This window comes from Pseudomonas sp. TWRC1-2, assembly GCF_049896685.1.
Lineage (GTDB): Bacteria > Pseudomonadota > Gammaproteobacteria > Pseudomonadales > Pseudomonadaceae > Aquipseudomonas.
Genome location: NZ_JAFCUU010000008.1, coordinates 281,432 through 334,904, shown reverse-complemented (window position 1 = coordinate 334,904; position 53,473 = coordinate 281,432). Strand labels below are relative to the sequence as shown.

Sequence of the window (53,473 nt, the reverse complement as noted above, 5' to 3'; positions counted from 1 at the left end):
GGCTTGAATCCGTGGGTAACCCGGCAGGACGCCGGGTTAGCCGCGTTGGGCCATGGATGGCCCGTCGCGGCGGCCCACGGATTCAAGCCGGAGTGAGGGAATGCCGAGCCTAGGCGAGGCACCGAGTGGTGGGGCAAAGACCTTTTGGTTACTTTTGGGGCGTTTGCCAAAAGTGACCCGCTGTAAGAGCGGAACCCTAAGTGGCCGTGACCGCAGCAACGGATATGCCCCCAACCCTAACCCAACCCAAACCCAACGGAACTTTGCCAACAAATAACCGCCTGAATCCGGTACGCTCACCCTTTTTAATTCAAGGAGTTACTCCCCATGGCCAAAGCCACCGCCCGTCACATCCTCGTGTCCACTGAAGACAAGTGCAACGAACTCAAAGCCCAAATCGAAGGCGGCGCCGATTTCGCAGAAATCGCCAAAGCCAATTCCAGCTGCCCGTCCAGCCGCGACGGCGGCAACCTCGGTTCGTTCGGCCCAGGCCAGATGGTCAAAGAATTCGACACCGTCGTCTTCAGCGCCCCGGTCAACACCGTGCAAGGCCCGGTCAAGACCCAGTTCGGCTACCACCTGCTGGAAGTCACCAGCCGCCAGGACTGATCCAGTCTGTGCTGATGCTATAAACAACGGCCCGCCTCTTGGTGGGCCGTTGTGCATGTGATGACTGGCAAGGCTTAAGTCGATAACGTACACATCTCTATTCTTCTTCACCCGGCGCTCAAGGCTGACAATGCGATTGGCTTTTTCCATAAAATTCTGCAGCTCCGCCCTGGCCCTGCTGCTGGCCAGCACCGCTGTGATCGCGGCCCCGCAGACCTACCTCACGGTCTACGGCGAACCGGCCAAGTACCCCGCCGGCTTCAGCCATTTCGACTACGCCAACCCCAACGCCCCCAAAGGCGGCAGCCTGCGGCGCTCGGCCATCGAGATCGGGCGTTTTGACCATGTGCTGCCGTACATCGACAAAGGCATCGGCGTCTCCCAGGTCGACGGCTGGCTCTACGCCCCGCTGGCCCAGCGCTCCCTGGATGAGCCCTACACCGTCTACGGCCTGGTCGCCGAGAAGATGGAGCGCGCTGACGACGGCCTGTCCCTGCGCTTCTACCTGAACCCCAAGGCGCGCTTCGCCGACGGCACGCCAATCACCGCCGAAGACGTGCGCTACAGCTTCGATCTGCTGATGACCCAGGGCAGCCTGCGCTTTCGCACCCTGTTCGCCGACGTCAAGCACGTCGAAGTCGAAGGCGAGCGCCAGGTGCGCTTCGATTTTTCCAGCAATGAAAACCGCACCCTGCCGCTGGATATCGCCACCTTGCCGGTGTTTCCCGAGCACTGGTGGAAAACCCGCGACTTCGCCAACGGCGGCGGCTACGAAGCCCCGCTGGGCAGCGGCCCGTACAAGGTCAGCAAGATCGACTCCGGCAGCACCATCACCTTCACCCGCGACCCGGACTGGTGGGGCAAGGACTTGCCCGTCAGCCGTGGCCTGTACAACTTCGATCACCTGAGCCTGGAGTACTTCGGCGATACCGAAGTGGCCCGTCAGGTGCTGCGCGGCGGTGCCTACGACTTCAACCGTGAGTTCTCCGCCACTGGCTATTCCATCGGCTACAACGGCCCGGCGCTGGACGACGGCCGCCTGCAACGCGCGCACCTGGCCAAAGAGATGCCACAACCGGCCCAGGGCTATGTGTTCAACGTGCAAAAGCCGATGTTCAAGGATCGCCGCGTGCGCCAGGCCCTGGCGATGCTGTGGGATTTTGAATGGGCCAACCGGCAGATGATGCGCAACCTGTACATTCGCCAGCAGAGCTATTTTTCCAATAGCCCGCTGGCCGCCAGCCAACTGCCAACCCAGGAAGAGCTGGCCATTCTTGAACCGCTGCGCGATCAAGTGCCCGCTGAGGTGTTCACCCAGGTGTTCAAGGCGCCGGTCACCGACGGCAGCGGCATGATTCGCGACAAACAGCTGCAAGCCCTGGCGCTGCTGGAAGCGGCGGGCTGGAAACCCAAGGGTGACAAGCTGGTCAACGCCGACGGCGAGCCGCTGGAGTTCACCTTCCTCAATGCCCAGCCCGGCCTGGAACGCCTGCTGTTGCCGTACAAGCGCAACCTGGCGCAGATCGGCATCACCCTGAATATCCGTCGCATCGACTCCTCGCAGTATGTGAACCGCATGATGGCCCGTGATTACGACATGATCGTCGTCGGCTTCCCGGTCACCACCTCGCCGGGCCTGGAGCTGTACAACTACTTCGGCTCGCAGGCGGCTTACGATCCCGGCGCCAATAACTACATGATGCTCAAAGACCCGGCCGTCGACACGCTGATCAGCGGCCTGGTCAAGGCCACCACCCAGGCGCAGATGCTCACTTACGCCCATGCCCTGGACCGTGTGCTGCAATGGAATTACCTGTGGATTCCCAACTACTACCCGCCCGGCACCTCGGCCGCGTGGTGGAACCGCTTCGGCCGCCCGGCGATCGAGGCCAAGAACGACGAAGCCCTGGAAACCTGGTGGGAAATCAGCCCCACGCCACTGACCAATGAACAAATGAACGCCGAGTTGAAAAAACGTGGAGGGACCCGCTGATGTTTGCCTATATCGTGCGGCGCCTGCTGCTGATCATTCCGACACTGGTGATCATCCTGCTGGTCAACTTCGTCATCGTGCAGGCCGCACCGGGCGGCCCGGTTGAACAGGCCATCGCGCATTTGCAAGGGATTGGCGGCGGCGGCATCGGCGGCGGTTCCGGCGAAAGTATCAGCGGCTCCCGCGCCAGCCGCGGCCTGGACCCGAAACTGATCAAGGACATCGAAAAACAATACGGCTTCGACAAGCCCGCCCCGGAACGCCTGTGGCTGATGCTCAAGAACTACGCGCAGCTGGACTTCGGCAACAGCTTCTTTCGCGGCTCGACGGTGATCGACCTCATCCTGGAAAAAATGCCGGTGACGATTTCCCTCGGCCTGTGGGCCACGTTGATCACCTACCTGGTGTCGATCCCCTTGGGAATTCGCAAGGCGGTGCGCCACGGCAGCAGTTTTGACGTGTGGAGCAGCACCGCCATCGTCATCGGTTACGCAATGCCGGCGTTCCTGTTTGCGATGTTCCTGATTGTGGTGTTTGCCGGCGGTACGTCGCTGAACTGGTTCCCGGTGCGCGGGCTGGTCTCGGAGAATTTCGACGAGCTGAGCACCGTGGGCAAGGTTGCCGACTACTTCTGGCACCTGGTGCTGCCGGTCACCGCGCTGGTGATCGGCGGGTTCGCCACGCTGACCATCCTGACCAAAAACTCTTTCTTGAATGAAATTACCCGCCAATACGTGGTCACTGCCCGCGCCAAGGGTTTAAGCGAACGGCGCGTGCTCTACGGCCACGTATTTCGCAACGCCATGCTGCTGGTGATCTCGGGGATTCCCCAGGCGTTTATCAGCGTGTTTTTCGCAGGTTCCCTGCTGATCGAGGTGATTTTCTCCCTCGACGGCCTGGGCCGCATGAGCTATGAAGCCGCCGTGTCCCGTGACTACCCGGTGGTGTTCGGCTCGCTGTTTATCTTCACCCTGTTTGGCCTCTTGATAAAACTCATCGGTGACCTCTGCTACACCCTGGTGGACCCGCGTATCGACTTCGCCGCGAGGAACGCCTGATGCTTAATCTGTCTCCGGTGCCGCGTCGGCGTTTCGAGCGCTTCAAGAAAAACCGTCGCGGCTGGTGGTCGCTGTGGCTGTTTATCGGCCTGTTTATCCTGACCCTGGGCGGCGAGCTGATCGCCAATGACAAGCCCTTGGTGCTGAGCTTCAAAAACGAGCTGTATTTCCCGGTGTTCAAGCGTTACACCGAGCAGCAGTTCGGCGGGCAACTGCCGTTCCAGGCCGACTACCGCAGTGACTACGTGCAAAAGCTGATCAAGCAGGACGGCGGCTGGATGCTGTTCCCGCCGATCCCGTTCAGCGATGACACGCCCAATTACGAACTGAGCCGCCCTGCCCCCAGCCCGCCCTCGGCGGTGAACTGGCTGGGCACCGATGATCAGTCCCGCGATGTGCTGGCGCGGGTGATCTTTGGCGCGCGCGTGTCGATCCTGTTCGCGCTGGCGCTCACCGCCATCAGCGCCGCCATCGGCATTGCCGCCGGCGCTTTGCAGGGTTATTACGGCGGCTGGGTGGACTTGCTGGGCCAGCGCGTTCTGGAAGTCTGGTCCGGGCTGCCGGTGTTGTACCTGCTGATCATCCTGTCAGGGTTCGTCGAGCCGAATTTCTGGTGGCTGCTGGGGATCATGGCGCTGTTTTCCTGGCTGGCACTGGTGGACGTGGTGCGCGCCGAGTTCCTGCGCGGGCGCAACCTGGAATACGTCAAGGCCGCACGCGCCCTGGGCCTGGGCGATGGCAAGATCATTGGCCGGCATATCCTGCCCAATGCCATGACCGCCACCTTGAGCTACCTGCCGTTTATTTTGACCGGGGCGATTTCCACCTTGAGCGCCCTGGATTTCCTCGGGTTCGGCATGCCGGCAGGCAGCGCGTCGCTGGGCGAGCTGATCGCCCAGGGCAAGCAGAACCTGCAGGCGCCCTGGCTGGGCCTGACGGCGTTTTTCACCTTGGCGCTGATCCTGTCGTTGCTGGTCTTTATCGGCGAGGCATTGCGTGATGCCTTCGACCCCCGCTCATGAGTGACTGCCTATGAACCTCATTGAAATCCGCGACCTCAGTGTCGCCTTCAGCGGCCAGACCGTGGTGCGCAACCTGTGCCTGGACGTGCGCCAGGGCGAATGCCTGGCGCTGGTCGGCGAGTCGGGCTCGGGCAAGTCGGTGACGGCGCATTCGATCCTGCAACTGCTGCCCGAAGCCGGCACGCACACCACAGGCTCGGTGAAGTATCGCGGCCAGGAACTGATCGGCGCCTCTGCCGCCACGTTGCAGAAGCTGCGCGGCAACCGCATTGCAATGATCTTCCAGGAGCCGATGACCTCGCTCAACCCGCTGCACAGCATTGAAAAACAGATCGGCGAAACCCTGCTGCTGCACAAGGGCCTGGGCGGCAAGGCGGCGCAGGCGCGCATCCTTGAATTGCTCGAACTGGTGGGTATCCAAAAGCCCAGGGAGCGCCTCAAGGCCTATCCGCATCAGCTCTCCGGCGGCCAGCGCCAGCGCGTCATGATCGCCATGGCCCTGGCGTGTGAGCCGGAACTGTTGATCGCCGATGAACCGACCACCGCGCTGGACGTGACCGTGCAGCGCAAGATCCTGCTGCTGCTCAAATCCTTGCAACAACGCCTGGGCATGTCGCTGCTGCTGATCAGCCATGACCTCAACCTGGTGCGCAGCATTGCCCAGCGCGTGTGCGTGATGCGCGGCGGTGAGATTGTCGAGCAGGCCGACTGCCAGACGCTGTTCAACGCACCGCAACACCCGTACAGCCGCCTGTTGCTGGATGCCGAGCCGGCCGGCGATGCGCTGTGCAGTGATGAGCGCGAAACGGTGTTGCAGGTCGATGACCTGACGGTGCAGTTCCCCCTCAGCGGCGGGTTGTTTCAGCGCAAGACCTACCTGCGCGCAGTAGACGGCATCAGCCTCAGCGTGCAGCGCGGCAAGACCCTGGGGATTGTCGGCGAGTCTGGCTCGGGCAAATCGACCCTGGGCCAGGCGATCCTGCGCCTGCTCGATTCCACCGGCAGCATCCGCTTCCAGGGTGAAGCGCTCGACCCGCTGAATAATCAGCAAATGCGCCCGTGGCGCAAGCAGATGCAGGTGGTGTTCCAGGACCCTTACGGCAGCCTCAGCCCACGCATGTCGGTGGAACAGATCATCAGCGAAGGCCTGGAAGTGCATGCGCCGTGCAGCCTGGCCGAGCGCGATGCGCAAGTGGTGCAGGTGCTCAAGGACGTAGGCCTCGACCCGGCCAGCCGCCACCGTTACCCCCACGAGTTTTCCGGTGGGCAGCGCCAACGCATCGCCATCGCCCGCGCGCTGGTGCTCAAGCCGGCTCTGATGCTGCTGGACGAACCGACCTCGGCGCTGGACCGCACGGTGCAAAAACAGGTGGTGGCGTTGCTGCGTGAGTTGCAGGAGAAATACGGCCTGACCTACCTGTTTATCAGCCATGACCTGGCCGTGGTGCGCGCCATGGCCCATGACATGATCGTGATCAAGGATGGCAAGGTGGTGGAGCGCGGTGCGAGCCATAGCGTGTTCGAATCGCCACAGCATCCGTACACCAAAGAGCTGCTGGCGGCGGCGCACATTCCCTTGTAGGAGCACTTTCTCCCCTGTGGGAGCGGGCTTGCCCGCGAAGGCGGTGTGACAGCCAATACCTGCGGCACTGATACACCGCTTTCGCGAGCAAGCCCGCTCCCACAGGATTGCGACCCCACCCTCCATTTGTGTTGGCGGCATAAATATGAACATCAGCGACAGCCTCAAGGACTACCAACAGGTTCGCGGCCTGGCCATCCAGTCGCTGTTCGAAATCATCGAGCAGTCCAGCGAAGGCACGGTGATTGTCGATCGCGACGCCAATATCGTGTGGATGAACGAGCGCTACGCCAAGCGCTTCGGCCTTAAAAGCGCCGACGAAGCCATCGGCCAACCGTGCGAGCAGGTGATTTCCAATAGCCTGCTCCGCCAGGTGGTGCGCAACGACCAGCCGATTCTGCTGGACATCCAGGACACGCCCAAAGGCCCGCTGGTGGTGATGCGCCTGCCCATTCACGATGATGCCGGCGCGGTGATCGGCGCGATTGGCTTTGCGCTGTTCGATGAGTTGCGCAACCTCTCGCCGCTGATCGAGCGTTACCTGAGCATGCAGCAGGAACTGGCGTCCACCCGCTCGCTGCTGCGCTCGCGGCAGAGCAAATACAACTTCGCGCATTTTATCGGCACCAGCGCGGCCAGCCTGGACGTCAAACGCCGGGCGCGGCGCAGTGCGAATGCGCAGTCGCCGGTGTTGCTGCTGGGTGAAACCGGCACCGGCAAAGAATTGCTGGCCCAGGCGATTCACGGCGCCTCGCCGCGTGCACACAAAGCTTTTGTCAGCATCAACAGTGCGGCGATTCCCGCGGACCTGCTTGAAGCCGAATTCTTCGGCACTGCGCCGGGGGCCTTTACCGGCGCCGACCGCAAAGGCCGTCCCGGCAAACTGCAGATTGCCCAGGGCGGTACGCTGTTTCTCGACGAGATCGGCGACATGCCTCTGCCGTTGCAAAGCAAACTGCTGCGGGTGTTGCAGGAAAAGGAATACGAACCGGTCGGCTCCAACGAAATGCTGCACAGCGATGTGCGGGTGATTGCAGCCACGTCCATGGACCTGGAAGCGGCGATCAAGCGTGGCGAGTTTCGCGCGGATTTGTATTACCGCCTGAATGTGCTGCCGATCCAGGTGCCGCCGTTGCGCGAACGCCTGGATGACATTCCGGCATTGAGCGAGGCGATCCTTGAGGAGCTGCGCAGTCAGCATGAACTGGACCGCGAGGCACTGGCGTTGCTGGCGCAGCATGCGTGGCCGGGGAATATCCGCGAGCTGCGCAATGTGCTGGAGCGCGCGGCGTTGTTGAGTGATGACCTGGTGTTGGATGCCAACGAGATTCGCGCCGCGATTGGCACGTTCAGCCCGGTAGCGCGTGGCGCCGTGGAGACCGTTGAGGGCGAGACGTTTGCGGCGGCGCGGGAACGGTTTGATCGGCAGGTGATTGAGGCAGCGTTGGCGGCGTGTGAAGGCAACGTCGTGGAGGCAGCCAAGCGGTTGGGGCTGGGCAGGTCGACGCTGTACAAGAAGATGGTGGCGCTGGGCATTGCCTAGTCTCAAACCAGAGACAAAATTCCAAATTTGTAGACATCCTAATGTGGGAGCTGGCTTGCCTGCGATAGCGGCCTTCCAGTCAGCACACCTGTAGCTGAACCACCGCCATCGCAGGCAAGCCAGCTCCCACCTTCAATCTTCGCTTGTCTCCAAATAGAGATAAAACTCCGGAGCACAGCTTAAAAGCAAAATAATATTCTTATATTTCAGCAAGTTGCGCAGTTGGCACACATCTCGCTATAGCCCCTCTCCAACGCATCACCCACAAAAATAACAATTCGATCTGGAGACACACCATGAGTGTGATCATTGCCCTGGCAGCCCTCGCGCTGCTGATGCTGGCCGCCTACCGTGGCTACAGCGTGATCCTGTTTGCCCCCATTGCCGCCCTTGGCGCCGTATTGCTCACCGACCCGTCCGCCGTCGCCCCTGCGTTTACCGGGGTGTTCATGGAGAAAATGGTCGGTTTCATCAAACTGTATTTCCCGGTGTTCCTGCTCGGCGCGGTGTTCGGCAAGCTGATCGAGCTGTCGGGTTTTTCGCGTTCGATTGTGGCCGCCGCCATCCGTTTGCTCGGCACGCGCCAGGCGATGCTGGTGATTGTGCTGGTCTGTGCCCTGCTCACCTACGGTGGCGTGTCGCTGTTTGTGGTGGTGTTTGCGGTTTACCCGTTTGCGGCAGAGATTTTTCGCCAGAGCAATATCCCCAAGCGCCTGATTCCGGCGACCATCGCCCTCGGCGCGTTTTCGTTCACCATGGACGCCCTGCCGGGTACGCCGCAAATCCAGAACATCATCCCTTAGTTTTTCTTTTATAACTATGTAAACCAAACGCCAATAGTTTACTATCCAAAAAATGTAAACCTTGAGGCAGCTAGCTATGAGAGAGAAAAAGAGGATTGGAGGCTATCTAGGGCCCCAACGAACTCGTGACTTGAACCTTGAGTCAACTTTCTTCTCTCTGCTTTGCGCACGCCTTGCCTTTCACCGCATAGCTTCAACCCCTGGCTTTGCCCCGACTTCTCGTACCGGTTCTCTGCGCGACGGGGTCGGCTCGTGAACGATCTTCCCCGAGATGATGATTTCCTCGACCCAGTAGCTGCTGTGACTTTTGAGCCCGTTAAAGCGGCAGAGTCGAAGGACAGTACAGGTACGAGCAACAGAAGCCCCGATACCACTGGGGAGGATGTGAAGTTTCAGCTACCAATTACTGAGGTGACGGCATCGAATGGAAGAGTTGTTCGTTGCACATACGTAAATCATCCAGGCTTTAACCCCAAGACTAATATCTGTATGAGTCTGCATTATATTGTAGTCAAGAGCTGTCCATCCAGAAGTGCGCCGTGGGGTTATTTGCTAAGAAGGGCAATTATTCATCTTTTGGACTTTATTCTTAATTATAACTCACGACATGAAACCCAGCTTCACATCGTACATATCAAAGACCTCACGACTACCGTCTTCAAGAGCTTCATTAATTACCTAAGGAAATTGGGAAAAACCCAAAATCTCGCTTTCATAATTAAATCTGCAATCACGTCAACTGCGCGCGAAACGGGGATGATTCCCTTCCTAGATCTACCGCAGGTAACTGTAGAGAAAGGCACGTCTACGGAGCCTCTATATGAAGATGGTGTAGACACGCTCACCAAAGCGACATCCACGGTCGCGGACGCAATACATCAGAAGATTAAAACTCGAGAAATCATTGACAGCGCCAAGCCATATACCCTTGAGGAAATTCATTCCCTGATACAAAACCGGCCAACAAAAGAAGACATATTGGTCTGGTACAAACACCGTTTAGATAACGGCTTACCCATATCGACACCCTCAATAATTAAGCGCATCAAGAAGTGCGATGACCCGGAAATCAGAGTGATCGCGCAGAGCGATAATATACTATTGGAGATAGCCGATCTGTACAGTCGCTCGAAAAAAAACATCATTATTCCAGACGACTATGATCCTAAGTTTAACTTAACACCGTCTTTTATTAGGATTATCCTGGATCCGCACAGAGTGACAAAAACACTGGTCGACCACAAATACCCGCACGGTCTGACAGAGCACGAATCAAAAAACATATATAGCTCTGCGTTGTTATTAAATTTCAATGCTTGCGACGACATCCTTAAGTTCATGCTCTGGAAGCTACTACGAACACCTTCCTATCGGACTGCAAACAACCTTCCTCCTATGATGAGCCTTGACGACCACTTGGCTCTTTATTATCCGACGGCTGAAGAAATGGCAGCAATCGCCTTGCTGATGATGCTCCAAGCGGGTTGGAACAAAGAGTCCGTAATGGATATTGACAAGGATAATTTCGAACACGGTTTGACTGCAACCATTGAAGAAAACCAAAAAATTATTTTTTCAGAAAAATTCCGAAGCCAAGGCAGAGATGTACCGTACGAAAACCCCAAAAAAGTAATTGCTCGTAGCGACAGTGAGAATCCATACTCTCTTTATAGCTTAATTCTGTTGGCGAAGGATTTTTCGGCCCCCTTGGCTCCCTATGCTGAGCATTTGATTGACCCCCTAAGAAACAAGAAGGTTAATACAATGTTCTCGTACATGCGAACTTCAAATGGTTGGAAGGGATCTGTACCGGTCGCCACCCTTGATCTGTCATTGATGTTCTCGGTCGCGGTAAATAAATTTCTTCAAGAAAACGAAGTGATTGACAATGGCGTAAGACTGACTTCGGCTGGAACTTTGACACATCGATTGCGTGCAACATGGTTTTTCCTTAACAAGGATGAAACGGCATTTGCCTTCCTTTCCCAGCTTATGGGGCACGAGTCCCGTGAGACTACGGACGAATTCTATGATAATTCGTCAACGGCCAAGATCAAGCGTACAAAACGTCTTCGTAATGTGCTTGAGCATGTAGTGAAGCTACTGCGCGCCAGGAAGCTTAAAGGTCTTTTGAGTAAAGAGGCTAGGCAGATTAGCAATGCAAAACTCAGCATCTTCCACCTACCCTACTTTGAAAGGGCCCTGTGGGCCTGCGCCAACCGGAATAAACCTGATTGGCCAGGAGCAACTAAATTGGCAAAAGGTGATAAATGCAAAGCTTTGGAACAGTGCATTTTTTGCAGCCAGTTGCGCGTTCTGCAAGATTCATTACCCTATTTAATTGAGCGCGCAGCTCATGTGGATGAACTTCTCCGAGACAGGGTTCATACGGAATTCGGAACTCGACTGGAAGCTGAGAGAGATGTTCTTAACGATATCTTGGATAACTGGAACGACGATCAAGCCATGAATGAGGCTATCCGTTATCGTAACCTCAATTCTCCGATGCTACCTCGCCAGATGCAAGACCTCAAAATGATCTTCAAAACGGGTGATTTAGATGAGTGATGAACAATATAGGCAGTCTCTCATCGATGAATTCGAGCACGATGTCTGCGATGCAGCGGAAATAGAGCTAGAAAGCCTCTTGATTGAGTCTGAGCATACGAACCTGCCCAAAGACAGCGACCTGATTCGAAAACTCGAAGTGAGCCAAGGTCAGTTCCCCGTCTCGAAACACTCAAATTATCACGATAATCCGTGGAGATTAGAGACCCACAAGTTTGGTTATTCGTGCGCAATTTATTTCGACCATGTCACCCTTGGCGCAAATGAGCTGAAAAGAGCACTTTCCTATTATTTGTTGCCGGAGAACACCGTTCTGCGGGGAATCAAAAGCAATCGGACGACTCTTGCATACTGCTACGACTTTACGCTACTAGAGAAATACTTATTTGTCGAAAATCACCTTGAGGTTACGCCTGAAGCTTTGGCGATGATCAGCGTCAATATGATAAACCATGCACTAGATAACGTCAGGGAAAAAGAAAGCGCACAGTGTTATCTCGGGTTATTTCGGATGATCAAGATCTGGATCTCTCTTTCCGAACAACACCTTATTCCACCGCACCTGCGAATTGATGTAGCGCTAGGCAAGATAGAAATCCCTGAGCGCCGGGCAGACATCCATGAAACTTTGAAAGGCAGCCTTCAGACTTGGGTCTCATTTTCGGAGGAAGACCTTGGCCACCTAATGGAGTACGCACTTTTTTGGTTGGAGAAAGCAGCCCCTCAACTCGAGAAGATAATACCTGCTATCGAGGACATCGCCGAGCGCGGCGACAACGGGAAAATTCAAAGAGCACACATCGACTCGGCCTTAGAGAATTCTGTCCATATAGTAATAGGCGATAAGACGGTGATGGAACTCAATCGCGCTAAATATTTCCGTGCCAATCGCGGGGCAGATTACTGGCGCTATACCTGGCAGACAAATTACGCTAAAGCGCTAGACCACGTTAGAAATTCACTTTTCATTATGGTCGCCTTGATCAGCGGTGCTCGGGCCTCAGAGCTAGCACCGCTAAGCATCACCGACATTTCTAATGATAGGCCAGATGGATCCGGAGATTACTGGTTACGCATCGTACGCTGGAAAACCGCACAAGACCCAAACTATACTGGGGAAATTGAGTATCTGCCACTTCCGCGCTTTGTCGCAGAGTCTGCATTGCTTTACCACAAGCTTTGTAGCGCGGGTCGCAAAACTAGGCCTCATTGGCTATTTCAATCCAATTTCAACTCCACCCCGCTGAACAGTTTTACCCCCCAGATTCTGGAAACGGTAATCAGCCAGCTCAGAAATGAGTTGCCAATCGACCGGCTGCACATTCATCGATTCAGAAAAACTATTGCCGAAATTTTGATCAACCAAGATGAGCGAAACATTGAACTCATCAGGGCTCTGTTTGGCCATAAATCATACAAAATGACGATGCAATATATTGCTCGTAACCCCGCCATGGTGAGATGCGTTGCATTAACAATCGAACAGTCTTATACCGAAGAGCTTCATGAGATCATCACTGCTATTCGGTATGGCTCCTTTTCGGGAGAAATTGCTAAGCGCATCTCCGAAAGAATGGCTGAAAAACCAAGTGATTTTGTCGGTAGGCAGTTGAAAATATCACTGCTCGACTACGTATCAAACCTTCTAGCGGGCGGTGAGCCTTTGTTCATAAAACGAACGGCGATCGGTACTTTCTGTGTGACAGCAGAAATTTTTAATATGGACAATTTACCCCCTTGCATAAAGGGTAGAAATTTTGGCGATGAACAACCCCGCCCCGATCCTAGTAACTGTCACTATGAATGCCGGAAAATTGTAGTGGTGGATAAAGCTAGGGCGGCATTGATGGACAACATCAAGTTTTATGAAAGAATTTTAGACAATACGGAAGTAACACTTCCCGATCGTACTCGTCGAGAAATCTTCAGCAAAGTAGAGTCATACAAATTTCACTTACACAACCTACAAGCGAGTAACCTACACGCATACAATTCTGAATTTGATGATTTGCAATCTGAGCTATCAACTGATTCGGCGCTCGACATCAAGTTTGTGGAGGTATGACATGATCAACGACACTCGGCAACGGCTTATCAACGTAATAATTCATCATCATTTCTCCTCCACTGGAAAAAAACTCAAGGTAGGAAAAATAGCAGATGAAGCAGGAATTACGAGACAAGCTTTCCATCGATATTATGGTGACCTGCTTGGTTACATAAAAGGAGAGAAGCCTGTCGGCGAACTTCTGCCTAGCAGCAATCAAGAGTCCGTAAGCGACCTATTAATCGAAAGTCAAAGTCGTGTAGTTGCACTTGAGAACGAACTGTCCGCCATAAAAGACAGGCACAACACGGAGCTAAAAAAGACTCTCGACAAACACATTACATCATTAATGAATAATGACATTACATTGTTCGAGACTGACGACATCAGAATTACTCTCGAAAAACAAACTACACTCATACAAAATTACTCAGAGCAAATAGTTAGCCTGAAAGCACAAATTACAAAATCAAAAATTATGTCTACAAACGAAAGCATGTCCTCCACAATAGGATCGAGAGTAGTCCTCGATCCGAAATTAGAATCAGCCATGGCGTCATACAAACAAGACCGTGACTACAATGCCTACCTAGATTCTAAAGACAAAGAAATTGCGAGACTTTTAACCAAAGTCAATAGCTTTACTGATAATAAAAACAAGCTTATTATTTTTATAGACAAACACTTATGCGATCTATCAAATTTTTTGGAAATGCTTCCCCCTTCAAAATCATCTGAGATCGTCCTAAGAGCACCTATATTTACCGCGATAGAATTGAGAAATTTGATTAGCAAAGTGACTGCCCCAATTCGAATTTCGGTTTTTATTCCAGACTTTATTTCAGTTGCAGAAGCGAATGCTCAAAGAGCTTTTCGCTCTACAAACTTACCAATTGAAGAGATCAAACTTTCGGAAAAAGCCGACCACATATATCTCACAAAAGGGATAGACAGCGTCGTATACTTTTGCGCTAAAAACGGAAAGTAACATGATAAACATTACAAAAAAAAAGCTAAACTATGTGAGCAGCGAGCTAGATATTCCGGTGCAACATTTTATACTTATCCATGATGGCGCAAAACAAAGCACTTTGCTCAGCCACGTGAACCTTTTCCTTTATCGATGCACGCGCGCATCGCTAAAAACATCTTCTAGATACGCCAGCGCAATCTCCATGTTCTACCGCTATCTATCTACTCAGAAGGAATTCTTAAACAGAGCGCCTAGTTTATATTATTTATTCGCAACAAATAAGAATATCAATCGTTGGCAAACTTCCCGGGAACGCAGGAGAGTTGCTCGTAATGCTGTAAGCCCCTCGACAGAAACCATCTTTGAGGACGCAAAGTTGCTTATGAATTTTTTCAGATGGTTGGGTGATGCTGGCTTTGCAACCAGCGTGAACATCCAACTCAGAACTTGGATACCTCCATACAAAAGCTCCAGATATCAGCAATATGTATCACTTATGGCAAAAAATGTTATTGACGCAACAAGTATCAGCGTATTGGACAAGCTCAACCGCCAGTCTTCATATAGCGGCCTTGTATCTCCTGGTGAAATTAGAGAACTACTGGAAAACTATAACGACCCGGTCTACTCGGCTCTTTTTTATTTCGCATTAGGCACAGCCATGAGGCCGATGGATTTATGCAAGTTTCCATACTTCGGGAATGGGGAAAACCGTCACATCATGCCCTTTTCCTCTATGAACCTCGACCTTCCAACCACCCAGTACACTATCAACGATAGCAAGGGAAAGAAAACCAGGACAATTATTATCCATCGTGATGCCCTAAAGGATTTGGAAGAAAACTATATAGCCCCATATTATGCAGAGCGCGCCAAAAAATATTTGAACATATACGGAAAAAAACCTCCACTTTCTATACTTTTCTTGAACAAGGATGGGCATCCCGTAACCCCCGACAAAATCGCTTCACGCACGACGGCAGCGAAGAAAAAAATATTGAAAACCAACCCAAATCTACGGCCAAATCTTCGTTTTTATGACAGCAGAGACTGGTGGCCGACTCAATATTTAATTCGATGCTTTGGCGACGAACTACTGAAATCTAACGAAGGCCTATATAATTTGGCTATCGCGCAGATCTTGCAGAGCCAGATGGGGCATAGCCAACTTAAAACAACGTTTACACACTATATCGACATGGCCCGAGTGGTATTGTCTATACACAAGGGAAGGAGAACGGAAATCCTGAAGGCAGCCGATTATAAAGCCTCTGATTTCATTGGCTTACTTATAAAAATCGAAGATGAATCGGAAATATCGCCGCGCCAGGCCGATTAAAATTTAATTTATTACAAGCCTTACGCTCTTCCCCTGCGATATCTGCAGCGCGAAAGGTACATACTACGATATTAAGCACTACATTGTGATCAGTGTCTGTAATTGAGGCCCGTAATCTCGTCGTCATGACCAGCAGGAAAGAGTAACCTCGCTTTCCTGTACAAGTAGCCCCGGAATACTCTCGTTCTCCCGCCTTCGGGCTTTCATACTCGCGCCTGGGCGTCACTCTTGCATGAGGAGAGATTGCGTGACCTCGCACACCAATAATTCTGCTATTTTCTAGGATTGGGGTATTTTTTCGAACCTAGAGAGACGGCCGTAGAGTCTCATCGGCGCGCACTGGGGAGAGAGCCGAGCACCTCCTTAAGGCGTTTGTCGGCCGCCGAATAGACGTCTCCTACTACTCCTACATACTGCCCTTAATCCTCCCAGACATAGGACTAAACCGATGGCATGGCTCTTTTGGAAAGACAAGCGACCTCCCTGGATACAGGCGGAAGAACGAGAGTTCATCAAAGCAGCCAACAGCCTGAAGACACTGCAGGTGACACAACGAGGCGGCATGAGAATTGACCCCGAAGAACTCAGAGATCAGATCCTAGCCGCACGAGAACTGTACAAAGATTTGGTTGAGAAATAGTGATGCTGGATGTCCTGCCTACGCTGTACTAAATCCGGCCCGTGCCGCGAGACACGTGCAGACCTAACGAACGAGGTTCGGCAGGAATCGAATGGTGGCCCCTGCGATACCGGGCACCTGCGCCACTGCGGCCCCCGCCCACTAGGCTCACCCTGGTGAATGTCCTATTAACCAGTCAAGTACGTCGTAAATCCTTAGGGTTCCCAGGCACTGCATCCCGCCTCTAGCAAGCGTACTCGGGGGTGCTGCTTTGGAAGCTGCTGGCTAACTTCAAGGAGCTTCTCTTGCAACCAGGATGCATCCTGCGCAGAAAACGAGTAGCCCATCTCTTCAAGTTCTAGTTCGAAGCCACCCTCCTCTATGGTTCGAACCGCGACAAAGGTGCCCGCGCTTTGCGTACCTTCAAGAAGCTCAGTGCTAGCATTCTCAACGGGAAAAACACCTGTAGCACTGAACTGCCATACGCCACGCGATAATCGATACTTTCTTTTGAGCAGGCCCTCGTAACGGAGTGCTGCCGTCGCGCTTTCTGCATCCGTTTGTTCCGTCATGGCCAGAGCTTCGGAAAGGCAAAAGGCAATATCCGCCGCTACTTCCGAGCCGACATCGATCCCTTCGAATTCAAACTCAATACTCGCGCCCCCTCCCTCGATACCTGCAACACGGCATTCATAGCGATCATCGAACTCCCGACCCCGCCAGCAGAGAAATTCCCGCTTGAAAGAGAGAGTGCTAGTCAAATCAGGTGCCTCAAGCATATGCATTTACCGTCCCGGCCAAATACAAACATAAACGGTTTGTCGTTCAAAAAACTTTAGCGGACATGAAAAATAATTATGACCACGTTGCCGCGATGACATGAATGTTCGTGGAATTCTCTATGCGCGCCCTTCGGGGCGGCTGTCGTGAACCGAGCCGCTCGCCGCGTCTCGGCCCAATGGGCTTCCATCCTCGCACCTCGGCCTCGCGGCCTGCGCGATCCGCTTGCCATCAGACTCACAGCCGATTTCTGATACCACACGCCCCCGAAGTATTTGATGCCTCTCTTCACCTACTCCTCGTAGAACCAGCTCGAATTACTACCCTTCTCATGCCAAGCACTAAAGTCCTCGCTTGGATATGCCGCCCCCTCCTCCCCTTGCACTGCAAATGGATCATTGGCGATTTATCCGCCCCTAGATAAGCGCACTCGCCCCATCGGGTGCAGATTGACACAGCTAACCGAATCCAAAATAGTGGCACGGTGACAGCTCATGCTCGCGCTCCGCCTGCTCGGGCGTCGTGACCGCAATGTGTCTCCCATCTGCCTACTAGGATGTAAATATGCAGACTGAACCAAAGCCTCTTTCCTCTGGATCTCGCTGGCTTCGATGGGATCCCCACGTACACGCACCAGGCACGTTGTTCAACGATCAGTTCAGAGGTGATTGGGAGGGCTATCTCAGAGCTTTGGAAGAAGCGTCACCCGTCATCAGCGCGATTGCGGTGACGGATTACTACCTGCTTGATACCTACAGACAGCTGGTTGAGCACAAGCAGGCGGGCAGGCTTGCGAGCTGCGAGCTTCTTTTCCCCAATGTCGAAATTCGCTTCGATGTGGGAACCGCCAGATCCTGGATCAACGCTCATCTACTGGTATGTCCCGATGAAGAAAATCACCTAGAAGAGCTTGAGCGCTTTCTTGCCTCGCTTACTTTCAAGGCTTTCGACGACGAGTTCAGGTGCACCCCAAGCGATTTGAGAAGGCTTGGAAGACGAGCGAACCCTGACATCCAAGATGACCAAGCGGCCCTGCGCCATGGTGCTGAGCGCTTCAAGGTTTCGTTTCAGGAGCTGAAGGACAAGCACAAAAACAGCCAGTGGGCACAAGCCAACCTCATCATCGCAGTCGCGGCAAAGGAGAATGACGGTACCTCCGCACTGAAAGAGGGTGCAGATGAGGTTTTGCGCCAGGAAATTGAGCGGTTCGCGCATGTCATTTTTGCCTCCAACCCGAACCAAAGGGATTTTTGGCTAGGTAGAAAAGCTTTATCCGCGGAGAGCTTGGTTGAGCGGTACAACGGCCTAAAACCGTGCTTGCATGGCAGCGATGCCCATCAAACTGCCAAGACTGGGGCGCCTGATGGGAAGAGATTTAGCTGGCTCAAGGGAAGCCCTACCTTCGATACGCTTCGTCAGGCTTGTATCGATCCGGCAGGCAGGGCTTTCATTGGAGAGGAACCACCGCCTTACGGAAATGCTTCCGAGGTCATCTCCCAAGTCGATATAACCAATGCACCATGGCTCAAGACACCATCCCTGGCTCTGAACCCAGGCCTGATTGCCGTGGTAGGCGCAAGAGGCTCAGGAAAGACCGCGCTGGCTGACATCTTGGCGGCAGGCTGTGACGCACGGGGCAACGCAATTACAGGGCACTCGTTCTTAGTGAGAGCCCAAGACCACCTACAAAATGCTGAAGTAAATATCACCTGGTGCAACTGTGACACGCAGGCCAGCCCGCTCAACCAGACGACTGACGATGAGTTCGTGTACCCAAGAGCTCGGTATCTGTCGCAGCAGTTCGTGGAGGAGCTTTGCTCAGCCGATGGTATGACGGACGGCCTCCTGGCAGAGGTCGAGCGGGTAATTTACGAGTCGCACTCCCCCACTGAGCGTGAGGGTGCCATCAGCTTCAATGACCTGAGAGACATCCGTTCTGAGCGATATCGAGAGGCTAGGCGGCGGGAGGAGGAATCACTCGGCAATTTGTCAGAGAGAATCAACACCGAACTCGAAAAACGCAGCCTCGTGCTCCAGCTGACTACGCAGGTGCAGGAAAAAGATTCGCTGGTCAAACGACTAACCGAAGACAGAAGCAAGCTTGTCGCGAAGGGCTCAGAGGTCAGGCTGTCCAGACTGCAGTTACTGACCGCCGCCTCAGAAAAGGTTGCCGGCTATGTGAGGTATTACAAAGCCCAAGAGCAGCAGACTCTTCTGATGCAGGATGAGGTCAACAATGTTCGCCAGGTCGTGGCGCCCAGTGATCTAAGAGACATCCAAGCACGCCATACCAAAAGTGGTCTGGGTAATGATGAGTGGAGTGCTTTCTTCAGGGACTACGAAGGCGACGTCGGAGCCATCCTATCGAATATGCTGCTCAAGGCTCAAAAGAACAGAGACGCATGGATCGGAACCCCACCGGCTCCGAACGAACACTCTCAACAGGCGTTTATCGCTGAAGGCGCCAAGCTTGAAGAATGCAATCTCTCGTTGCTGCAGGCAGAAATTGATCGACTCCAGCAGTTGGTCAGCGTCGACCAAGACACCGCCAAGCGATTCAAAGAGCTATCAACAAAAATAACCACGGAAGCTGAGCTATTGCGGGCCAGCAGGGAGAAATTAACCGACCATGTCGGGGCCTCCCAACGTCTCGAAGTCTTGGTGAGTGAACGGTGCGATTCATACAAGCGCGTTTTCTCTGCCCTCATTGCTGAGGAGCAAGTTCTCCAGGAGCTCTACTCGCCCATCAAACAGCGCCTGGAAAGCGCCCAAGGAACTCTCAACAAGCTTTCTTTCTCGGTAGCTCGAACTGTCGACATTGAGGCATGGTTAGCCGAGGGTGAGTCCTTGCTCAACCTATCTAAAAAGGGCCCTTTCAGAGGCCGGGGTACCTTGCGCGAAAAAGTGCTCGAGTCGCTGAATACTCCCTGGCTCTACGGGGATGACGAGACTGTGCTAGCTGCGCTGAGAGAGTTTATTAAGAACTACCATGAACAGCTCGTTGAGCATGCGCCAGTAGCCACATCGGATCTGGCAGAGTATCGGCGGTGGACGAAACGCTTAGCCCAATGGCTCTACGGTACTGACCACATTTCTGTACGTTACGCCATAAATTACGACGGCGTCGAAATCCAGAAGCTCTCTCCTGGCACCAGAGGAATTGTGCTGTTGCTGCTTTACCTTTCGCTTGATGCGAAAGACAGCCGGCCACTGATCATTGATCAACCAGAAGAAAACCTCGACCCCAAGTCAATCTACAACGATCTCGTCCCACTGTTCATGGCCGCCAAGTCGACTCGACAAGTCATTATGGTGACCCACAACGCCAACTTGGTTGTGAACACGGATGCCGACCAAATCATCATCGCCGAATGCGGCCCTCATGGTAATGGGCAGCTACCTCCTATCACCTACCTATCGGGTGGACTGGAGGACAAATTGATCCGTGAGCGGGTATGCGAAATTCTTGAAGGTGGTGAGACCGCGTTTAAGGAGCGTGCTCGTCGACTGCGGGTTCGACTGTCTAGGTGAGCGGCAAATGACCAATAGCAATAGCAATAGCACAGACGTACCAGGCAGGGTTTATCAAGCCCGCTGTGATCCTAAGCGCGTGCAGATAGAAGAACGGGCCAAGGCACTCTCAGAGGCTGGCTACCCGCTGCCGGAAGATGACCCCGCTATGCATGCTGAACAACGATTGAAAAAGGCTAGATGTCTGAGCAGTTGCATTTCACTCGCCAGACCCTGCTGGCTGCATCGGATTTTATTGAGAAAGCAGGAACAAACGCAGGCTTTGATTTGATGGTGCAACGGCTTGAGCTTGATCAGTGGGTACCTTTCGGAGGTGAGCTGTCGGTTCCGAAAAAAAGAGTTGTATTCAACAAGATACTCTTGGAACGGGCTGGGCTGGTTTTCTGGGCTCGAGAAGGTCAGATGACGCATGGCGAAGCCCTGATTCGTGAAGCCGTTCGGCTCATGAGCTTGCCTTCCGTACATGAGCAACAGGAACAATTCGAGCGCTGCCTAGCGCCGGATAGGTTCACTGTTTCCTGGGATGCTGGCGACTGCGGACAGGGCGCACCTCCTTGGCTAAGGCGAAGCTTGCCAAAAAATGTGTATTTGCCTGCGGGCGATGATCAAGTTCACCAGCACCTGAAACGATTTGGTTTCGTCAGATCTTGCGGTCATCTTGATCAGGCTATTGACGCGCATACGAGAGGCGACTGGGCGGCAGCAAACGCGCAGATCAGGACATTCATCGAGAGCCTCGTTCTGGAGATAGCAACGCAGATTGCGTCCGCTGACCTCCCTCCTCACCCGGGCTTGAACAACGGTTTTCAAGCGTAGGCCAATCGCGGTTTTTTATCGGAAAGCCGTTCAGAATGGAGCCAAGATGGGAAAGGCATGCTCAACGGGTTGATGAAGATGTTGCACTCAGATGGTTCCCATAAAGGCCTTTCGGATGAAGACCATTCAACGATGCGTCTTCATATAGCTTTGGTGGCCAGTCGGGCACTCTTGAATCGACTGGCCAACAACGGGTGAGGAACAAATAGTGCCTGTTACGAACAGTTTTTCTCCAGTGATGCGCCTCTGGCGGGCAATTAATTAGGACTTTGGTAGCCAGGAGCGAACATGGAGCTCTCTACTCCGTAAAGCGCCAGAGGATCCTTGAGCCATAGTCGGTAAGCCTTGTCCGTGATGCTGTGATCAGGTGAGCAATCGACATGGTACTGCTGCAGTACGTAGCCTGCCATGGCGGCGCGAACGCGTAGTTTGAGCACGCCATCAAGCATGTCGTAGTCACGCTTCACGATCTCTGTAGAGTCCTTATCGGGATGCGGAACGATGGGTAATTCGAGCATCCGATTCCATTGATCATCGTGCTTCGGCGTTTCTTCGTCTCCAGCTTTCTCACCCATCTGGATCTCGGCATGCCCTACTCGAGTTAGAACGAAGTCTGCAAACTTTTTACGTTTCCGATCAAACGCCCGGACGTGCCAGCGAAGACCGTCACAACCAATAGCGAACGGTACGATGCTTCGCTCTGACTGACCTGAACCGGAGGTGTAGCTGATTTTAACGACCCGCTTGAGGTGAATTGCCCGGGTGATGGGCGCTAAAACTTCCACCTTAGGTTTGCTGAGCAACGAAACCGACTCGTGGGGGATCAGCGGCTTTTCATATGAATCCAAGCCATAGCCGAACCCCTGCGAAAGCGCAGTGAGAACTCGCTCAGACGCATGCGCGATCAAAGGGGAGAAAGATTCGCGCATTACATACTGCTTCGTTACCGTGTCGAGTTCCGTGTTCTGGGGAGCAACGTCCTTGTACTGAGCGAAATCACGAGTGGCGGCAGCGGCGCCTACGCCAAACCTATCCATGAGATCCGCACGTGAGACGGCGCCCGTGAAGTAGAGGCGGAAATCGATGTACACCAGGCGCTCCCGTTGCGCTTGGCTGTACTCGCTCAAATCAATCATGTCATCTCCATCGAATCTAAAAGTCGGTCAAGCCCGTCACCTTTCACGCAGCATAACACATGAGCAGTTGACGTCATCAAAATGATGATGATAGGCTTTGCAAATGGCTCCGATACATATTCATCACTAGCACTACGAAGAGGCTTCTGAGCCTGCATTGGACTAGATGGTGGAAAGCCAGAAACAAAAAAGCCGATCAAGTTCGCACCTTGACCGGCCTTTGGGAAAAGACATCTGAACAGACTCCAGATGTCTCTCGCGCTTCGTTGAAGAAAGCTTTGCGATGGTAGCCCCTGTGGGCTCCTTTCGCAAGGGAGCGAGTTCTGTGTTTGAGCCTACCTCAGCAGGAGACATTTTATGTCCCAGATTGAGATGTTCGAAAAACCCGACGAGGAGGGTGAGGTCATCTATCGCATGACCATCACCACCAAAACCGGGAAGGTGATTCGACGTGCAAACGGTCAGCCGTTTCGTATCGTCATTCGCCCTAAAGCAGCCAAGTAATTTGGCTGCTTAACAGAGCTCGGGGCACATAAGTGCCCTGTTCTCCCATTGCTGCAATGAAGAGCCTCATGAGCCTAGATTTCTATGATATGCAACACAAGCCGATCGCGTATACAGATGACGACGAGCACTTATATGCATACTGTGGCCGTCCACTCGCCTACTTTCACGATGGTTCGGTCTACTCCTATCCAGGCTTACACCTAGGATTTATCGCGAATGGCTACATTCGCGATAATCACGGCCACCTCGTGCTACGCACACCAGAGTCAGGGGGTGGCTCAATGAAGATGTGGCTCCTACCCCCACCACCGAAGGGGCCCAAGCAAATGCGATATCTCAAATGTCGAAGGCGTCCCAAATTTTATGCTCTGATGCGTCTCTTTCAATCAAAGATACCTGGGGATGAGTTTTTCTCTTGATAAGAGATGACATGCCGCTCTCTCGGCCATGGTTAAGAACGATAGCGGTGTAAGCACCGGCTTTGAGCCAACGAATGATTCAGGCGTCCGCCCAATCAAGTAAGAGAGACAGGCAATGGAAGATCTAGCAACGAAAATCATCCCATTGGTACAGACGCTTGTTCCTGGCTTTCTGACTACCATGATTTTTTACTGGCTGGCCGATGTTAAAAAGCCTGAGCAGTTCGAGCGCACGGTTCAGGCGCTCATAAGTACAGGTCTCATAACGATGCTGGTGTCAGGCATCAAGGTGTTATTGATCTACATAGGCGCACACTATTTTCAGCTGGGAGAGTGGTCGGTTCAGGTAGAGGGCGTTTGGGGGGTAGGCTTGGCAGTATCTTTAGGCTTGCTCTTGGCCTTCGCATCGAACCACGACTACCTGTACAGATTTGGGAGGTGGCTGACCTTGACGTCTCGCTCGTCGTATCCCGAGTGGATTTATGCCTTCCGCAAACGTGAAGGCAAAAGCGTGGTGCTTACCCTGCTTGATGGACGGCGATTATTCGGGTACCCGGCGGTATGGCCAACCGAGCCTAAAGATGGGCACTTCCTCATTACACAGCCGAGCTGGATGAACGAAGAGAATGAGTGGGTCGACACGCCCGGCATCGAGAGTTATTTGATTGCAAACAGCGATGTGTACCTAGTCGAATTTCTAGAGTAGGAGATCAGAAGTGAATAACGAAAATAAACCTAATCATCACGTGCTTGAACAGCGAACTGGTAATGAGGGGATGAATGTTAATCCTCCTGCACCAGCTAACATTCGTCCCTCAGCACCACCGCCTGCGCCCCCTAAAGCGCCGAAAAAATAGAGGTCGAAATGTACGAGGAAAGAGGTATATCTCCCCAACCACGCAAACCGAGTGGCGGACATTCAAATCCACCCAAGCCATTCGCTCAGCGCCCGGCAACTCCACCTAAGGCCCCACCACCACCCACCAAAAGGTAATCCCATGACAAACCAATCTGACGGCAAGGTTCATGTAAATAATGGCATAAACAAGCAGACTACCAGCCAGAGGCCTGCTGCTCCCCCGCCACCGCCGCCTCCGAAAAGGTGAGATGTGTCCGCACAGTCCTGCAACGAGTGTATTGATGCCCTTCGGGGGTGCGGCCTGAAAACTTACGACACAGGCATACCCGAGGTTGATGCTTGAAAATTCATAGCTTAATCTCGATCATGCCATCAATAGCTCAACAAGGAGTGATAGATGTCAGTATTCATGGTGACATGGAGTTTGAACAAAGAGCACGGCTCCTACGCCTACAATCAAGCAAGAGCCGCGCTAATTGAGCATCTGGATCGTTATCAGAACGTCACAGATCACGGGCTGGAGTCGGTACGATGGGTTAGCTCCAGCGCTACAGCGGAACAAGTCTGCGTAGACCTGAGGAGTAGGCTCGATCCGAATGACCGGCTTTTTGTAACCCAGGTTATTGCTGGCGCCCATCAAGGATGGCTGGATAAAGCAGTATGGGATTGGATCAATGCTCGGCTTTAGCCGCCGCGAACGCTCATACAGCAGCCCTCGGGCACATCCTGTCTAAGACGCTTTAGATTCTGCAGCGCCCCCCGCGTCGGCACGGTAGGGATCTCAGCTAGTGACTGGGTCACATGTTCGAAACTTCGGCCCAATCTGATTAAATTTGATGGTGCTTGAATGCTTGAAATGGCGGCACCTGCGATTTGACCGCCTACGTTAGACGCATGGATTTATTAGATCTCTGACGTCGCCCAGTTTCAAATTTCCAGCATAAAAACCTAAATTGTCTTGAACCGCGTAGCAGGACACCGCAAGGAAGTGATCATGTGCAGTGATGCCAACAAAGCCTCCTCCCAAGCTAAGGCGGAGATCCAAAATCCAGCATCCTCCAAAAAAGAGCCCAGCTTCTTTGCTTCTGAGTGGGGCTCGTTTCTACTTGCGTTAGCTAGCGTATCCAGTGCTGCTTTCATTTCCGTCTGTAGCGGCCCGATCCTTACGGAGCTTGGCCGTGTCACAGACTTAAATTTTCAGGAAAGTTTTAAGCACACTATCAGTGCTCTCGTACTCTCGACTATTGCTCTGTGGCTGGTTTATCGACGGGAGCGCGCGTTGAGTGCGGTCACGGACGAGAAGGAGCGCCAGAATGAAGTGATGCAGGTGAGCTTGCGTAAGCAGAATGAGGAAATGGAAAGCAGATTGACCTACCTCCCCCCCCGACAGTTCATTCAGGAATATGTAGACACCCAGGCCACCATCGGTCTGCTACGCAGGGCATCCAAAACTGATCCCACTATCACCCGAGAAAAAGTAGCTGAACATATGCGCTCCATGCTGGACAGCATTCTCGCGCTGACAAGGCTGTGGGACGGGGTATCAGGTACCAATAAGCATGTTGCTTACCAAGCCAATATCATGAGTGTTTTTCCTAAGGACGAGGTGGAACTGGACAGCCTTGTGCTCCCGCAGCAGATGCCTGAACCAGAGGAGGCATATCACGAAGAAGCCGATATTCAGGCTAGTGAGGGGGCGGCACAACTTGCAGGCACCGCTGGTGAGTCGGGCGCAGGGGCTCAGGCCCAGATCAATTCAGCATCACCCGAAACGGCGCGGGCTCGACGTTTTACCCGTGAGGTTTGGGTTATGCATGACCATTTTTTCCTGCACAACCAGAATTATGAGGTTGCACTGCAGCGCTGCTCAGGCATCCTATTTCTAGAAGATGAACTTACAACCACTTCATCAGGCGGTGATAGAGCAGATACTGGACTTGACCAGGTATGCCTACCCTACACCTTGGATATGGACTTCGATGCTGAGTTCCACCATCCTAATCTTCCTGGAGCGCCGCGCGTCGCGTCGTCAGGGCAGCCTGAGTATATCTCCAACACATCGAGCGTGGTGAGCAGTTGGGTTACCGCCCAACGTGAAGAAGTCAGCGAAATGAACGGCCGATATGAGCAAAAAATCGGTAAGTATTACCGTGACCTGAAGCATGCGAAATCCATCCTAAGCTTACCGGTCTTTCATGACGATGAGCTCATCGGCGTCTTGAATGTGAGCCGCAACGCTGAGAACATGCTGCTAAACGCAGACCGAGCTGATCAATTCGCCCAATTTATGGTGCCGGTTTGCTACCATCTAGGCAAGATGTTAGCGTTACTGAAGACCACTCGTGACTCCTGACGTACCTATCGGAGGTTTATCATGACCAGTGAGGTTCGCGTTACTCTGGTTCGCAAAGCTTGTGCTTCGAAACCTAAAACACGCCCTAAGACTGCCGAAGAGATCAGCAGAGAGCTGTCTGCTCGTGCCCGCAGAATTTTGGCTGGCGAGATTCTAGAATCGAATGCCAAGCATTTGAATAGCTACTGAGCCTCCCACACAACGAAGCCGCCATTAGGCGGCTTTTTTGTGTCCCACAATTTGATGCACTGCTGACTGAGAGTAAGCGTCCGGTCAAGTCACCTTCCCAATGCTTTTGATAGCTAAAGGGCGCTTCGAAAGTGCCCTTCCAGGGGCTTGCACGAATTTACCGAACTTTTAGACTGCACCGTAATGGGCATAGCTATTCAACGTCGAACGTAATCTACCCATTCGTATCGCAAGCCGTTGTGTTCTCTGACACCATGGCGTGAGACCTCGGTGAACGCATTCTCGAATTCTGGAAACTTCGTATCACCCTCCTGATCGTCATGGAAGAGAGTGAGGTAAAGCCGATCTACCCTATGGATAACTTGGCTATAAATCTCAGACCCTCCACCAATATGAATCTCCTCAGGGTTGTCCTGCGCCGCACACTCAAGTGCCGAGTCCAGTGATCGACAAACAATCGCATCATCTCTCCTAAAGGTGGGGTCGCGAGATAGTACGATATTGGGACGTTTCGTGAGCGCCTGGCCACTTAATACGATGATCGACTCGAAAGTTTTTCGGCCCATTATCACTGGCTTTCCAATCGTCTTTTCGGCGAATCGCTGAAGGTCATCAGGCACGACGCGCAGCAGGCCCCGGCGTTTGCCAATCGAACGGTTTTGCGCCCCCATGCCTGCCACCAATGCGATAGGTATTTGCAATGTGCATCCTCCATGAAGTGGTTGTTGAGTAGCCTATGATGTTTCTCTGGGGGCGAGAATATGGGAGCGGTTAACGTTGGTATAAGATTTGTTACGCATAACCTTAGAAACAATGTAAGCATCCGCCGAACACGCGTTGCGTAGTTAAACGGGCGCCCACTTATGCGGCAGCAACTCCGTAATCTCACTTGCCCGCTGCGTCGGCAGACGAGTCAGAACGTCCTTCAGATAGGCATACGGATCATGCCCATTCATGCGTGCCGACTGGATCAAACTCATGATCGCTGCCGCCCGTTTACCACTGCGCAGCGATCCGGCAAACAACCAATTCGAGCGTCCAAGTGCCCACGGTCGGATCTGGTTTTCGACTTGGTTGTTGTCGATGGGCACAGCCCCATCGTCTAGGTAGCGCGTCAGCGCCACCCAGCGTTTTAGGCTGTAATCCAGGGCCTTGGCCGTTGCCGATCCGTTGGGCACCAGATCTCGCTGGGCCAACATCCAGTCATGTAGCGTTACGATTATCGGAGCAGCTTTTTCCTGTCGTATTCTCCAGCGATCCTCATCGCTCATGTCTCGCGCTTGCCGCTCAACTTCGTACAAACCACCAATCGAGTGCAGTGCCTGTTCGGCCAACTGGCTTTTATTCGCCACGTGCAGATCGAAAAACTTGCGGCGGGCATGAGCCATGCAACCAATTTCGGTCATACCTTTCTCGAAGCCAGCCTTGTAGCCAGCAAAATCGTCGCACACCAGCTTGCCGTTCCAGGAACCGAGGAAGTTACGCGCATGCTCGCCCGCTCGGCTTGGGCTGAAGTTGTAAACCACAGCCTTGAGTGCCGAAAACGGCGTGGTGCTGTAGGCCCAGACATACGCCCGGTGGGTTTTCTTTTCGCCTGGCGCAAGCATTTGAACCGGGGTCTCATCCGCGTGGATCACCCCCTCGGCCAGCACCGCTTCACGCAGCGCATCGACCAGAGGCTGGAGCTGCACACCGGTTTGTCCAACCCATTGTGCCAGCGTCGAGCGGGCGATCATCATGCCGGCGCGGCCAAAAATTTTCTCCTGCCGATACAGCGGCAAGTGGTCAGCGAACTTCGCCACCACCACATGAGCCAGCAGGCCTGCGGTCGGGATGCCTTTGTCGATCACTTGGGACGGTACCGGTGCCTGGATCAGTGTTTCGCACTGACGGCAGGCCCACTTCCCACGTACATGCTGCTCGACGGTGAACACTCCGGGGGTGTAATCGAGCTTCTCGCTGACGTCTTCGCCGATGCGCTGAAGTTGGCAGCCGCAAGCGCACTGGGTATTTTCCGGCTCGTGATGGATAACGGTGCGTGGAAACTGCGATGGCAGCAGCGCACGCTTGGGCTTCTGGCGTGGCTCGGTCGGTGCAGTTGGCGGATTGACCGCCTTCAACTCGGCTTCGATAGCTGCGATATCAGTGTCGAGCAGGTCATCGAGCAAGCTGCCTTGGTCAGGACTTAGCTGCTCGCTACGTTTGGCGAACTTGTGCCGCTTGAGGATGGCGATCTCATGAGCGAGTTGCTCGTTGACCGTTTCAAGGCGGTGGATTTTCTGGCCCATCGAGTCGACCTGGGACAGCAACTGCAAGGCCTGTTCGGCCAAGGCGCGTAGCTGTTCCGGTGTCATTTGATCGAGGTTGGGCGAGGAAGTCATGCCGCCGATTGTGCCAGAGCAGGCGGTCAGCGGCGATAAACCGATGGGCTAATGGCAGGTGTTAGAGCACTGTGATCGAGCCGCCTGCGCCGACCCGCTGCCAAGGCAGTCCCAGTACCAAGGCCTGAAGTTGCTCGCTATCGAGTTCGATTTCCGATCCTCGATGGATGCCGGGCCAGTGAAATTTACCTTGGTTTAATCGTCGGGCTGCAAGCCAGATACCTACACCGTCATGCACGAGAACTTTCATTCGGTTGGCGCGGCGGTTGGCGAAGAGATAAGCACAGTGCGGCTTCGCCGCACCGAATACCGCGATCACTCTGGCCAACGCAGTCTCGGTACCGGCGCGCATATCCATGGGCTCGGTGGCGAGCCAGATTGCATCGATGCGGATCACTGGGCCAACTCACGGATAAACCGGGCGCACCCATCAGGATCTGAGGATGGCCACTTCACGGTAATTATTTGCTGTCCGAAAGGCACCTCAATGCTGACAGACGTTTGCTGATCAGACTGAGTTCGGGGCTCCAGTTTCACCGGAACGAAAGCCGGCAACGCTGGCGCCTGACGATCACGATAAGCAGGTATCCACTTTCTAACCAGGTTAGCGTTGATACCGTGGCGCAACGCTACGCTGGCCATCGACACGCCAGGTTGCAGGCATTCCTGGACGACTTGAGCTTTAAAGGGTTTGGGATAAGAGGTTCGTTGGCGCATGGCAATCCTGACAATAAGGGCGATGGTGTCCACGTATTTTTAAGTGGAGAACATCGCCCTTATCGCAGGGATCGGGTAGGTGACTTCGCCGGACGGTTACGACTGAGAGACATCACTGCCAGCAGTTCTGAACATTCGGATACATGCTATCCACGTACCCAGTTGACTCCGCTTGGAGCGTTAGTTAGTCAGCTTCTAAGGAACCTCAAATGAGTGATCTCCGGCACATGCACGCCGCACAGTTCATCAAGAGCGTATAGCACTGCGATACCGTGATAGCCTTCACTCATCTAGAATGGCTCTCTCCAGCGCATCGATGCTCAAATGGACTGACTCAAATCAGGAACGTGCTTATGTCGCTCAAGATTGCTTTTGCTTCTGTGCTTAAAGCGATGCGTGCCGGCAAAGGACTGACTCAGAGAAACCTCGCCGAAGTCAGTAGCCGAACATACGTCTCGAAATTGGAGCGAGCTCAGTCAAGCCCCACCCTTGAGATGATTACTGCTCTGAGTGGCCCACTCAGTGTGAACCCTCTCACTCTAGTAGCCATCACTGTCTGCGCCGAGTCCGGGCAGTCTGTTAACGCGTTGCTGCGTCGCACCCAAGAGGAACTGGCAAGCCTAGGCCATGAGGGAGTTCTCAAAAATCTGGCGATTTCGTCATGTGATGAGTTGCCAGTGCCACGCCCTTCTACAAAATCCTCAAGTAATCGCTCAGTGACGAATACTCAGCAAGCTGAGCTTTGCTTCGCTGAATAAATTCTCGCTTGGGCCTTCGGCTAATCGGTGCATTGTAATGTCGAGCTCTCCAAGTGGTTTCCTGACGATCACGATCTGGCCAACGTGTTTAGATTGCTTAAGATCAAACTCTACAGATTAGATGACGTATGACGAGCTCGTCTCGATCAATGGCTTGATCTGCAGCTCTGGCAAGGCGGTAGGGTTACGCTTGGCTGGCAGACCAAGTGATTCCTCCTCTGTTTCCCGCTTTCTAATTATCGAGAAAGGTCACCATGACTAATCAATGGCTGCTGCACATTCTCCACCAAGTGATCGAATCCGTAGAGCGAGCGGGTGTTTTACTGGCACAGGAAAGTGTACGTCCAGGTGGACGGAGAGGATCAGGAGATAAAGCAGAGATTGATGTCGAGATTGAGATCCTGCTCCGGGCCGAACTGCTGGCCCTCGTGGATTGCGATTGGTGGGGCGAGGAAACAGGCCATGTTCTTACTGGATATCCATTCTGTTGGGTGGTCGACCCTAACGATGGCACCAGCGATTTTTTGAGGGGCCTCGCAGGCTCTGCCATATCCGTCGGCTTGCTCCATGATGGAAAGCCTATCCTTGGAGTGGTGCACGCCCCTGTTACGCCTTCGGGAGTTTCTGACTGCATTGCCTGGGCAAAGGGTATGGATCATCTGCTCAGAAATAACAATCGCATTGTTGTCGACCTCTCTGATCAAAAACTTACCGAGACTGCCACCGTAATGGTTAGCGCTGCAGCTACTGGCAAGCCCGATATCAATAACCAGTTATGCGCGCCGGCAGAGTTTTACGCGATGCCATCCATTGCATATCGACTCGCTAAAGTTGCTGCTGGAGACGGTGTTTGTGGTATCTCGCTTTACCCTGTTAGCGCTCATGACGTAGTGGCTGGTCATGCATTGCTGATTGGTGCCAAGGGGGTGCTGATTGGCGAGGATGGGATACCTGTTCATTACACGACTGACGCCACCATGGCGAAGGTATCTAGACGTGTATTCGGTGGCGCACCAGGTGTCTGTAGCGAGCTGAACAAAAGAGACTGGAACAGGGTGTTTGAGTAATGCTGGTTGCAATGCAAAATTCAGTCGGACAAATTATTCATGCAGACCGGCATTTGGCACGCCCTTCGGGCCAGCTGTCGTGAATCAAGCCAGCCATTTTCAATGGCTATCTTGCCCCTCTGGGCTTCCATCTTCGTGCCTGCGCGCTCCGCTTGCCTGAGGTGACAGTCCCCCATCTGTCCCAGCTCCCGCGCTTAGGCAAATCTTTATCTCTTCAAAAAAAATCACCCCAGGCTCAAGGTTTTCCGAAACCAACCGTTTGTGATGGTAAGTATCCTTTTTTGAGCGACGGCTTTGACCTTCTCTACAAATGACTTCGCACAGCGCCTGAGCGGCGCCTTTTCGTTCCCCTGCACGATTCTTGGCAACCGCCAGCGGCGCACATGGGAGCGGCTGATCAGCTACGGCTGACAGCGGCCAGATCGATATCTCCACGGATCGAGATCCTCTGATCATCGCAACGATGGATGCATGGCGTTGCGCCAGTACTTACCCGAATACTTCGACCGACCTGAGCTACCCAGGAAAACCATGATTTCCATTTTTAAACGCTACGCCGACGGCGGAACATCAGACCGGCACATCCATATGCACAGCGTCTTCTGCCCACCAGCGTCAGTCATTGTCCCCTCGAGGTCTTAGTCGGCCATTGGGAAAAGCATCTGGTAGACCCCTCCTCCGCCCGTGATTGCTTTCCGTGGGCTGCGCACTTTGTCATGGGCATGCCCGTACCAACCTAGGCGCGAGCCGTGGAGTGGAGCCTAGGCCAGAAGGCTCGTTTCATTACCGCTGTTTGGTCAGGGGCAGACCTGGGGAGCTACCTCACGAATGACTGGTACGAGCCAGTGATCGGTAGCAGGGCATTAGCCGAAAACAGTGAAATTTTGATTGATGGTCAACAACGTCTGCACAGCCTGGAAGAGTATTTCCTCGACCGCTTGGCGATTCCTGATGCACAAGGACAGCCGAGGATTTGGTCTGAGCTCGGCAACGGCGAAAGGAAACGCTTTCTGTCGACTATCTTTACCCATGTCAGGGTGGCGTCTGGTAACGAGGTGGCATTGCGAAGGACATACGATCTTTGCGCGCTGGGCGTGGTGCCTCGGTCATTTGATCAACGAGCTGTTCGGTAACCTTTCAATCAAGGCGGTCGGGCGTATCCCTTCGGGATCGGCTGTCGTAAACCGAGCCCCGCTACGCTGGGTCTCGGCCCTTCGGGCTTCCATCCTTCCGCTCTCCGTCCATCCTGGCCTACGCGCTCCGCTTGCAGATGCCATGGATTGTCAGTCGTTTGAATCTTTACGACCCAGACCAAATCCTATCAGCTTGCGTAACTGGGTAACCGGCATTGGAGGGGAAGCACGATGCACCATCGCATGACAGTTTGGGCATAGGGGCTTCATATCGGCAACGGGGTCTACGGTCGTGGCCCCGTCCAAGGTATGCAAAGGGACTTCATGATGTACATGGATAAAGTCAGTACCGAGCTCACCATACACATCCCCAAAGCTCATTCCGCAGGCCTGGCATGATAGGCCGTAATGATCGAGACAAGCCTTTCGGTTTGAATGGCTTCTTTCATGCTGGGTGACGGTAACCTGCTGCCATTCGCCTTCTTCGTTTCCGCTTTGAGCCGGCGTCGGCGATGTATCCTCGACGAGTTCAGTTACTTCATTCGTCCCAGGGGGGATTGCGTCGTAGGCAACTTGACCTCGATAAACCTTGTCTACCCACGCCAGAAACTGCTCAGCAAGAAGTTCTATTGTCTCTTCCAACTCTGACTCGACGACAAGCGGTTCACCTGGCGTAGGCATCTTGGAAAAGATCGGATGTTCGGCGTAGTGCTGTATGCCTTTGACCACCGTATTTGACTCTTGAAGCTTTCTTTTCCAGGTGCGACTTGGCGGCACACCCATCCAACGAACGGAGTGGCTGCCGATCAGGGCAAGCGCTCCACTCCGGGAAAACTTTGCCCACAAATCATCCTGCCCTTCATAAATCCACACCCTGCACTCCACGTGAGGGGAAGCGACCGTGGGATCGAGTTCGAACGCTATTAGACGGATACCCTCGTAGGGTTCGCGATACTCAGCCCAAAGGCTTTTTCGATGTTGTCGAGAGCACTTGAGAAATTTGCAAACAAAGAGTTCTTCACTTGGCGTTGCCGCATTCTCAAAACCTCGAGTCCAGCAACCCTTGGCTGTGTCCGACCTCCACCATTCTTCGAGCGCCATAGGACACTCCTCCTCTCACTAAATACCCATTTTCCGGGGCAGAGCCAATTCCTCTGGCACTTCACCTTCTTTGAATCCAACCAGATAAAGCACGTCTCCAACTGGGAGCGCTTCCTGCCGCGAACCCGAGGTCGTGTTCTGGATCACCGAGCAGGTTGCATAGCGCAGAGTAACGCTCAGTTCTTCAAGGCGTTCGATCATGGCTTGGAGTTCTTCAAACACCTCCAAGCGCGCTGTGCTTGAATAAAGCTCGGCGCAGTCGCGATAGTCCCTTAGGTAATCAGTCAGCTCCGCGAATGCCAGTGCCTGGTCACTTGAGAGATCGAAGGCGGGCTCGATGTAGTCGCCGATGCTTTCAGCTGCAAGCTTGGCCAAGCCCCTGCCTGATTCGGGCTTCAGTGCTTTCGTCATGACATATTTCTGATCGAAATGCTCACGAGCAGCGCGCAGTTGCTCCTCGGTGGGAATCGCCATCGGCTTCGTGAATGCGTCGATGTCCTGAAACTCAAAAGCTGAGGCGAGAGAGCGAAGCGTATTGAGGCTGGCCCCGGCCCCTGCTTCAACCCTTTGGATGGTTCTGGGCGCAGTCCTGGCAAGCGCTGCCAGCGTCTCCTGAGACCACTGGCGGAGTTCGCGCAGATACCTGATTACATAGCCCAGTTCATCTTTGTTCAGTACGCGGGTTTCAACGTTGTCGAAGCTGCTCATCTCATTACCCCGTTTTCAGTGGCGGTTCGGATGGGTCAAGTATGAGTCGGGGAAGATTTGGGCAACACGACACGAACCTGACAGTGCGATTGCTGCCAGCGCTTTCAACCTAATGAGTGCAGTCAGGCGGTGGATAGCCTTTGTGCACTTGTCCTGCAGGATCACGTTCTCGACCTACAACCCGTGGCACCTGCCGGCTATTTAAGGCGTCATCGTTCAAGCAAGCAGGCTTTGGATGATAGCCTACCGGATGACTTACCATCCGCGTAATCGGAGCGCCATATGATCAACCTCCATCGCTTAATTAGCTGGCTGTTCCCTGACCGCCGTCCCGACTGGGAGCAGAAGCGTGAGCGCGAGTTCATCGTGGCGGCGAACTCCTTGAAAACCCTCTCGGTAACTGACCGGGGTGGCATGTCCATCAATCCAGAAGAGCTCCGTGAACAAATTGTCTCCGCACGCGAGCAGTTGAAGCACCTTGTGCACAGCCCAGGAACGCGTGGTGAGCCGTGCCAAGCAGTTGCAGCTGTCGAGGTGACTCAGGAGGCTGAACCGTCTGTTGGGGAGTTGCAGGACTGTATTGAAGTAGTGGCTTGGCGCCGGCTTCTCAGTGGCGCTTCTGTGCGCTACGTGTGCCTTCAGTCCACGAATACCGGTAGGTATACCGTCGCAACGGCCAGCATGTTCTCAGGCGCGTTGGAGACCCTTCCTACTTGGATCGACGGCAATGCCAACAGACAGGTCGCAAACGCGCTACAGGGCAGTGAACTCCAATGGTATGCGACTTTGAGTGACGCAATGGATGCCTGGGATGCTGAGCTCTGAAGGCCGTGTAGGTTTTACTTGCGCCAAGGCCCCCAAGATGGAGGGTTTTCGATGATATCGATTGAGGTGCTGAGCTCGTCCTGGATGCGCTCGAAGATTCTGTTCAGTGTCGGGTGGGCATTTGACTCCCTCAATGTGGTCACCAACTGCAGCAGCTCCCGTCCCTGAGCTAAAGGCATTTGAACGTCGCAGTACACGTTGTCGTCATCGTCCGTCATTCCCATCGCAAAATCCTCGTAGCATGGTCTGCGTTTCCGGCTTATCCGGCATGGAGTTGGGACGTGCCCCTTCGGGTATGGTCTGTCGTGAACCGAGCCTGCGTCTCGGCCCTCCGGGCTTCCAGACCTCACGCCTGCGCGCTCCGCTTGCCCGTACCAATCTAGTCGCGCAACTACCAAAGGTAAATTTTCAGGCTCTGGTCAAGTAGGCTTGCTGAAGGTGCACGCCAGCCCCCCCCCTACAATGGTGTCATTTTCAAGACGAGCACTGCGATCCTTCACTGATCAATGACAGAGTTTCTGACAATCAAAGATGCGCCCGATGCTTAAAGCTGACGCGCTCGCCTAGCACCCCGGTGTGCATCGAGGCGCTTCATTTCAGCCTGCCACTCGCTCAGGAATTTTTCCCAATCATGGGCGTATAGGCCATCGACCAAGCGCGTCGATCCAATGCTCGCTTGCAAAAATCGCTCACGCCATGGCTGTGGAATGCTTGCCTCGCGCACAATGCTGATTCCTGAACTGTAGCGTTCAATCAGGACTGTTTTGCGGATAACATCGATATCCAGGATTGGAGGATGCCTATTCAATTCGACTTGCTCTTGATCCTCGATGCCGTCTAGGACATCCAAAATCTCGGCGGCCATCGGATCGCCGGGCATCAGGTGCGACAGTGTCCAGAGCGCTTTGCGCCTGAGGGACTCACGCGTTCGCAGATCATCAGCCATCCTCGGCACCTCAATGTGAATCAGCAGTATGTAGTCTATGGAGTTCGGTTAGGAGACGAGCGTCGAAGGATGCCGTCGCCGATGATGGAGCGACCGCTTAAGAGTATGAGCGCTCCTGCAACGCGATGTATCCTTTGCAAAGGTCGAAAAAGACCGTGTAGCGAACTAAGGGAAGCAAATGGCCGTAGTACGAGCATCACTCTCATGAAGCGTATCAGGCTAATCCGCCACGGTGAAAGTGCTGCTAATGCCGGCCAAGCAAGTCTGGATCACGCGACCATTCCTCTAACGCAGAAGGGTATGGAGCAAGCGAGCCTATTAGCAGAGTCATTCACCCAGGCCCCAGATCTGATTGTCGCTTCTCCGTTTTTCAGAGCTCAAGCAACTGCGATGCATACAGTGGCTGAGTTCCCTTCAGTACCGTTCGAAATATGGCCCATCCAAGAGTTCACCTACCTTGAACCTGCACGGTGTATTAACACGACGGTTGCCCAGAGACGAAGTTGGGTGGAGGCATATTGGGCTAAGGCCGACCCCGCATTCATCGATGGGGACGGCGCGGAGTCATTTTTAGAATTCATATCTCGAGCCCAGTCTTTCTTAAACGGAATTGCAGAGCATCCTGCTCATCACAGCTGTGTTTTTTCACATGGGCAATTCATTAATGCCGTGGCTTGGCTGATTGAGCGTAACCCGCAGACAATCGATGGCCAGGCAATGGCCGAGTGGCGCGAGTACGAGATCACCAACCACGTGGCTAACTGCTCTGGCTATACGCTGACCAAGCACCCAGACGGCGGTGGCTGGAAAGTCAGTGCAGCTGACTCTGAACTCTCAGCAAGAGAGGTATGCCAAGTATTGCGAGAGGTCACCTTCGAGCGACGGACGATGACAAAGGTAGGCCAAGCGCCTTGGGACGAAGTTTACGCAGGGCATTTTGTGGTCAACGTCGAGGGTTGGCATATATCGATCTACAACGACTGTGACTCGCTCGACTACTGCGAGGATTGCGTCAGTCCGGATGGACGGCGTTGGTCATTTGAATCTGGAGATCGTTTTGGCACTGACCCTATTGCGTTGCTCAGCACTTGGGAGCATCAGACGCTTGAGCGTCTCATGAAGGCGCTCTAGGGGAGCAATGGTTGAGCGGGCCTCTGCGAGGACGGCTGTCGTAAACCAAGCCTCGCCGTTGCTGAGTCTTGGCCCTGTGGGCTTCCATCCTCCCGCCTGCGCGCTCCGCTTGCTACTGCCCGTACTTCAACCTGCCTAGAGAGTTTAGAGGCCCACTGCTTTATCAGGATTAGGATGCCGGGCGATGAAGGAAATCAGTTGCTCATCGCGACCCGCGCACCCGGAGCTCATGATGAGCTGTCCTAGGGTAAGCGTCTGCTAAACACACCTTGTTTGATCACTGCTTTTTCTCTGGCCTCAGGGAATTTCCCCGCAGATACAACGAGCCGTACGAATGGTTACTATGCCTGTGATTATGCTTCGCTTATCAACGTCCTTTTCCGGCCCCTTTGTGCAGGAGATACAAAATGAGCATTGATTGGATCAACTTCACGCCATGGACTTCGTTGTGCGGTGGAGCCTTAATAGGAATGGCCGTCAGCTTGTTCGTTCTCGTAAATGGCCGTATCGCAGGCATCAGTGGCTTGCTTGGAGGCGTGATGCAATTTGCCAGTGAAGGCTGGAGCGAGAAAGCGTTATTTCTGCTTGGTCTGGTGATTTCGCCATTGTTGTGGGGAGTGTTCACTGTCTTGCCAAAGATAGAGATTAATGCAGAGTGGCCTGCCCTAGTCATAGCGGGTCTGCTCGTTGGCGTGGGAACGCGTTATGGTTCGGGCTGTACGAGCGGCCACGGAGTATGTGGGGTGTCCCGACTATCACCTCGCTCCATCGTAGCAACGGCGTGCTTTATGACTACTGGATTTGCGACGGTCTACTTCAGTCGTCATGTGCTGGGAGTTTAAAGATGCTCAAATTAGCTGCATTTTTTTCAGGCTTGATATTTGGATTGGGTCTGCTATTGGCAGGCATGGCGAATCCCGCCAAGGTATTGGCCTTTCTTGATGTGGCTGGGGCGTGGGATCCGTCGCTCGCACTGGTTATGGTGGGGGCCATCTCAGTAGCGGTCATCCCTCTAAATTGGGCGCGTAAGAAAAGGCAATCTTTGCTGGGAGCCCGCATGCAGTTACCATTGAAAAACGAGTTGGACGCACGCTTGATTGGTGGCAGCCTGCTGTTCGGAATAGGGTGGGGCATTGCGGGAATCTGCCCTGGGCCAGCAGTCGCTCTTTTACTTACTTGGCATTGGCAAGCCCTCATATTCTTTTTAGCAATGCTGGCCGGCATGTACTTTTTCTCTACTCTGGAGAGTCGACGCTCGTCTTAGTGAGTTGATGGCTATGGACAGCACGCTCCTAGCTATGCGCTGCTATCACGCTTCGCGTGATTAGATCGGCTGCCACTTATGCGGCAGCAACTCATCGATTTCATTCGCCCGCTGCGTCGGCAGGCGCGTGAGGACGTCCTTCAAATAGACGTACGGATCATGCCCGTTGAGGCGCGCAGACTGGATCAAACTCATGATCGCCTCAGCCCATTTTCCACTGCGTAGCGACCCGGAAAATAGCCAGTTCTTGCGTCCAAGAGCCTATGGTCGGATCTGGTTCTCTGCCCAGTTGTTGTCTATGGGTAGCCGAAGGCTTATTGAGGGTTCAGCCCCTGTAAAGGCCTTAGGATATAAACCCGACAGGGCCATAACCTGTCAATTGCGGGGTGCGGGTTACAACAGCCGCCCCAGAGGGGCACACCCAGAAATCGATCAACTGTCGCTACTACTCGATCTCTTCGACCCTACCACCGCACGCCACAAATTTCTCGCGATAACCAGAGCGGCAGTAATTGGCAACCTTCGTGGGACTAGGCGGCGGAGGACATGCATTGGGCATTTTAAGAGCGTTGAAGTGCTCGCACTGCTGCATGGAGCGTGCCTGTGTATCGTACAACGAGTCGAAATTGTCCTGCTGATTTTTGACATCGGTTTCACAGGCATTCACCTTGGCATCGAGCTTCTTCAAGCAATCCAGGCCTTCCGGTGTCTGTGGGTCGATATACCGGTACTGAGTGCAGGCAGTCAGCAATATTGCCAATGAGAGGGTGATCAATCGAATCAACAATGTCGAAGCTCCGTCCATTTTGAGCGTGAAGCTTTCGACTTCGTTAGGTTAAGTCAGTTCAGTAAGCGCGCCGCGCTTCGTGAGTCGACGTGCATGTCGACCACTCTCTGGCAGAATGTCGACCCGTCTGTTCGTTATCTCTGGAGGAAACCCGTGCTGACACTCTCTGCGCTAATGGTACTGGCCAAAGAAGCACCTCAAGATCTGATGCGCTGGTCGAGCTTCGTGGCTCAGACGGAATTTTCCTGGCAAGACACGACCCTGGTATTAGACGCTGAAGGGTGGCAGACCCTCTGGTTCGAAATGGAGATCGTTAATGGCCTTGCATTGGCCGAGTGGGAAGAAGAGGGATCTCCTCCAGATTGGTCGTACCCTTGGTGTGAACGGTATCAACATGATGCGCGAGGATTGGTTACGGAGTTGCTTCAATTGCTTGCGGCGACAAATCAGTGATTTCTCTCGCCCACTGTGACAGTAACCCCATATCGAGCTCTTCCAGGGCTCTCTATGCCTGTCCGTATGCAATGTGCCCGCACTATCTCTAGGGCTGGTCTCATTCCGCATTGGCTAAACTCTCAGCAACGTCACTGCTGTGATGCGAAAAGTAGCCGCCTTGGGCAAGCAGAACAACGGCAAAGGATATGCGCAAAAAGCTCAGTCATGTTTCATCCCGCTTCTGATTCTCTCCGCTGTCCTTTGGGGCATGGGTAAAAAAGACACGCCTCCAGCTCCGGCCCCGCTTAGACAACAGACCACGTCGAATACGTTAGTTTCTGCACCATTACCAGCAATCCAGCCAGCACCGACCCTACCCATCGATCAGTTCGTAAACGTGGATAAGTTGAATCTGCGTAGCCAGCCGGGTGGCCAGGTAATCTCCACCCTGAAACGTGGAGAGAAGGTGCAGGTATACGAAAAGAAGAATGATTGGGCGCGCATCAGCTTGGATGGCCAGCCGCCCAAATGGTTATCGTCTAAGAGCCTGTGCGACGGAGCGAACTGCTACGCCGCTTCCAAACCGGAACCAGTCCGTCAGGCGCGATGTGCCCCTCTGACTGTTCCCCGGCAAGCGCCTTATGGATCCTCCTGTCCATGTTCGTCAGGCACCGTTTGCATAGGGCCAAGGGGCGGTAGATACTGCATCACGTCAGGAGGAAACAAGCGCTATGGGATTTGATAGGGTATTTAGAATCCTTATGAATAGCCCAGCAGTCGCACGTAAACATCAGTGCGTCTGTAAATGGTTGTCCTGATCACTAAGCCGCAGAAAAGAACGCCACTTTAGCGGTAAGACGATCCGCCAAATCTGATAGCTCGATGCTAGCTGCCGCTACATGACGCGCCCCGTTGGCAGACTCAACAGTCGAGCCATGAATGCGGTTGATATTTTCAGCGACCTCGTCAGTAACGCTACTCTGCTGCACGGAGGCGCTCGCGATCTGGGCGTTCATATGACTGATTGCGGCAACCTGCTCGCTAATTTTTGCCAATGCATCCTGCGCACTGCGAGTTTGTGTGACCGTTTGGCTCGCTAGCTCATAACTATCGCGCATAGTTTGGGATGCCGTTTCGGTGCCCAATTGTAGCGTATTGATCATCTCCCGAATTTCCTCGGTCGATTTCTGAGTACGGTTGGCCAAAGAGCGTACTTCGTCAGCTACCACCGCAAACCCACGCCCGTGCTCTCCAGCTCTGGCTGCCTCAATGGCAGCGTTCAAGGCAAGTAAATTGGTTTGCGAGGCGATAGAGTTGATAACGTCGATCACTGACGCGATATCTTCACTATGTTTGGACACCTGGTTCACGGTATCAGTAGTGTGCCCGAGAGTTAATGCCAAGTGTTCAATAGCAAGCGTGGTGCTTGCAACCAATTTGTTCCCACGTCCCACTTCAGTATCAGCCAACCGAGAGGCATCAGCGGCCTGCGCGGCATATCCAGACACCTCATTAACCGTAGCCGCCATTTGCATTACGGCTGCGGCTACCTGCTCGGCCTCGCGGGTTTGTAAGCTGGTTTGCTCATTGTTAGCCGATGATGCGGAAGACAACTGGGTGGACGAGTGATTAATTTCTTGAGCGGCCTTACGTACTTGCTGAATAGTCTCTGCTAGGTGACCTAGCGCGTCTTTCAGGACGCCCATCACACTGCCGGGATAATCTGTGGAAATCGTCTGATTCAAATCACCAGCTGCTAGCCGCTCGATGGCCAATGCAACGTCTGTGGGTTCAGCACCCAGCGTGGATTTAACGAAGCGAATAATTACAGCCGACAACATTATGCTTAGCAGCAAAGCAATGCCTGTTGCTATAAGCATCTGCGTACTAAACTGGCTCGCGGTTTCCTGTACTGCGCCAAGCTTTGCCTTGATCGATGCTTCTTCGTAGTCAATCAATGCATTGATCCGCTTGAGCCACTCACTGTAATCCAAAGACGTTTGACGCATCAGTAGCGCCTGCGCGCCTGATATGTCGCCCGCTTGGCGCAGGGAGATTACTGCCTTGGTGGATACAAGGGTTTGTTGTTCGATTTCCTTTATAGAACCCAGTAATCGAACCTCCTCGCCTGTCACGCTTACCCCCTTGAATAACTGTTCCATTGGAGCCGCAGAATCGGAGTAGGCCTTTTCCAAGGCTGTAACCTCCGATAAGTGTTTTGCCAAATCCGTATCAGTCGTCACCAGCACAGCATCGCGAATAGCAATGGCTCGATTATGGACACTGCCTCGAAAATTAATGGCATAGCGCTGCACCTTTGAAGCATTCTCGCCGACGTCGACTAAGGTAGAGTCAATGAACGCTACGCGGTGAATGCCGATGGCGGTTATCAATATGAGCAGCGCCAGGATGGCTGCGAAACTAAGCCCTATACGTGTTGCCAACGAAAGCGTTTTGTTCATGGCTAGCTCGAAAATATGACCTGTGCAGGCCTCTGTTGACTTGGAAGACGCGAGAAGAGCTACCAGCCCACTATGCTTAATGTCTTGACAATATTTCGTCGCAGAAACGTCATCTATTTAGTAACTCGCCCTGCAGCGATAGCGCATCGCTATCAAGACGACTCGTATTCTCCGCATTGAGTCTCGCGAGTTAGACAGAGATATCAAGAGCATTTGGGCAAATGTCGCGCCTGAGGAGTTTCACCGAAACCGTTCTTAGCTGGCGATCATCCCGGCAGCTTGTTCGGTTGCTTCAGTAGTGCGAGTCGCGAGCTTTCGAACCTCGTCTGCAACTACCGCGAATCCACGACCCGCTTCGCCCGCGCGCGCTGCCTCTATCGCCGCGTTGAGCGCCAACAGGTTCGTCTGGCTTGCGATGCTCTGAATAGTCCCGACGATTTGCGATAATTGAGCAATGTTGTTCTCCAGCGTCCGCTGATGCTCGACCTCCGCCTGTCGTAACGCCTCCTGCTCATGCTGCAGATGGACATCTACAAGGGCACCTACTACCCGAAGCGGTGAACCGGAGGAGTCGCGCCGAGTCTGACCTCTAGCTCTGAACCACCTATACTCGCCGCTCTTCATCTTCAAGCGATACTCGATATCAAAAGGCGTTTTACCAGATTGGTCGTTTAGGTGTGCACCAAAAGCGTTTAGGCTTCGCTCTTTATCGTCCGGGTGTAGCCTCGATGCCCAGCTATCCAAAACATCTGGAAACTCCTCCACGGTTTGAAATCCGAGCAGTCGCCTGAACTGAGGAGACCACCAGAAAGGATTCTTTGGATTTACGGGGTCTCCAGCGATAACCTCCATATCCCACAAACCGTCTGAGAGCATCTCCCTGGCCAGTTCAAATCTGGTAATGATTACATCATGCTCCTGATCGCGCTCAAGCTGATCATGGATGTCGCGCAGAGAACCAGCTACGCGTACAGGCATCCCTCGATCATCTCTAAGAGTTTCTCCTTGGGCATAGAACCAACGGTATGAACCGTCCTTCATCTCGAGCCGGTTTTTTACCTTGTAAGGCGTATGCCCGGACTTATCGTTCAGATGTCGCGCAAAAGCGCCAAGAGTGGCTTGCTTGTCCTGGGGATGCAGACGATCTGCCCAACTGGCTAAAACGTTAGGAAAATCCCGCTCGTCGCTAAATCCCAAAAGGTTTCGTAGTTGCTGAGACCACCAAAACCGATTCTTAGGATTCACTGGGTCGCCAGCTACGACCTCCATATCCCAAAGCCCCTCGCTTGAGGCTCGGTTCACAAGATCAAACCTGATCTCATGGGCCGAAGCGGACGATGCCGCTTCGCGAAGCATCTCACGAGCCGCCTCCAATTCATGCTCAAGCTCAGATATTCGGGATTTGGAGCTGTGATCAAGTGAATCAAAAGCCCTCCAAGCATCAAGAACTGCAGCGCTCTCAGCGCACCCGTCTACTTGGGGCGGTATCCCGTGAGTGATTGCAGCTACCAGCTGATGAATAGCGCGACGATCACGGCGCGTTTTGAAGAAGATAGTCATGACGATTGGACTCATAAACGTTGCGGGCCCTATCCATGGCACCTTGCAATCTATATCGTCATGAATGAAAAAAACTGTACATGATTTTCAATTTGTACATGTTTCTCTCACGATTATGTTTGAGCTCGGCAAGCGTCCGGCGAACTCACCTTCCGAACTCCTGCTTTAAGGGCGATGGTGTCCGCGTCTTAGGTGGACACCATGGCCTTCGGCGGTTGCGTCAGGAAGGTGTGTTTGCCGCTTCCTTACAATTCTCAGGCCGTAGCACAGGCATGAATCGCCCCGGGTTTCGTAGACACCTCTTTGCTTAAAACTGAGGCCTATTAGGAGGTACCAAGTGCAACACAAATTCAAAATTCATGCAGTCAATCAAGAGGGCGAAAAGACGCAACCTGTCATTGAGGTAGGTATCCAAGACAAGAGGTAATCCAGGATGCTATTTAGGGAAGAATTTTTCTTCTCCTAAGTCATGTACCAACGCTGTTGCTCAGCCGGAAAATACAGAATATTCCCTGTTCATAATTACGGCGTTAACCTTCGATTTGACCTGTTCGAATCGCTAATTTGACCGCTTGTGCAGTTGTTGCGACTCCAAGGCGTCGACGGGCCAGGCGTAGGTGGTTCTCTACAGTGCGCTCAGATAAACCAAGAGTTGCGGCTATATCCGCTTGCCGGCGTCCTGCCGATATCCAAGCCAGAACCTCACGCTCTCGACGTGAAAGGTTCTTAAGCACCTCACTCACTGGTGCCTCTAGTAACCGTCGAGCGGAGAAAAAAGCCGCCGTAGCGACGATACTCAATCCAAGCCGTACTCGCGCCGATCCATTTATCCCTTCACCGCCGAAGCTCATGGCACCTTCAAGCCCCAACGGCCCGAATATGGGTACCTGCAATCCCTGTACGCCCGGCCCGCTAGGTGAGCGTATGACCTGATAGCACTCTTCGCCATGCACGTGCTCTTTCTTCCAGAAAAAGGCTTCACGAGCACTCAGAATATGACGAGTAACCGGGCAGCGTCTTACGTACGTCTCAGCATCAACCCCTTGGCCTTCGCCAAACCAATCCCCCTCGACCCAATAAAGGCGTTCGACAACATCTTCGTTTGCGGAAGACGCCGAAAAGAGTACAAACCGATCATATCCATAGGGCTTAGCAATCCGCCGGACGACGTCTTGGATTGTGCCAAGATCGCGCGCCGCCTCAATTTCGAGAGCGGCGAGCAATGTTGCCTCTATAGGCACATTATTCAACCCGCCTCAACCTCTTTCAGAAGAGCGTCCGCCGCTAATTTGCCCAAGTTATTCCCCGCCAGAGGGCTGTCACCGGTAAGCAATTTACGGTCTTTGAACGTAGCTCCGGAAATCCCCTCATTGACGATCTCGACCCCTAGCGCCTTTAACTGCTCGCCAAACTTCCAGGTCAAATGCCCAGGCATGTAGCCGATTTCAGGTGTCTTCGCATCAAGAGAGTCGGGAAAAGCGCACATCTTGTAGCCGTTGAAAATATAGGAGGACTTAGACTCCCCAAGGCCCGCCGCTAGCAGCGCTGCTGGGCCGTGGCATAGGGAAATCACGAACTTGTCCTTAGCGACGGCCCATTGCAGGACACGTTTCACTTCAGTGCTTTCCGGCAGCCCAATTAGAGCCCCGTGACCGCCGGGTATGAAGACGCCTATGTAGTCTGAGTCATCACCCAGCGCTGTCTCGATTACGTCAGCCAGCTTCAAAGGTTGTTTGAACTGCTCGCGGTATTTAGCGTAGAAATCCTTCACCTCAGTATCTTCTGAAGGCATGGCCCAAAATTCAAATTTCACTGGATTGCCAGACAGCGTGGCAACATCGAATGCGAAACCAGCTTTGTCGAGGTGATACATCGGCAGCAAGGTTTCAACAGGATGATTGCCTGTAGAGAACATCGTACCGTTACCTGTCAGCAAATAACGCTCATCCGCGCCAATCAGCAGGATCTTCCACCGCCCGCCTTTGTAAGCGTTGGGATAGTCAGCACCACTGAGATCAGATTTCGGGGAAGTGAACTGGCTTAGCGAATATGGAGATGGGAAAAAGGCGTTGTCCTCCGCATGATCCGGCGTCGGGCGTTTGTCGTCACTCTGCGATGTAGCCATGGTCTGTCCTCGATTCGGCCAAATATTGAATTCAATCCTAGTAGCGGGATGTAGAGCTCGCAATGAGGGAATTCCCCTAAAACTGACCCGTCATCCGACTTCCTCAAGGATCAAATCAAATAAATAGGCCGTGTAGGCTGAGGTGAGGCCATTGTGATTGGCGAATCGTAATCAAATTGGATGATCGGACTTGCAACCTCTGCCCCCACGATTGTTCGATCTATATGAAGGATTAAGTGTCCTAGGGCCTTCACTGAGCGAAAAAACACCACGCAAATGGCCACTTTTTTTGATGGTGATTGCTGCTAATGAGGGGTTAATAACGGGAGCTGATGACAGCTCGAAAGACCGTCGACTTGACCCCCTCTTACTCCTCGCTAACGGAACGCCAAGGAGTACGAGGGAAACTTAACTCAAGCTACTGATGTTCAGCGACTCAGCAACCTCTTGAGCACGAGTAGAGCAACAGCACCGATTGCCAGTGCAGCAACTGGCTTCTCTTTGACGAACGTAGACACGCTGTCCAGTGCATCGCCGTAGGTTTGCGTCAGCTGACCTGCAGCTTGGCGTCCAGCACCTTCGGCTTCAATCTTTGAATCACCCAACAATTTGCCTACGGCGCTCTGAGCTTTGCCAGCAACCTTCTCTACAACGCCTTCGACCTGCTCGCTCTTCATAAATCACCAAACCTTTGCGTGTAATTAATTGCCCAGGGTAAGCCTGAGCTAGGGCTATCTGCACAGCATTAGGGGGATGACCATTATGAAAAGTTCAAAGTTCAGGAGGCTCAGAAGCTAAACTGGGCGCATCCGTATTGCCGACACTACAGTCTAGGTAACGACGGTTCAGTAAGACTGCTCAAGCGTTGCGAATAGGAAACTCTAAGCGAAAGTTCGTCCCTGATTGACTGCTGTCCACGGTTACCCGGCCGCCATGCAACTGCATAATTGAGCGAACGATTGCTAAACCCAATCCACCTGAGTCGTCCGGCTGATTGCGTGACGGATCGCACCGGTAAAAGCGCTCGAACAGTAGAGGCAGATGGTGCGCTGAGATCGGTTGGCCTCGGTTGTGTACTGTGACTTCAATCCTGTCCTCCCACGCCACACTGCTGATAGTGACTGCCGTAGCAGAAGAACCATAACGCAGCGCGTTGGAGAGTAAGTTAGCCAATGCTCGACGGATCAAGGCCGGATCAGCAAGCAGCTGATCATGGGCCTGATTGATCAGAGTGACATCACGCTCTTGCGCCACCCCTTCAAAATACTCACACAGTTGCTCGACTAGATCGTGCAGGTTGATGAGCTCAGCACTTACGGATGCATGCGACTGCTCGTTACGAGCGAGAAACAGCATGCTGTCGATCATTCGCGCCAGACGCTCATATTCTTCCTGATTGGAAACAAGCAGGTTTTGATAGTCTTCAATTGAACGGCCATGCCTCAGCGATTGTTGGGTGTGCCCCATCAGGTTAGTGAGCGGGGTACGCATCTCATGGGCGAGATCCTCTGAGAATCGTGAGAGCTGGGCGAACCCCTCTTCGAGGCGTGTCAGCATCTGATTAAGCGCTTGGCTGAGCACTTGCAGCTCACTGAATTCGTTGAACTCGTCCAACCGCAGATGCAGGTGGTGTGCATCAATTGCGGCAGCGCGCTTTGCCAGCAGGCGCACAGGTCGTAAGCCTCGCTGACTGACCCACCCGCCGAGCACAAAAGCGAGCAATGCGCCCACCGACATCGCGAGCCAGAGCTTGAGTCGGTAAGCACCCAGCATTTGCTCGCGCTCGCTCAACAACTTGCCAGCAATCAGGGTCAAGCCGCGATCACCCTGCATCACATGCTGCCAGGCAAGCCGCACCGGCACCGAAGTGTCACCGTCACCTAACTGAGCCTGGGCTGCTGCCGGTAACTTGGGCAAGCTCATGCTGACGGGGTTGATTTCGATCAGCACCTGGCCTGTGTTATCGATGATCCATAGCAGGTTGTCGCGATTGCCGAGCATATTTTCGTATAGCTTGGGCCGATTTCTGAGTTGCTCGACGCTGACACTGTCGTTGATCAATGCTTGCATGCGCTCCAGGCGCCCGAGCAGGGCCTGATCATCGCGCCAGGCGATTTCTTGCTGTAACGACTGATAAAGATAAAAACCAATGGAGCCCAGCAGGAGCGAACTGACTAACGTGAACATGACCGCCAGGCGCAAGCTCATGGAGCGCGGAAACAGTTTCAGGATTGCACCTCAAGCATGTAGCCGATGCCACGCACTGTCTGTATCAACTTGAGTGAGTAAGGGTCGTCAACCTTGGCGCGCAGTCGCCGTATGGCGACGTCGACCACATTGGTATCACTGTCAAAGTTCATCTGCCAGATCTGCGAAGCAATCAACGAGCGCGATAGCACCTCCCCTTCACGGCTGACCAGCAGGTGCAACAGGGCAAATTCCTTGTTGGTCAAGGTGAGGCGCTCTCCCCCACGCGTAACTTTACGCCGCAACAGATCCAGGCTCAGGTCTGCAACTAGGAACTGCTCGACCTCACGTGGCGGCCCCCTGCGCAGCAAGGTACGTACGCGCGCCAACAACTCGGCATAGGAAAAGGGTTTGACCAGGTAATCATCGGCCCCTGCCTCAAGCCCCTTGACCCGATCCTCCACAGAGTCCCTGGCAGTCAGAAAAAGCACCGGGGTTTGCCACTTGCGCCTAATAATCTGCAGCAATTGCCATCCGTCCAGGCCAGGCAGCATGACGTCCAGAATGATCAAGTCGAACTCACTTTCCTGCGCCAGATACTGGCCCTCCAAACCATCCAAGGCGACTTCCACCACGTAACCCGATTCAGTCAGGGCTTTGTGCAGGTAATCCGCTGTTTTTGCTTCATCTTCTACGACAAGGATACGCATCTTTTCCTCCGGAACTGGAGCATAGGCTAGCGCGACCGAGTGTTTTGGCACATTACATCTTGGTAATCATCAGGCAATCATTCTGACGGAGTGCACGGGGCATCATGCCTGGCTATGACTCAGCCAGGCCACACAAAGGACAAAGCATGCGTTTAAGACTATCGACCTCATTGCTGATGTCACTCGCAATGAACTCAGCGCTCGCGGTTGCAGCCCCGGATCAAGTGCTGCAGCGCAACGACGTGTCACTGGTAATGGCCAATGATTTACTGAACGCAGCGCTGACAGCCTGTCATGCCGATGGCCGTACAGGTGTCGCTGCTATTGTCGACCGTGGAGGCAATTTAGTCGCCCTGCAGCGCGACGATAACGTGGGCCCACACAATGCATTAGCCGCCCAACGCAAGGCCTATACCGCCCTATCGACCAAGACGCCAACACGACTATTGGCAGAGCGCGCTCGCAGTACACCCGATGCTGAAAACCTCAACACCCTGGATGAGCTATTGCTGCTGGGCGGCGGCGTGCCGCTGCTGTTTGAAGGGCAAGTAATTGGAGCTATCGGAGTGGCCGGTGCTGGCGGAGCAACAAACGATGAAGGTTGCGCGTTGGCCGCTATCAACAAAATTTTACCCACCGTCAAAAACTAAGGACATCATCATGACTGGAATAAAAACGTTCTTCGCTGGCCTTTTATTGAGTGTCGTATCGTCACTGGCGTTAGCGGCAGGAAACCCGCTGAGCGTACATGTACTCAACTTACAGGATGGTCTGCCCTCCCCTGGTGTAAATGTCACATTGGAAAAACAGGACGGCAAGAGCTGGGACATGCTCAACAGCGCTTCGACAAATGAGCAAGGTCGTATTCCCGGGTTGTATCCCGAAGGTCAGGCTCTGGAGAAAGGCATCTACCGTGTCACCTTCAAGACAGGTGAGTGGTTCAAAGCACACAAGATTCCAAGTTTCTTCCCTGAGGTACCGGTAATCTTTGAGGTAGACGGTACTCTGGCGCACTACCACATTCCATTATTGGTCAGCCCCTACGGTTTCTCTACCTACAGAGGCAACTAAACTTCGACCGGACAGAGAGGCAACGCCGAGCCAAATCTAAAGGCCGGCATTCCAGCTTTTAGACTTGGCACGAATATCGTGTACGTGACCTGTATCTCAGCGCTGGACTCGCCCAAACCTTGCGTCTAATTGGTCGGCCTGAAATTGCGGCTATCTCCCACGCGCTAAGGGAATGTGCCTATTCACAAGTTCAAGGTTGATGAGTTGTACGCAAATTGCTAGCCCACGCCTTTGACTGCGCTATGCTGAGTTTTCCCTATGGAGCTCACAAATGCCCAGTGAATATTCGCTGCCCGATGTGCTAGAAAGGATGTATCAAAACCAGCTCGCCTTGGAGGCAGCAATAATGGAGTTGACCCTCAACGTAGAAGCCCACGGTCATGCGAATGTAGGAGAAAACGTCCGGGGCGCCTTGGAGGCAATCGGAGAGAACTCCGGCCACATAAAACAGGGATTGGCGCGTCTCAGCAAGCTCACATGATCCAAACGCTATTTGATTTTGATCTCGAAGGCGCCTCACGCGAGCACTATATTACTTAAACAGCGGCCTTCATTTACCGGAGCCTGAATGCTTCACAGCATGCGCCAGTGGCTAACCTAGCTACAAACACGCCATCGCACCATGAAAAGCAGCCGCTTGGAACGAACTCAACGAGGGCAACGGATACCGCGTGAAGAAGCTAGGGCGTTAAGCCCTAGCAGATCTTACTTTTTCTTTTTCGCTGGCTTCTCTGCCTTCTCTGATTTCTTCGCCTTGTCTGGCTTGCTATCAGCTTTTTTCACGGATTTCTTTGGTTCAACATCTTTTTTCTTGTCTTTCTTTTCTGGAGATTGTGACAGAACAGATGCAGCCGCAGATTTTTTTGCTGGTGAGGACTTTTTGTCTTTCAAGTCCTTGCTGGCTTTCGAAGCTTCGCTTTTTCCTTTCTTGTCGTCTTTAGCCACGTTGACCACCTCTCAAAGTATGCCGTTGTTGGCAAATCACCTGTGAAATTCTTCACAAGCTATTTGTTAGGTGAGCGCATTCAATGACCGTTCAACTTTTTATGCACCGACACAAAACATCAGCAGAATCGCTCCTATAGGCTATAGCCAAAAGGGTTGCGACTGGCTCTTTTGACGTGCTGAGAAAGAATATTGAGGCAACCAATCGTAAGGTGTAGCCGTCTCGTCGACCTAGAGGGGTAGAGTGATTTTGGCAAAATTTTTTTATCATAAAAAAAATCTTTGTTTTATAAAAAGACCAAAATCTCATAATCATCGTCCAAAAAGGGGGTTTTGACGCATCCAAAAAGACGAGGCAAATGGTAGTACAATCAAACTCTTAAGATAACGTTACAGGACGGTTAGACATTAGATTGCAGAGGCATAACGCCATCATTTTTCGTCCGCTATTTCATTACTCCGTAAGCAGTTAACATATACGCACAGCATATTTTTCTCACCCTATCTGGACTGATGTATTCTACTGAGAAAGTCCACCTCCGTTAGGTATAGCATTTGACCCCGACCAACGCCCCCTCTGAGCTGGACATCCTCCGCCAGGAACAAAATCAGCTTAGGGCACGCATAGCGCAAATCGAATCCTACAATCGTCTGGTGCTGGACAGTGCGTTGGATTACGCCGTAATTACCGCTGACGCTTCTGGCCGAGTTACCGACTGGAGTGAAGGTGCGCACCAAATCCTTGGGTGGACTAAGGACGAAATGCTAGGTAGCCCTCTGCATAAGATTTTCACATTAGAAGACTGCGAAAACGGCATACCAGAACGGGAAATTGGGTCGGCGGTTAGCCAAGGCAGGGCTGATGACGACCGGTGGCATATGCGTTCGGACGGGGGGCGATTTTGGGCCAGCGGTGTCATGATGCCAATGCTTCAAGATGGTAATTTGATAGGTGTGGTCAAAATCCTGAGAGATCTTACGGATAGAGTCCAGGCTGACGAGCGTCGTCAAATTGCTGCCAAGCTGCTCGAAGCGCAGTACCAGGAAATAGCAGAGAATATTCCTCAACTTGTATGGATTTCTGATACTGAAGGCAATGACCTGTATTTCAACGGCAAGTGGTCGGAATTCAGCGGTCTAACCAGCAATCAGCTTCGCGATACTGGCTGGACAGCTTTTATTTCGGGAGCGCTACGAGATCCTGTCATAAATCGCAGTATAGTAGCTATTTCTGATGAGTTGCCTTGGGAAGATACATTCCAAATGCGTAACTCAAACGGGAAGGACTACTGGTTTTTATGCAAGGCCTTACCTATACGTAATGAAGCTGGGCAAGTCGTAAGGTGGTTCTTCACCTGCACAGATGTCGACGCTATGCAAAAGAAATCAGACGATTTACAAGATATGGCTTTGAACCTGGTGGCGGAAGCGGATATTCAAACTAGCGCCCTACATAACTCTCAATTTGAATTAAAACAGGCATTGGGAGGACGTGCGGCAGCAGAAGATCAAGTGAGACAACTCCAAAAAATGGAAGCTGTCGGTCAGTTGACAGGCGGTATTGCTCACGACTTTAACAACATGCTTACTATCATAATCGGTGGCATATGTTTGCTAAGAAGTCGTATGGAGCGCGGTGAGACTGAGGTGAGCAAATATATTGACCTAGCGCTAGAAGGTACTACTCGCGCAACTCAACTCACTCGTCGATTACTGGCCTTCGCCCGCCAGCAACCTTTATCTCCAGAGCCAGTGGATCTAAATCGTCTTGTAACCAGTATGTCTGACCTTCTTCAGCGATCTCTTGGTAGTAATATCAAGCTGGAGTTTGTCCGACACGCCGGGCTTTGGCCTACCCTCGCGGACTACAGTAGCCTTGAGCAGGGGATTCTCAACCTTTGCGTTAACGCGAGAGATGCCATGAGCAACGGTGGTCGTATTACAGTTGAGACAGGAAATGTTTATGTCGATGACAACTATGCGAAACAAGAACGCATAGAGCCGGGCCAATATGTCATGGTTGCGGTGAGCGACACAGGCACAGGCATTCCTGATCACGTACTAGCAAGGGTATTTGAGCCATACTTCACGACTAAGGGGGCAGGCAAAGGTACCGGTCTAGGTCTGGCGCAAGTTTACGGATTTGCGAAACAGTCAAAGGGCCACCTAAAGCTATATTCGGAAGTCGGTCATGGCACATCTGTGAAACTTTATCTCCCCCGCTATTCAGGCGACATTCAACCAATAGATCGAATGATTGTAGTGGAGAACGAAGTACCACGCGCCAAGCCGGGCGAAAGTATATTGGTGGTCGAGGATGACCCTATAGTACGTTTCATAAGTGTAGAGTCCTTAACTGAACTCGGGTACGAGGTGATTGAGGCCGACTCTGGAAAAGCCGCCTTAATTACACT

General features: G+C 53.1%; 48 protein-coding genes and 6 pseudogenes (1 of these 54 only partly in view). 33 read left to right on the top strand and 21 right to left on the bottom strand.

The annotated features are described in order from the left end of the window. Window positions 1–327: 327 nt before the first annotated feature. The 12 genes and pseudogenes from ACP7B3_RS23455 (at window position 328) to ACP7B3_RS23400 (ending at window position 16,177) form a co-directional block, all read left to right on the top strand. Complete coding sequence (locus ACP7B3_RS23455) at window positions 328–609, top strand: peptidylprolyl isomerase (protein WP_010210937.1); 282 nt, start codon at window positions 328–330, stop codon at window positions 607–609. Between the two features lie 130 nt (window positions 610–739). Then, the gene (locus tag ACP7B3_RS23450; RefSeq protein ID WP_426181130.1) at window positions 740–2,602 is read left to right on the top strand and encodes an extracellular solute-binding protein; all 1,863 of its coding nucleotides are present in this window, start codon (window positions 740–742) and stop codon (window positions 2,600–2,602) included. Next, a complete protein-coding gene (locus tag ACP7B3_RS23445) occupies window positions 2,602–3,660 on the top strand; it encodes a microcin C ABC transporter permease YejB (RefSeq protein WP_262209148.1) in 1,059 nt (352 codons plus the stop codon). The genes ACP7B3_RS23450 and ACP7B3_RS23445 overlap by 1 nt, the downstream gene beginning before the upstream one ends. After that, on the top strand, window positions 3,660–4,682 hold the full coding sequence (locus ACP7B3_RS23440; protein ID WP_426181126.1) for an ABC transporter permease: 1,023 nt from the start codon (window positions 3,660–3,662) through the stop codon (window positions 4,680–4,682). Before ACP7B3_RS23445 ends, ACP7B3_RS23440 begins: the two co-directional genes overlap by 1 nt. Before the next feature lie 10 nt (window positions 4,683–4,692). Further along, a complete protein-coding gene (locus tag ACP7B3_RS23435; protein ID WP_426181124.1) occupies window positions 4,693–6,264 on the top strand; it encodes an ABC transporter ATP-binding protein in 1,572 nt (523 codons plus the stop codon). A 145-nt stretch (window positions 6,265–6,409) separates the two neighbouring features. After that, window positions 6,410–7,807: a sigma-54 interaction domain-containing protein gene (locus ACP7B3_RS23430; RefSeq protein WP_426181121.1), complete on the top strand. Its 1,398-nt coding sequence runs from the start codon at window positions 6,410–6,412 to the stop codon at window positions 7,805–7,807. 296 nt (window positions 7,808–8,103) lie between these two features. Beyond that, window positions 8,104–8,607: pseudogene (locus tag ACP7B3_RS23425) on the top strand (GntP family permease); the annotation flags it as partial. A 255-nt stretch (window positions 8,608–8,862) separates the two neighbouring features. Next, window positions 8,863–11,178: a hypothetical protein gene (locus tag ACP7B3_RS23420; protein WP_426181118.1), complete on the top strand. Its 2,316-nt coding sequence runs from the start codon at window positions 8,863–8,865 to the stop codon at window positions 11,176–11,178. After that, window positions 11,171–13,243, top strand: coding sequence for a tyrosine-type recombinase/integrase (locus ACP7B3_RS23415; protein WP_426181115.1), 2,073 nt, complete (start codon window positions 11,171–11,173; stop codon window positions 13,241–13,243). The genes ACP7B3_RS23420 and ACP7B3_RS23415 overlap by 8 nt, the downstream gene beginning before the upstream one ends. Window position 13,244: 1 nt before the next feature. Then, window positions 13,245–14,213 carry a hypothetical protein gene (locus ACP7B3_RS23410; protein ID WP_426181112.1) on the top strand — a complete coding sequence of 323 codons (969 nt, stop codon included), beginning with the start codon at window positions 13,245–13,247 and terminating at the stop codon, window positions 14,211–14,213. A 1-nt stretch (window position 14,214) separates the two neighbouring features. Continuing rightward, on the top strand, window positions 14,215–15,537 hold the full coding sequence (locus tag ACP7B3_RS23405) for a site-specific integrase (RefSeq protein WP_426181110.1): 1,323 nt from the start codon (window positions 14,215–14,217) through the stop codon (window positions 15,535–15,537). A 448-nt stretch (window positions 15,538–15,985) separates the two neighbouring features. Continuing rightward, window positions 15,986–16,177, top strand: a complete 192-nt coding sequence (locus ACP7B3_RS23400) for a hypothetical protein (protein ID WP_426181108.1) — start codon at window positions 15,986–15,988, stop codon at window positions 16,175–16,177. A gap of 194 nt (window positions 16,178–16,371) precedes the next feature. On the opposite strand, the gene ACP7B3_RS23395 is transcribed toward ACP7B3_RS23400, so the two are convergent. After that, the gene (locus ACP7B3_RS23395) at window positions 16,372–16,941 is read right to left on the bottom strand and encodes a hypothetical protein (RefSeq protein WP_426181106.1); all 570 of its coding nucleotides are present in this window, start codon (window positions 16,939–16,941) and stop codon (window positions 16,372–16,374) included. Window positions 16,942–17,500: 559 nt separating this feature from the next. On the opposite strand from ACP7B3_RS23395, the gene ACP7B3_RS23390 reads away from it, so the two are divergent. Next, window positions 17,501–20,467, top strand: a complete 2,967-nt coding sequence (locus ACP7B3_RS23390; RefSeq protein WP_426181104.1) for a TrlF family AAA-like ATPase — start codon at window positions 17,501–17,503, stop codon at window positions 20,465–20,467. A gap of 180 nt (window positions 20,468–20,647) precedes the next feature. Beyond that, window positions 20,648–21,283, top strand: coding sequence for a hypothetical protein (locus ACP7B3_RS23385; RefSeq protein ID WP_426181102.1), 636 nt, complete (start codon window positions 20,648–20,650; stop codon window positions 21,281–21,283). A 257-nt stretch (window positions 21,284–21,540) separates the two neighbouring features. On the opposite strand, the gene ACP7B3_RS23380 is transcribed toward ACP7B3_RS23385, so the two are convergent. Then, entirely contained in the window at window positions 21,541–22,419 is an 879-nt protein-coding gene (locus tag ACP7B3_RS23380; protein WP_426181100.1) for a helix-turn-helix transcriptional regulator, read from the bottom strand. Window positions 22,420–22,776: 357 nt separating this feature from the next. Here ACP7B3_RS23380 and ACP7B3_RS23375 point away from each other — a divergent pair, with 357 nt between their 5' ends. From ACP7B3_RS23375 to ACP7B3_RS23355, 5 genes are all read left to right on the top strand, one after another. Beyond that, window positions 22,777–22,923, top strand: a complete 147-nt coding sequence (locus ACP7B3_RS23375; RefSeq protein WP_010220512.1) for a hypothetical protein — start codon at window positions 22,777–22,779, stop codon at window positions 22,921–22,923. 56 nt (window positions 22,924–22,979) lie between these two features. After that, the gene (locus ACP7B3_RS23370) at window positions 22,980–23,345 is read left to right on the top strand and encodes a 4-fold beta flower protein (RefSeq protein WP_426181098.1); all 366 of its coding nucleotides are present in this window, start codon (window positions 22,980–22,982) and stop codon (window positions 23,343–23,345) included. Window positions 23,346–23,460: 115 nt separating this feature from the next. After that, entirely contained in the window at window positions 23,461–24,051 is a 591-nt protein-coding gene (locus tag ACP7B3_RS23365; RefSeq protein ID WP_426181096.1) for a DUF6338 family protein, read from the top strand. Between the two features lie 550 nt (window positions 24,052–24,601). Further along, on the top strand, window positions 24,602–24,892 hold the full coding sequence (locus ACP7B3_RS23360) for a hypothetical protein (RefSeq protein ID WP_426181094.1): 291 nt from the start codon (window positions 24,602–24,604) through the stop codon (window positions 24,890–24,892). 306 nt (window positions 24,893–25,198) lie between these two features. Then, window positions 25,199–26,557: a hypothetical protein gene (locus tag ACP7B3_RS23355; protein ID WP_426181092.1), complete on the top strand. Its 1,359-nt coding sequence runs from the start codon at window positions 25,199–25,201 to the stop codon at window positions 26,555–26,557. A 386-nt stretch (window positions 26,558–26,943) separates the two neighbouring features. Here ACP7B3_RS23355 and ACP7B3_RS23350 read toward each other — a convergent pair whose 3' ends face one another. The 4 genes from ACP7B3_RS23350 to tnpA all read right to left on the bottom strand — a co-directional run bounded on the left by ACP7B3_RS23350 (window position 26,944) and on the right by tnpA (window position 29,844). Then, window positions 26,944–27,447, bottom strand: coding sequence for a dihydrofolate reductase (locus ACP7B3_RS23350; RefSeq protein ID WP_426181090.1), 504 nt, complete (start codon window positions 27,445–27,447; stop codon window positions 26,944–26,946). Between the two features lie 144 nt (window positions 27,448–27,591). Beyond that, window positions 27,592–29,127: an IS66 family transposase gene (tnpC, locus tag ACP7B3_RS23345; RefSeq protein WP_426181088.1), complete on the bottom strand. Its 1,536-nt coding sequence runs from the start codon at window positions 29,125–29,127 to the stop codon at window positions 27,592–27,594. 61 nt (window positions 29,128–29,188) lie between these two features. Next, the gene (tnpB, locus tag ACP7B3_RS23340; RefSeq protein ID WP_133306550.1) at window positions 29,189–29,524 is read right to left on the bottom strand and encodes an IS66 family insertion sequence element accessory protein TnpB; all 336 of its coding nucleotides are present in this window, start codon (window positions 29,522–29,524) and stop codon (window positions 29,189–29,191) included. Then, window positions 29,521–29,844 carry an IS66-like element accessory protein TnpA gene (gene tnpA, locus ACP7B3_RS23335; protein ID WP_120129982.1) on the bottom strand — a complete coding sequence of 108 codons (324 nt, stop codon included), beginning with the start codon at window positions 29,842–29,844 and terminating at the stop codon, window positions 29,521–29,523. Before tnpA ends, tnpB begins: the two co-directional genes overlap by 4 nt. A gap of 353 nt (window positions 29,845–30,197) precedes the next feature. Here tnpA and ACP7B3_RS23330 point away from each other — a divergent pair, with 353 nt between their 5' ends. From ACP7B3_RS23330 to ACP7B3_RS23320, 3 genes are all read left to right on the top strand, one after another. Further along, window positions 30,198–30,602 (top strand): helix-turn-helix domain-containing protein, encoded by a 405-nt coding sequence (locus tag ACP7B3_RS23330; RefSeq protein WP_426181085.1) that lies wholly within the window; start codon window positions 30,198–30,200, stop codon window positions 30,600–30,602. A 254-nt stretch (window positions 30,603–30,856) separates the two neighbouring features. Further along, on the top strand, window positions 30,857–31,669 hold the full coding sequence (locus tag ACP7B3_RS23325; protein WP_426181083.1) for an inositol monophosphatase family protein: 813 nt from the start codon (window positions 30,857–30,859) through the stop codon (window positions 31,667–31,669). A 749-nt stretch (window positions 31,670–32,418) separates the two neighbouring features. Continuing rightward, a complete protein-coding gene (locus ACP7B3_RS23320; RefSeq protein WP_426181081.1) occupies window positions 32,419–32,802 on the top strand; it encodes a DUF262 domain-containing protein in 384 nt (127 codons plus the stop codon). A gap of 150 nt (window positions 32,803–32,952) precedes the next feature. On the opposite strand, the gene ACP7B3_RS23315 is transcribed toward ACP7B3_RS23320, so the two are convergent. Together ACP7B3_RS23315 and ACP7B3_RS23310 are read right to left on the bottom strand one after the other, a co-directional pair. After that, on the bottom strand, window positions 32,953–33,903 hold the full coding sequence (locus ACP7B3_RS23315; protein WP_426181079.1) for an HNH endonuclease: 951 nt from the start codon (window positions 33,901–33,903) through the stop codon (window positions 32,953–32,955). Window positions 33,904–33,921: 18 nt separating this feature from the next. Beyond that, on the bottom strand, window positions 33,922–34,611 hold the full coding sequence (locus tag ACP7B3_RS23310) for a helix-turn-helix domain-containing protein (protein WP_426181077.1): 690 nt from the start codon (window positions 34,609–34,611) through the stop codon (window positions 33,922–33,924). Window positions 34,612–34,893: 282 nt separating this feature from the next. On the opposite strand from ACP7B3_RS23310, the gene ACP7B3_RS23305 reads away from it, so the two are divergent. Further along, on the top strand, window positions 34,894–35,436 hold the full coding sequence (locus ACP7B3_RS23305; RefSeq protein ID WP_426181075.1) for a hypothetical protein: 543 nt from the start codon (window positions 34,894–34,896) through the stop codon (window positions 35,434–35,436). A gap of 14 nt (window positions 35,437–35,450) precedes the next feature. Here the strand turns inward: ACP7B3_RS23305 and ACP7B3_RS23300 are convergent, their stop codons facing one another. Continuing rightward, complete coding sequence (locus ACP7B3_RS23300) at window positions 35,451–35,660, bottom strand: hypothetical protein (RefSeq protein ID WP_426181073.1); 210 nt, start codon at window positions 35,658–35,660, stop codon at window positions 35,451–35,453. Between the two features lie 320 nt (window positions 35,661–35,980). Next, a complete protein-coding gene (locus tag ACP7B3_RS23295; protein WP_426181071.1) occupies window positions 35,981–36,382 on the bottom strand; it encodes a hypothetical protein in 402 nt (133 codons plus the stop codon). Between the two features lie 69 nt (window positions 36,383–36,451). Between ACP7B3_RS23295 and ACP7B3_RS23290 the strand changes: the two are divergent. From ACP7B3_RS23290 to ACP7B3_RS23275, 4 genes and pseudogenes are all read left to right on the top strand, one after another. Continuing rightward, window positions 36,452–37,066, top strand: a pseudogene (locus tag ACP7B3_RS23290) (histidine phosphatase family protein); the annotation flags it as partial. 33 nt (window positions 37,067–37,099) lie between these two features. Beyond that, window positions 37,100–37,513 (top strand): DUF7693 family protein, encoded by a 414-nt coding sequence (locus ACP7B3_RS23285; RefSeq protein WP_426181144.1) that lies wholly within the window; start codon window positions 37,100–37,102, stop codon window positions 37,511–37,513. Window positions 37,514–37,920: 407 nt separating this feature from the next. Next, on the top strand, window positions 37,921–38,355 hold the full coding sequence (locus tag ACP7B3_RS23280) for a YeeE/YedE family protein (protein WP_426181069.1): 435 nt from the start codon (window positions 37,921–37,923) through the stop codon (window positions 38,353–38,355). Between the two features lie 2 nt (window positions 38,356–38,357). Then, window positions 38,358–38,777, top strand: a complete 420-nt coding sequence (locus ACP7B3_RS23275; protein ID WP_426181067.1) for a DUF6691 family protein — start codon at window positions 38,358–38,360, stop codon at window positions 38,775–38,777. A 60-nt stretch (window positions 38,778–38,837) separates the two neighbouring features. Here ACP7B3_RS23275 and ACP7B3_RS23270 read toward each other — a convergent pair. Together ACP7B3_RS23270 and ACP7B3_RS23265 are read right to left on the bottom strand one after the other, a co-directional pair. Further along, window positions 38,838–39,083: pseudogene (locus ACP7B3_RS23270) on the bottom strand (transposase domain-containing protein); the annotation flags it as partial. 139 nt (window positions 39,084–39,222) lie between these two features. Beyond that, on the bottom strand, window positions 39,223–39,564 hold the full coding sequence (locus tag ACP7B3_RS23265) for a hypothetical protein (protein WP_426181065.1): 342 nt from the start codon (window positions 39,562–39,564) through the stop codon (window positions 39,223–39,225). A 93-nt stretch (window positions 39,565–39,657) separates the two neighbouring features. Here ACP7B3_RS23265 and ACP7B3_RS23260 point away from each other — a divergent pair, with 93 nt between their 5' ends. Together ACP7B3_RS23260 and ACP7B3_RS23255 are read left to right on the top strand one after the other, a co-directional pair. Further along, window positions 39,658–40,017, top strand: a complete 360-nt coding sequence (locus ACP7B3_RS23260) for a hypothetical protein (protein WP_426181063.1) — start codon at window positions 39,658–39,660, stop codon at window positions 40,015–40,017. A gap of 142 nt (window positions 40,018–40,159) precedes the next feature. Next, window positions 40,160–40,741 carry an SH3 domain-containing protein gene (locus ACP7B3_RS23255; RefSeq protein WP_426181061.1) on the top strand — a complete coding sequence of 194 codons (582 nt, stop codon included), beginning with the start codon at window positions 40,160–40,162 and terminating at the stop codon, window positions 40,739–40,741. Between the two features lie 79 nt (window positions 40,742–40,820). Here the strand turns inward: ACP7B3_RS23255 and ACP7B3_RS23250 are convergent. From ACP7B3_RS23250 to ACP7B3_RS23215, 8 genes and pseudogenes are all read right to left on the bottom strand, one after another. Beyond that, window positions 40,821–41,342 (bottom strand): annotated as a pseudogene (locus ACP7B3_RS23250) (methyl-accepting chemotaxis protein); the annotation flags it as partial. 1,380 nt (window positions 41,343–42,722) lie between these two features. Then, a pseudogene (locus ACP7B3_RS23245) lies at window positions 42,723–42,947 on the bottom strand (methyl-accepting chemotaxis protein); the annotation flags it as partial. A gap of 51 nt (window positions 42,948–42,998) precedes the next feature. Then, window positions 42,999–43,730, bottom strand: a pseudogene (locus tag ACP7B3_RS23240) (PAS domain-containing protein); the annotation flags it as partial. Window positions 43,731–44,551: 821 nt separating this feature from the next. Next, entirely contained in the window at window positions 44,552–45,262 is a 711-nt protein-coding gene (locus tag ACP7B3_RS23235; RefSeq protein ID WP_426181141.1) for a PA1136 family autoinducer-binding transcriptional regulator, read from the bottom strand. Window positions 45,263–45,267: 5 nt separating this feature from the next. Then, entirely contained in the window at window positions 45,268–46,146 is an 879-nt protein-coding gene (gene hchA / locus ACP7B3_RS23230; RefSeq protein ID WP_426181059.1) for a glyoxalase III HchA, read from the bottom strand. A gap of 428 nt (window positions 46,147–46,574) precedes the next feature. Continuing rightward, a complete protein-coding gene (locus ACP7B3_RS23225; RefSeq protein WP_159907583.1) occupies window positions 46,575–46,823 on the bottom strand; it encodes a CsbD family protein in 249 nt (82 codons plus the stop codon). A 181-nt stretch (window positions 46,824–47,004) separates the two neighbouring features. Beyond that, window positions 47,005–48,375 carry a heavy metal sensor histidine kinase gene (locus tag ACP7B3_RS23220; protein ID WP_426181138.1) on the bottom strand — a complete coding sequence of 457 codons (1,371 nt, stop codon included), beginning with the start codon at window positions 48,373–48,375 and terminating at the stop codon, window positions 47,005–47,007. Continuing rightward, a complete protein-coding gene (locus ACP7B3_RS23215; protein ID WP_426181057.1) occupies window positions 48,372–49,043 on the bottom strand; it encodes a heavy metal response regulator transcription factor in 672 nt (223 codons plus the stop codon). The genes ACP7B3_RS23220 and ACP7B3_RS23215 overlap by 4 nt, the downstream gene beginning before the upstream one ends. A gap of 146 nt (window positions 49,044–49,189) precedes the next feature. Between ACP7B3_RS23215 and ACP7B3_RS23210 the strand changes: the two genes are divergently transcribed. The 3 genes from ACP7B3_RS23210 to ACP7B3_RS23200 all read left to right on the top strand — a co-directional run bounded on the left by ACP7B3_RS23210 (window position 49,190) and on the right by ACP7B3_RS23200 (window position 50,595). Further along, window positions 49,190–49,693, top strand: coding sequence for a GlcG/HbpS family heme-binding protein (locus ACP7B3_RS23210; protein WP_426181055.1), 504 nt, complete (start codon window positions 49,190–49,192; stop codon window positions 49,691–49,693). Window positions 49,694–49,703: 10 nt separating this feature from the next. Next, window positions 49,704–50,114, top strand: a complete 411-nt coding sequence (gene uraH, locus ACP7B3_RS23205) for a hydroxyisourate hydrolase (RefSeq protein WP_426181053.1) — start codon at window positions 49,704–49,706, stop codon at window positions 50,112–50,114. A gap of 271 nt (window positions 50,115–50,385) precedes the next feature. Continuing rightward, a complete protein-coding gene (locus ACP7B3_RS23200; RefSeq protein ID WP_426181051.1) occupies window positions 50,386–50,595 on the top strand; it encodes a hypothetical protein in 210 nt (69 codons plus the stop codon). Window positions 50,596–50,819: 224 nt separating this feature from the next. Here ACP7B3_RS23200 and ACP7B3_RS23195 read toward each other — a convergent pair whose 3' ends face one another. After that, the gene (locus ACP7B3_RS23195; RefSeq protein WP_426181049.1) at window positions 50,820–51,068 is read right to left on the bottom strand and encodes a hypothetical protein; all 249 of its coding nucleotides are present in this window, start codon (window positions 51,066–51,068) and stop codon (window positions 50,820–50,822) included. Between the two features lie 546 nt (window positions 51,069–51,614). On the opposite strand from ACP7B3_RS23195, the gene ACP7B3_RS23190 reads away from it, so the two are divergent. Beyond that, a protein-coding gene (locus ACP7B3_RS23190) for a PAS domain S-box protein (protein WP_426181047.1) crosses the window boundary here: on the top strand, window positions 51,615–53,473 show its 5' portion. It continues 241 nt past the right edge of the window; only the first 1,859 of its 2,100 coding nucleotides appear in the window; it begins with the start codon at window positions 51,615–51,617; the stop codon falls past the right edge of the window.

Excerpts from the sequence above, each read along its gene's own strand:
- ACP7B3_RS23365 (WP_426181096.1), top strand. The coding sequence starts at position 23,461 with ATGGAAGATCTAGCAACGAAAATCATCCCATTGGTACAGACGCTTGTT.
- ACP7B3_RS23255 (WP_426181061.1), top strand. The coding sequence starts at position 40,160 with ATGCGAAAAGTAGCCGCCTTGGGCAAGCAGAACAACGGCAAAGGATAT.
- ACP7B3_RS23275 (WP_426181067.1), top strand. The coding sequence starts at position 38,358 with ATGCTCAAATTAGCTGCATTTTTTTCAGGCTTGATATTTGGATTGGGT.
- ACP7B3_RS23430 (WP_426181121.1), top strand. The coding sequence starts at position 6,410 with ATGAACATCAGCGACAGCCTCAAGGACTACCAACAGGTTCGCGGCCTG.
- ACP7B3_RS23370 (WP_426181098.1), top strand. The coding sequence starts at position 22,980 with ATGAAGAGCCTCATGAGCCTAGATTTCTATGATATGCAACACAAGCCG.
- ACP7B3_RS23395 (WP_426181106.1), bottom strand. The coding sequence starts at position 16,941 with ATGCATATGCTTGAGGCACCTGATTTGACTAGCACTCTCTCTTTCAAG.
- ACP7B3_RS23285 (WP_426181144.1), top strand. The coding sequence starts at position 37,100 with ATGGCCGAGTGGCGCGAGTACGAGATCACCAACCACGTGGCTAACTGC.
- ACP7B3_RS23400 (WP_426181108.1), top strand. The coding sequence starts at position 15,986 with ATGGCATGGCTCTTTTGGAAAGACAAGCGACCTCCCTGGATACAGGCG.
- ACP7B3_RS23440 (WP_426181126.1), top strand. The coding sequence starts at position 3,660 with ATGCTTAATCTGTCTCCGGTGCCGCGTCGGCGTTTCGAGCGCTTCAAG.
- ACP7B3_RS23200 (WP_426181051.1), top strand. The coding sequence starts at position 50,386 with ATGCCCAGTGAATATTCGCTGCCCGATGTGCTAGAAAGGATGTATCAA.
- ACP7B3_RS23410 (WP_426181112.1), top strand. The coding sequence starts at position 13,245 with ATGATCAACGACACTCGGCAACGGCTTATCAACGTAATAATTCATCAT.
- ACP7B3_RS23325 (WP_426181083.1), top strand. The coding sequence starts at position 30,857 with ATGACTAATCAATGGCTGCTGCACATTCTCCACCAAGTGATCGAATCC.
- tnpA (WP_120129982.1), bottom strand. The coding sequence starts at position 29,844 with ATGCGCCAACGAACCTCTTATCCCAAACCCTTTAAAGCTCAAGTCGTC.
- ACP7B3_RS23280 (WP_426181069.1), top strand. The coding sequence starts at position 37,921 with ATGAGCATTGATTGGATCAACTTCACGCCATGGACTTCGTTGTGCGGT.
- ACP7B3_RS23315 (WP_426181079.1), bottom strand. The coding sequence starts at position 33,903 with ATGGCGCTCGAAGAATGGTGGAGGTCGGACACAGCCAAGGGTTGCTGG.
- ACP7B3_RS23225 (WP_159907583.1), bottom strand. The coding sequence starts at position 46,823 with ATGAAGAGCGAGCAGGTCGAAGGCGTTGTAGAGAAGGTTGCTGGCAAA.
- ACP7B3_RS23415 (WP_426181115.1), top strand. The coding sequence starts at position 11,171 with ATGAGTGATGAACAATATAGGCAGTCTCTCATCGATGAATTCGAGCAC.
- ACP7B3_RS23435 (WP_426181124.1), top strand. The coding sequence starts at position 4,693 with ATGAACCTCATTGAAATCCGCGACCTCAGTGTCGCCTTCAGCGGCCAG.
- ACP7B3_RS23310 (WP_426181077.1), bottom strand. The coding sequence starts at position 34,611 with ATGAGCAGCTTCGACAACGTTGAAACCCGCGTACTGAACAAAGATGAA.
- ACP7B3_RS23215 (WP_426181057.1), bottom strand. The coding sequence starts at position 49,043 with ATGCGTATCCTTGTCGTAGAAGATGAAGCAAAAACAGCGGATTACCTG.
- ACP7B3_RS23210 (WP_426181055.1), top strand. The coding sequence starts at position 49,190 with ATGCGTTTAAGACTATCGACCTCATTGCTGATGTCACTCGCAATGAAC.
- ACP7B3_RS23360 (WP_426181094.1), top strand. The coding sequence starts at position 24,602 with ATGTCAGTATTCATGGTGACATGGAGTTTGAACAAAGAGCACGGCTCC.
- ACP7B3_RS23405 (WP_426181110.1), top strand. The coding sequence starts at position 14,215 with ATGATAAACATTACAAAAAAAAAGCTAAACTATGTGAGCAGCGAGCTA.
- ACP7B3_RS23330 (WP_426181085.1), top strand. The coding sequence starts at position 30,198 with ATGTCGCTCAAGATTGCTTTTGCTTCTGTGCTTAAAGCGATGCGTGCC.
- ACP7B3_RS23355 (WP_426181092.1), top strand. The coding sequence starts at position 25,199 with ATGTGCAGTGATGCCAACAAAGCCTCCTCCCAAGCTAAGGCGGAGATC.
- ACP7B3_RS23305 (WP_426181075.1), top strand. The coding sequence starts at position 34,894 with ATGATCAACCTCCATCGCTTAATTAGCTGGCTGTTCCCTGACCGCCGT.
- ACP7B3_RS23295 (WP_426181071.1), bottom strand. The coding sequence starts at position 36,382 with ATGGCTGATGATCTGCGAACGCGTGAGTCCCTCAGGCGCAAAGCGCTC.
- ACP7B3_RS23445 (WP_262209148.1), top strand. The coding sequence starts at position 2,602 with ATGTTTGCCTATATCGTGCGGCGCCTGCTGCTGATCATTCCGACACTG.
- ACP7B3_RS23455 (WP_010210937.1), top strand. The coding sequence starts at position 328 with ATGGCCAAAGCCACCGCCCGTCACATCCTCGTGTCCACTGAAGACAAG.
- ACP7B3_RS23390 (WP_426181104.1), top strand. The coding sequence starts at position 17,501 with ATGCAGACTGAACCAAAGCCTCTTTCCTCTGGATCTCGCTGGCTTCGA.
- ACP7B3_RS23260 (WP_426181063.1), top strand. The coding sequence starts at position 39,658 with ATGTCGACCACTCTCTGGCAGAATGTCGACCCGTCTGTTCGTTATCTC.
- hchA (WP_426181059.1), bottom strand. The coding sequence starts at position 46,146 with ATGGCTACATCGCAGAGTGACGACAAACGCCCGACGCCGGATCATGCG.
- ACP7B3_RS23450 (WP_426181130.1), top strand. The coding sequence starts at position 740 with ATGCGATTGGCTTTTTCCATAAAATTCTGCAGCTCCGCCCTGGCCCTG.
- ACP7B3_RS23375 (WP_010220512.1), top strand. The coding sequence starts at position 22,777 with ATGTCCCAGATTGAGATGTTCGAAAAACCCGACGAGGAGGGTGAGGTC.
- tnpC (WP_426181088.1), bottom strand. The coding sequence starts at position 29,127 with ATGACTTCCTCGCCCAACCTCGATCAAATGACACCGGAACAGCTACGC.
- ACP7B3_RS23385 (WP_426181102.1), top strand. The coding sequence starts at position 20,648 with ATGTCTGAGCAGTTGCATTTCACTCGCCAGACCCTGCTGGCTGCATCG.
- ACP7B3_RS23380 (WP_426181100.1), bottom strand. The coding sequence starts at position 22,419 with ATGATTGATTTGAGCGAGTACAGCCAAGCGCAACGGGAGCGCCTGGTG.
- uraH (WP_426181053.1), top strand. The coding sequence starts at position 49,704 with ATGACTGGAATAAAAACGTTCTTCGCTGGCCTTTTATTGAGTGTCGTA.
- ACP7B3_RS23300 (WP_426181073.1), bottom strand. The coding sequence starts at position 35,660 with ATGGGAATGACGGACGATGACGACAACGTGTACTGCGACGTTCAAATG.